This is a genomic window from Xanthomonas sp. WHRI 6106 (assembly GCF_040202405.1).
Lineage (GTDB): Bacteria > Pseudomonadota > Gammaproteobacteria > Xanthomonadales > Xanthomonadaceae > Xanthomonas > Xanthomonas cannabis.
The window spans coordinates 56,613-111,927 of record NZ_JBEGFC010000012.1; the positions used below are offsets into that span (position 1 = coordinate 56,613).

At 67.0% G+C, this 55,315-nt stretch carries 57 protein-coding genes and 1 tRNA gene (1 of these 58 running past the window's edge); 24 read left to right on the plus strand and 34 right to left on the minus strand.

The genetic code is table 11. The annotated features are described in order from the left end of the window. Positions 1–372 precede the first annotated feature (372 nt). Positions 373–1,212: a histidine biosynthesis protein HisIE gene (locus ABQZ09_RS16505; RefSeq protein ID WP_349777401.1), complete on the minus strand. Its 840-nt coding sequence runs from the start codon at positions 1,210–1,212 to the stop codon at positions 373–375. A 243-nt stretch (positions 1,213–1,455) separates the two neighbouring features. Here ABQZ09_RS16505 and ABQZ09_RS16510 point away from each other — a divergent pair, with 243 nt between their 5' ends. From ABQZ09_RS16510 to ABQZ09_RS16540, 7 genes are all read left to right on the plus strand, one after another. Further along, a complete protein-coding gene (locus ABQZ09_RS16510; protein ID WP_039404527.1) occupies positions 1,456–2,892 on the plus strand; it encodes a Do family serine endopeptidase in 1,437 nt (478 codons plus the stop codon). 116 nt (positions 2,893–3,008) lie between these two features. Beyond that, positions 3,009–3,371, plus strand: coding sequence for a hypothetical protein (locus ABQZ09_RS16515; protein ID WP_010374821.1), 363 nt, complete (start codon positions 3,009–3,011; stop codon positions 3,369–3,371). Positions 3,372–3,374: 3 nt separating this feature from the next. Further along, complete coding sequence (locus tag ABQZ09_RS16520) at positions 3,375–3,857, plus strand: hypothetical protein (RefSeq protein ID WP_039404543.1); 483 nt, start codon at positions 3,375–3,377, stop codon at positions 3,855–3,857. Next, positions 3,854–4,237 (plus strand): hypothetical protein, encoded by a 384-nt coding sequence (locus ABQZ09_RS16525; protein WP_039404544.1) that lies wholly within the window; start codon positions 3,854–3,856, stop codon positions 4,235–4,237. The genes ABQZ09_RS16520 and ABQZ09_RS16525 overlap by 4 nt, the downstream gene beginning before the upstream one ends. 168 nt (positions 4,238–4,405) lie before the next feature. Next, on the plus strand, positions 4,406–5,512 hold the full coding sequence (locus ABQZ09_RS16530; protein WP_184557769.1) for an AI-2E family transporter: 1,107 nt from the start codon (positions 4,406–4,408) through the stop codon (positions 5,510–5,512). 104 nt (positions 5,513–5,616) lie between these two features. Next, a complete protein-coding gene (locus tag ABQZ09_RS16535; protein WP_349777402.1) occupies positions 5,617–6,354 on the plus strand; it encodes an HAD family hydrolase in 738 nt (245 codons plus the stop codon). Positions 6,355–6,393: 39 nt separating this feature from the next. Further along, positions 6,394–7,764, plus strand: coding sequence for a leucyl aminopeptidase family protein (locus ABQZ09_RS16540; RefSeq protein ID WP_349777403.1), 1,371 nt, complete (start codon positions 6,394–6,396; stop codon positions 7,762–7,764). 55 nt (positions 7,765–7,819) lie between these two features. On the opposite strand, the gene ABQZ09_RS16545 is transcribed toward ABQZ09_RS16540, so the two are convergent. Both ABQZ09_RS16545 and ABQZ09_RS16550 read right to left on the minus strand, forming a co-directional pair. After that, positions 7,820–8,572 (minus strand): anti-sigma factor family protein, encoded by a 753-nt coding sequence (locus tag ABQZ09_RS16545; protein ID WP_349777404.1) that lies wholly within the window; start codon positions 8,570–8,572, stop codon positions 7,820–7,822. Continuing rightward, on the minus strand, positions 8,569–9,084 hold the full coding sequence (locus ABQZ09_RS16550) for an RNA polymerase sigma factor (RefSeq protein WP_228313548.1): 516 nt from the start codon (positions 9,082–9,084) through the stop codon (positions 8,569–8,571). Before ABQZ09_RS16550 ends, ABQZ09_RS16545 begins: the two co-directional genes overlap by 4 nt. Before the next feature lie 163 nt (positions 9,085–9,247). Here ABQZ09_RS16550 and ABQZ09_RS16555 point away from each other — a divergent pair, with 163 nt between their 5' ends. Both ABQZ09_RS16555 and ABQZ09_RS16560 read left to right on the plus strand, forming a co-directional pair. Next, complete coding sequence (locus ABQZ09_RS16555; protein WP_228313547.1) at positions 9,248–10,339, plus strand: catalase family peroxidase; 1,092 nt, start codon at positions 9,248–9,250, stop codon at positions 10,337–10,339. Further along, a complete protein-coding gene (locus tag ABQZ09_RS16560; RefSeq protein ID WP_228313546.1) occupies positions 10,336–10,878 on the plus strand; it encodes a cytochrome b in 543 nt (180 codons plus the stop codon). Before ABQZ09_RS16555 ends, ABQZ09_RS16560 begins: the two co-directional genes overlap by 4 nt. Before the next feature lie 251 nt (positions 10,879–11,129). Here ABQZ09_RS16560 and ABQZ09_RS16565 read toward each other — a convergent pair whose 3' ends face one another. The 3 genes from ABQZ09_RS16565 to ABQZ09_RS16575 all read right to left on the minus strand — a co-directional run bounded on the left by ABQZ09_RS16565 (position 11,130) and on the right by ABQZ09_RS16575 (position 13,995). Continuing rightward, positions 11,130–11,918, minus strand: a complete 789-nt coding sequence (locus ABQZ09_RS16565; protein WP_184557967.1) for a ThuA domain-containing protein — start codon at positions 11,916–11,918, stop codon at positions 11,130–11,132. 202 nt (positions 11,919–12,120) lie between these two features. Continuing rightward, positions 12,121–12,723, minus strand: coding sequence for a response regulator transcription factor (locus ABQZ09_RS16570; protein ID WP_039404558.1), 603 nt, complete (start codon positions 12,721–12,723; stop codon positions 12,121–12,123). Between the two features lie 81 nt (positions 12,724–12,804). After that, complete coding sequence (locus ABQZ09_RS16575) at positions 12,805–13,995, minus strand: sensor histidine kinase (RefSeq protein ID WP_349777405.1); 1,191 nt, start codon at positions 13,993–13,995, stop codon at positions 12,805–12,807. Positions 13,996–14,409: 414 nt separating this feature from the next. Here ABQZ09_RS16575 and ABQZ09_RS16580 point away from each other — a divergent pair, with 414 nt between their 5' ends. From ABQZ09_RS16580 to ABQZ09_RS16600, 5 genes are all read left to right on the plus strand, one after another. Next, positions 14,410–15,654 carry an efflux RND transporter periplasmic adaptor subunit gene (locus tag ABQZ09_RS16580; RefSeq protein WP_228335018.1) on the plus strand — a complete coding sequence of 415 codons (1,245 nt, stop codon included), beginning with the start codon at positions 14,410–14,412 and terminating at the stop codon, positions 15,652–15,654. Positions 15,655–16,016: 362 nt separating this feature from the next. Continuing rightward, on the plus strand, positions 16,017–16,706 hold the full coding sequence (locus tag ABQZ09_RS16585; protein WP_228313543.1) for an ABC transporter ATP-binding protein: 690 nt from the start codon (positions 16,017–16,019) through the stop codon (positions 16,704–16,706). 12 nt (positions 16,707–16,718) lie between these two features. Beyond that, complete coding sequence (locus ABQZ09_RS16590) at positions 16,719–17,879, plus strand: ABC transporter permease (protein WP_228313542.1); 1,161 nt, start codon at positions 16,719–16,721, stop codon at positions 17,877–17,879. Between the two features lie 7 nt (positions 17,880–17,886). After that, positions 17,887–19,212 carry an ABC transporter permease gene (locus ABQZ09_RS16595; protein ID WP_228313541.1) on the plus strand — a complete coding sequence of 442 codons (1,326 nt, stop codon included), beginning with the start codon at positions 17,887–17,889 and terminating at the stop codon, positions 19,210–19,212. Between the two features lie 180 nt (positions 19,213–19,392). Then, positions 19,393–20,508 (plus strand): alpha/beta hydrolase family protein, encoded by a 1,116-nt coding sequence (locus ABQZ09_RS16600; protein ID WP_349777406.1) that lies wholly within the window; start codon positions 19,393–19,395, stop codon positions 20,506–20,508. 79 nt (positions 20,509–20,587) lie between these two features. On the opposite strand, the gene rarD is transcribed toward ABQZ09_RS16600, so the two are convergent. Together rarD and yedA are read right to left on the minus strand one after the other, a co-directional pair. After that, the gene (rarD, locus tag ABQZ09_RS16605; RefSeq protein WP_228313539.1) at positions 20,588–21,505 is read right to left on the minus strand and encodes an EamA family transporter RarD; all 918 of its coding nucleotides are present in this window, start codon (positions 21,503–21,505) and stop codon (positions 20,588–20,590) included. Further along, a complete protein-coding gene (gene yedA, locus ABQZ09_RS16610; protein WP_349777407.1) occupies positions 21,502–22,398 on the minus strand; it encodes a drug/metabolite exporter YedA in 897 nt (298 codons plus the stop codon). Before yedA ends, rarD begins: the two co-directional genes overlap by 4 nt. Before the next feature lie 120 nt (positions 22,399–22,518). On the opposite strand from yedA, the gene ABQZ09_RS16615 reads away from it, so the two are divergent. Beyond that, positions 22,519–22,908: a Rap1a/Tai family immunity protein gene (locus ABQZ09_RS16615; protein WP_184557806.1), complete on the plus strand. Its 390-nt coding sequence runs from the start codon at positions 22,519–22,521 to the stop codon at positions 22,906–22,908. A 274-nt stretch (positions 22,909–23,182) separates the two neighbouring features. On the opposite strand, the gene ABQZ09_RS16620 is transcribed toward ABQZ09_RS16615, so the two are convergent. The 7 genes from ABQZ09_RS16620 to rocF form a co-directional block, all read right to left on the minus strand. After that, entirely contained in the window at positions 23,183–24,835 is a 1,653-nt protein-coding gene (locus tag ABQZ09_RS16620) for a M28 family metallopeptidase (RefSeq protein WP_166750784.1), read from the minus strand. 351 nt (positions 24,836–25,186) lie between these two features. Further along, a complete protein-coding gene (locus ABQZ09_RS16625) occupies positions 25,187–26,125 on the minus strand; it encodes an MBL fold metallo-hydrolase (RefSeq protein ID WP_039404585.1) in 939 nt (312 codons plus the stop codon). Positions 26,126–26,314: 189 nt separating this feature from the next. Further along, positions 26,315–27,604, minus strand: coding sequence for a tryptophan--tRNA ligase (locus ABQZ09_RS16630; RefSeq protein WP_039404588.1), 1,290 nt, complete (start codon positions 27,602–27,604; stop codon positions 26,315–26,317). Between the two features lie 174 nt (positions 27,605–27,778). Continuing rightward, positions 27,779–27,988 (minus strand): CsbD family protein, encoded by a 210-nt coding sequence (locus ABQZ09_RS16635; RefSeq protein ID WP_349777408.1) that lies wholly within the window; start codon positions 27,986–27,988, stop codon positions 27,779–27,781. Positions 27,989–28,225: 237 nt separating this feature from the next. Beyond that, on the minus strand, positions 28,226–28,360 hold the full coding sequence (locus ABQZ09_RS16640; protein ID WP_016904515.1) for an entericidin A/B family lipoprotein: 135 nt from the start codon (positions 28,358–28,360) through the stop codon (positions 28,226–28,228). 77 nt (positions 28,361–28,437) lie between these two features. Further along, positions 28,438–28,590: an entericidin A/B family lipoprotein gene (locus ABQZ09_RS16645; protein WP_039404598.1), complete on the minus strand. Its 153-nt coding sequence runs from the start codon at positions 28,588–28,590 to the stop codon at positions 28,438–28,440. Positions 28,591–28,699: 109 nt separating this feature from the next. Then, on the minus strand, positions 28,700–29,623 hold the full coding sequence (gene rocF, locus ABQZ09_RS16650; RefSeq protein ID WP_039404638.1) for an arginase: 924 nt from the start codon (positions 29,621–29,623) through the stop codon (positions 28,700–28,702). A gap of 331 nt (positions 29,624–29,954) precedes the next feature. Here rocF and ABQZ09_RS16655 point away from each other — a divergent pair, with 331 nt between their 5' ends. From ABQZ09_RS16655 to tmk, 5 genes are all read left to right on the plus strand, one after another. Continuing rightward, the gene (locus tag ABQZ09_RS16655) at positions 29,955–30,407 is read left to right on the plus strand and encodes a roadblock/LC7 domain-containing protein (RefSeq protein WP_349777409.1); all 453 of its coding nucleotides are present in this window, start codon (positions 29,955–29,957) and stop codon (positions 30,405–30,407) included. A gap of 66 nt (positions 30,408–30,473) precedes the next feature. Beyond that, a complete protein-coding gene (locus ABQZ09_RS16660) occupies positions 30,474–30,833 on the plus strand; it encodes a roadblock/LC7 domain-containing protein (RefSeq protein WP_349777410.1) in 360 nt (119 codons plus the stop codon). Between the two features lie 94 nt (positions 30,834–30,927). Then, complete coding sequence (locus ABQZ09_RS16665; protein WP_349777411.1) at positions 30,928–31,845, plus strand: hypothetical protein; 918 nt, start codon at positions 30,928–30,930, stop codon at positions 31,843–31,845. After that, positions 31,842–32,381, plus strand: a complete 540-nt coding sequence (locus tag ABQZ09_RS16670; protein ID WP_047692844.1) for a GTP-binding protein — start codon at positions 31,842–31,844, stop codon at positions 32,379–32,381. The genes ABQZ09_RS16665 and ABQZ09_RS16670 overlap by 4 nt, the downstream gene beginning before the upstream one ends. 513 nt (positions 32,382–32,894) lie before the next feature. After that, positions 32,895–33,563, plus strand: a complete 669-nt coding sequence (gene tmk, locus ABQZ09_RS16675; protein ID WP_184557819.1) for a dTMP kinase — start codon at positions 32,895–32,897, stop codon at positions 33,561–33,563. 278 nt (positions 33,564–33,841) lie between these two features. Here tmk and ABQZ09_RS16680 read toward each other — a convergent pair. From ABQZ09_RS16680 to birA, 4 genes are all read right to left on the minus strand, one after another. Next, positions 33,842–33,917, minus strand: a tRNA-Thr gene (locus tag ABQZ09_RS16680). A gap of 32 nt (positions 33,918–33,949) precedes the next feature. Continuing rightward, positions 33,950–34,792 carry an SPOR domain-containing protein gene (locus tag ABQZ09_RS16685; RefSeq protein WP_349777412.1) on the minus strand — a complete coding sequence of 281 codons (843 nt, stop codon included), beginning with the start codon at positions 34,790–34,792 and terminating at the stop codon, positions 33,950–33,952. Between the two features lie 9 nt (positions 34,793–34,801). Beyond that, positions 34,802–35,530 carry a type III pantothenate kinase gene (locus ABQZ09_RS16690; RefSeq protein WP_349777413.1) on the minus strand — a complete coding sequence of 243 codons (729 nt, stop codon included), beginning with the start codon at positions 35,528–35,530 and terminating at the stop codon, positions 34,802–34,804. Next, positions 35,527–36,492 carry a bifunctional biotin--[acetyl-CoA-carboxylase] ligase/biotin operon repressor BirA gene (gene birA / locus ABQZ09_RS16695; protein WP_503019314.1) on the minus strand — a complete coding sequence of 322 codons (966 nt, stop codon included), beginning with the start codon at positions 36,490–36,492 and terminating at the stop codon, positions 35,527–35,529. The genes ABQZ09_RS16690 and birA overlap by 4 nt, the downstream gene beginning before the upstream one ends. A gap of 90 nt (positions 36,493–36,582) precedes the next feature. On the opposite strand from birA, the gene ABQZ09_RS16700 reads away from it, so the two are divergent. Both ABQZ09_RS16700 and ABQZ09_RS16705 read left to right on the plus strand, forming a co-directional pair. Then, complete coding sequence (locus tag ABQZ09_RS16700; protein ID WP_349777415.1) at positions 36,583–36,897, plus strand: hypothetical protein; 315 nt, start codon at positions 36,583–36,585, stop codon at positions 36,895–36,897. An 8-nt stretch (positions 36,898–36,905) separates the two neighbouring features. Next, positions 36,906–37,661, plus strand: a complete 756-nt coding sequence (locus ABQZ09_RS16705; RefSeq protein WP_349777416.1) for a M90 family metallopeptidase — start codon at positions 36,906–36,908, stop codon at positions 37,659–37,661. A gap of 86 nt (positions 37,662–37,747) precedes the next feature. On the opposite strand, the gene ABQZ09_RS16710 is transcribed toward ABQZ09_RS16705, so the two are convergent. The 6 genes from ABQZ09_RS16710 to dusA all read right to left on the minus strand — a co-directional run bounded on the left by ABQZ09_RS16710 (position 37,748) and on the right by dusA (position 44,514). Continuing rightward, positions 37,748–38,932, minus strand: a complete 1,185-nt coding sequence (locus ABQZ09_RS16710) for a DUF1501 domain-containing protein (RefSeq protein WP_349777417.1) — start codon at positions 38,930–38,932, stop codon at positions 37,748–37,750. A 41-nt stretch (positions 38,933–38,973) separates the two neighbouring features. Continuing rightward, entirely contained in the window at positions 38,974–40,557 is a 1,584-nt protein-coding gene (locus ABQZ09_RS16715) for a DUF1800 domain-containing protein (RefSeq protein ID WP_503019276.1), read from the minus strand. Positions 40,558–40,679: 122 nt separating this feature from the next. Beyond that, positions 40,680–42,050 carry an ATP-binding protein gene (locus ABQZ09_RS16720; protein ID WP_052076952.1) on the minus strand — a complete coding sequence of 457 codons (1,371 nt, stop codon included), beginning with the start codon at positions 42,048–42,050 and terminating at the stop codon, positions 40,680–40,682. Positions 42,051–42,124: 74 nt separating this feature from the next. Then, positions 42,125–42,808 carry a response regulator transcription factor gene (locus tag ABQZ09_RS16725; protein WP_002808458.1) on the minus strand — a complete coding sequence of 228 codons (684 nt, stop codon included), beginning with the start codon at positions 42,806–42,808 and terminating at the stop codon, positions 42,125–42,127. Between the two features lie 70 nt (positions 42,809–42,878). After that, positions 42,879–43,181, minus strand: coding sequence for a hypothetical protein (locus ABQZ09_RS16730; RefSeq protein ID WP_047692868.1), 303 nt, complete (start codon positions 43,179–43,181; stop codon positions 42,879–42,881). 328 nt (positions 43,182–43,509) lie between these two features. Further along, positions 43,510–44,514, minus strand: a complete 1,005-nt coding sequence (gene dusA / locus ABQZ09_RS16735; RefSeq protein WP_179456540.1) for a tRNA dihydrouridine(20/20a) synthase DusA — start codon at positions 44,512–44,514, stop codon at positions 43,510–43,512. A gap of 125 nt (positions 44,515–44,639) precedes the next feature. Between dusA and ABQZ09_RS16740 the strand changes: the two genes are divergently transcribed. After that, positions 44,640–44,945 (plus strand): NIPSNAP family protein, encoded by a 306-nt coding sequence (locus ABQZ09_RS16740; RefSeq protein ID WP_104581217.1) that lies wholly within the window; start codon positions 44,640–44,642, stop codon positions 44,943–44,945. 33 nt (positions 44,946–44,978) lie between these two features. Here the strand turns inward: ABQZ09_RS16740 and ABQZ09_RS16745 are convergent, their stop codons facing one another. From ABQZ09_RS16745 to aroE, 8 genes are all read right to left on the minus strand, one after another. Further along, entirely contained in the window at positions 44,979–45,203 is a 225-nt protein-coding gene (locus ABQZ09_RS16745) for a hypothetical protein (protein WP_047692873.1), read from the minus strand. A 95-nt stretch (positions 45,204–45,298) separates the two neighbouring features. Beyond that, positions 45,299–45,472, minus strand: a complete 174-nt coding sequence (locus ABQZ09_RS16750) for a hypothetical protein (protein ID WP_186005700.1) — start codon at positions 45,470–45,472, stop codon at positions 45,299–45,301. Positions 45,473–46,105: 633 nt separating this feature from the next. Continuing rightward, positions 46,106–46,681: an ankyrin repeat domain-containing protein gene (locus tag ABQZ09_RS16755; protein ID WP_104581218.1), complete on the minus strand. Its 576-nt coding sequence runs from the start codon at positions 46,679–46,681 to the stop codon at positions 46,106–46,108. Between the two features lie 59 nt (positions 46,682–46,740). Further along, positions 46,741–48,246, minus strand: coding sequence for a catalase KatB (gene katB, locus ABQZ09_RS16760; protein ID WP_349777418.1), 1,506 nt, complete (start codon positions 48,244–48,246; stop codon positions 46,741–46,743). Between the two features lie 502 nt (positions 48,247–48,748). Next, positions 48,749–50,884, minus strand: coding sequence for an ATP-dependent DNA helicase DinG (dinG, locus tag ABQZ09_RS16765; protein WP_039406332.1), 2,136 nt, complete (start codon positions 50,882–50,884; stop codon positions 48,749–48,751). A 214-nt stretch (positions 50,885–51,098) separates the two neighbouring features. Further along, the gene (locus ABQZ09_RS16770) at positions 51,099–51,335 is read right to left on the minus strand and encodes a hypothetical protein (RefSeq protein WP_349777419.1); all 237 of its coding nucleotides are present in this window, start codon (positions 51,333–51,335) and stop codon (positions 51,099–51,101) included. Next, complete coding sequence (locus tag ABQZ09_RS16775) at positions 51,332–51,685, minus strand: hypothetical protein (protein WP_349777420.1); 354 nt, start codon at positions 51,683–51,685, stop codon at positions 51,332–51,334. Before ABQZ09_RS16775 ends, ABQZ09_RS16770 begins: the two co-directional genes overlap by 4 nt. Positions 51,686–51,695: 10 nt before the next feature. Continuing rightward, positions 51,696–52,547 carry a shikimate dehydrogenase gene (aroE, locus tag ABQZ09_RS16780; RefSeq protein WP_349777421.1) on the minus strand — a complete coding sequence of 284 codons (852 nt, stop codon included), beginning with the start codon at positions 52,545–52,547 and terminating at the stop codon, positions 51,696–51,698. A gap of 52 nt (positions 52,548–52,599) precedes the next feature. On the opposite strand from aroE, the gene ABQZ09_RS16785 reads away from it, so the two are divergent. Beyond that, a complete protein-coding gene (locus tag ABQZ09_RS16785; RefSeq protein ID WP_349777422.1) occupies positions 52,600–53,481 on the plus strand; it encodes a TolB family protein in 882 nt (293 codons plus the stop codon). Positions 53,482–53,713: 232 nt separating this feature from the next. Here the strand turns inward: ABQZ09_RS16785 and ABQZ09_RS16790 are convergent, their stop codons facing one another. Then, positions 53,714–55,315 carry the 3' portion of a PepSY domain-containing protein gene (locus ABQZ09_RS16790; protein WP_349777423.1) on the minus strand. The gene runs 930 nt beyond the window's last position, so the window shows 1,602 of its 2,532 coding nt (coding positions 931–2,532); the start codon falls outside the window, past its right edge; its stop codon occupies positions 53,714–53,716.

Here is a 55,315-nt window from a genome sequence, read left to right on the forward strand (position 1 = left end):
TGGGAGGTGGGAGGTGGGAGGTGGGAGGTGGGAGGTGGGAGGCTGAAGGCTGAAGGCGGACGTGGTGCTTGAACGGGGTTGCGCGCGTCCTGTGAGTCTGCAGCGCCTTCCCTTCTCCCACCGGGAGAAGGTGCCCCGAAGGGGCGGATGAGGGGTCCGAGCGAAGCCTCGCGCAAAGCGCACCTCGCGCCTGCCCTTGCCCAGCCCCTTGCTCCGTCAGCTGGCCACGCGCCACGCGGCGCGGTGCCATCGCCAGCGCATGCGGTTTTGACGTATCAAAAAAGGCCGGCGCTGCAGCCCAGCGCCGGCCTTCTTGCACCTTCGCGTGATGCACGCTTACCTGGCGCGCGCATCACGCGTTGGCGTCCAGCGTCAGCGCGTGACGCGCTTTACGCCCTTCTTGCCGACCGCCTTGCGGGCGGCAGTGGTCTTGGCCACTGCGCGCGTTGCCGGGGTCTTGGTCACCTTGGCAGCCTTCTTCAGCGCGGTCTTGGTCACTGCCTTCTTCAGCGGGGCCTTCTTCACGGCGGCCTGGCGTGTGGCGGTCTGCTTGGCGACCGGTGCCTTCTTGGCGATGCTCTTGGCAACCGCCTTCTTGACCGACACCGACTTGGCCGCAGCCTTCTTCGCTGCGGTGCGCGCATTCACCGTTGCCACGGCGGTCTTGCGTGCCGCGCTCTTGGCGGCGGTCTTGGCACTCAGCGCGGCCGCGTCGGCCTTGGCATTGGCCTTGGCGGTTTCCAGCTTCTGTCTGGTGTTGGCCTTGGTGTCGGTGATCTTCTTCTTGGCAGCGGCACCGGTACTGCTCAGCTTCTGCCTGGCCGCCTCTTTGGTGGAGGTGATTTTCTGCTTCGCCGCGTCCTTGGTCGCGACGAGCTTCTGCTTGCCGGCGTCCTTGGTTGCAACCAGCTTGTCCTTCGCCGCGTCCCTGGTAGCCGTCAACGAGCGTTTGGTCTTGGCCACGCGGCGCTTGACGGCGCCCGCTGCGTCGGCAGCCTTGCTGGCTGCGTCCTGTTCCGCCTTGACCACCGCCTTGCGTGCCTTGGCGACACGTACCTTGACCTCCTGCACCGCCGCGCCGGCCGCTTCCTGCACGTTGGCGACCGCCTCGCTGGTGGTGCTGGCGATGCTGTCGGTCAGTTCGGTGGCAGTGCTCTTTACGCTATCGACGGCGTCGGACAGGGTTGCTGTCACACCATTGCCGTTGCTCATAGACCCTCCTTAAGGGCATCAGTGCAGGAAACGCGGGCGATGCGCGAGAGCATGCGTCTGCTGAACAGGCATCGGATCAAGCGGACGCTACGCCGGGCTCAACGGGCTGTCAACGCAGCGGCGGCAAGGCCTGCGCGGCGCTTTCACCGGCAGTTAAATTGCCCGCTGGCACTCTCGTTCAGCTTGATTTACGCAGTCAGACGCCCTATTCCTCTTCCACCGCGTAACCCGGACAGACGCTCCATGCGACCGCTTCCCACCTTGCTGACGCTCTCACTGGCTGCCGCATTCGGCGGCTTTGCCGCCACCGGCATCAATGCCTGGCTGGACAACCGCGCCGAGGCCACGCCGGCCGGCAATGCCACCTTCACCCTGCCAACGGCAGCGGCGTTGCCGGCGTCGGTCGCCGGGCAGCCGGTGCCCTCGCTGGCGCCGATGCTGCAACAGGCGATGCCGGCAGTGGTGAGCGTCAACACCAAGCAGGTGGTGCGCGTGCGCAACCCGTTCTTCAACGACCCGATCCTGCGCCGGCTGTTCCCGCAGGTGCCGCAGGACCGCATCAACGAATCGCTGGGCTCCGGCGTCATCATCGATGCGCAAAAGGGCTATGTATTGACCAACCACCACGTCATCGAGAATGCCGACGACGTGCAGGTGACACTCGGCGATGGGCGCACGGTCAAGGCCGACTTCATCGGCTCCGATGCCGACACCGACATCGCGCTGATCCGCATCAAGGCCGACAACCTCACCGATATCAAACTGGCCGACAGCAACGCACTGCGCGTGGGCGATTTTGTGGTGGCCATCGGCAACCCGTTCGGCTTCACCCAAACCGTCACCTCCGGCATCGTCTCGGCGGTGGGTCGCAGCGGAATTCGCGGCCTGGGCTATCAGAACTTCATCCAGACCGATGCCTCGATCAATCCCGGCAACTCGGGCGGTGCGCTGGTCAATCTGCAAGGCCAACTGGTCGGCATCAACACCGCCAGCTTCAATCCGCAGGGCAGCATGGCCGGCAATATCGGCCTGGGCCTGGCGATTCCGTCCAACCTGGCGCGCAACGTGGTCGAGCAACTGGTGACCAAGGGCGTAGTGGTGCGCGGCACCCTGGGCCTGGAAACCCAGAACCTCACCCAGCAGATGTTGCAGGGGCTGGGCGTGGACTCGCTGCGCGGCGCACTGGTGACGCGCGTGCTGCCCGGCTCGGCGGCCGCCGCGGCCGGCGTGCAACCTGGCGATGTGGTGGTGGCAGCAAACGACCAACGCGTGGACAGTGCGGAGGCGCTGCACAACTACGAGGGCCTGCAGGCCGTCGGCAGTGCGGTCACCCTGGAAATCCGCCGCGACGGCAAACCGCTCAAGCTCAAGGCCACCTTGAAGGAGCAGGACCGCGCGGTGACCGGCGACATGCTCGACCCGCGCCTGAGCGGTGCCACCTTCGTGGACCTGCCCGAATCGCTGCGTCAGTCCGGTATCACCGGGGTAATGGTCAGCGAGGTCAAACGCGGTGGCCGTGCTGCGGCCAATGGCCTGGTGTCCGGTGACGTGATTGTGGCCAGCAGCGTCGGCGAGTTCGCCGACCTTGCCAGTTGGCGTGCCAATTTCCAGCGCAAACCACAACAGCTGGTAGTGCGCATCCTGCGTGGCAACGCGCAATACGACGCGCTCATGCGTTGACGCGATGTGCATTGCGGGCTGCGTCCACTAACGCCTCCTACACCCCCCCGATGCTATTGCTACTGCACGACCGCACGTGAGTGACGGCTGCCATCAATGACCGAAGGAGATATCGCATGAGCCCCACCAACACCGATCAGCTGAAGGAAAACCTGAGCGAAGCCGGCACCCACCTGAAGTCGGCCGCCAGCGCTGCCGGCGAAGCCGTCAAGGGCGCCACCAGCGCTGCAGGCGACGAGCTCAAGCTGGGCCGCGCCAACGTCAAGGCCGAGCTCTCCGACACCGCGCTGGCCGGCATGGCCGCCGCCGAATTCGGTGGCGCCGCTGCCAAGGAGCAAATGGACGTACTGGTGGCCAAGGGCAACGACCTGCTCGAAAGCGCCACCGACCTGATCCGCGAGCGTCCGCTTGCCGCGTTCGGCGTGGCATTTGCAGCGGGTTGGGTCATCGCCAAGCTGGCACGCAGCAACGATAACTAAGCCGTGAGCGATCAGGCCTCTACAGCTGCCGGCTCCGGCGCGCCAGACGCGCGCCCGGAAACGCCAGGACTGGACGAAAGCGTACGCGCGGTCGGTGCCGCCGGCCGTGCGACGTTGGGCTCGGCCAAGGACACCAGCCGCGCGTTACGCCGGCTGGTGTCGGCCGATCTGCAACTGGCACGCAGTGCGTTCGGGCGTGGCCTGGCATGGGCCTGTGTCGCGGTCGTTTTCGGCGCCTCGTCCTGGCTGTTGTTGGCGGGCGCCATCATTGCGTTGCTCCAACGTGCCGGGTTGTCATGGTTTCAGGCGATGTTCTTCACCGCGTTGGCCAGCTTGCTGGTCACCGGCATCGCGGCGTGGCGGGTGTTCTTCTACTTCGATCACACCGGCATGAATGCCACGCGGCGGCAGTTGATCAAACTGGGCATCTTCGATGACTCCAGTGACGACGACACGGCCACAGCCGCCAATGGAGCACGCTCATGAAGTTTGGCGCCTTGCGTCAGCGCGTCGAACGCGCTGAATTCCTGGTAGAAGGGCGGGCGCAGGAAACGCGCTCGCATTGGGCCCAGTTGCGCCAGACCTGGCGCGCCGGCTGGTCGCCGGTGCGCATCCTGGCAGTCGGTTTCGGGCTGGGCTTTGTGACCGGTCGCAACGAACCACAGGCTGCGCTGGGCAGCATTGCCAGCAAGCTTGGAGGCATCCCCAAGATTCTGCAGATGATCAGCACCATCTCCGCGTTGTTTACGGCGCATCGCGCACAGGAAGCCTCCGAACAGGCCGAACGCGCTGCCGACAGTGCCGAAGAAGTAGCAGCCGACCCGCCGGTCACGGTGGTGCAAGTGCCGGCCGACCACGCCGCCTGACCCAGCGTGCAAGCACAACGCCATGCGCGTTGCTGCACCTGCGGCTGAGCCCGCTGCATCAGCCAGTTCGTAACGACGCCGCGCGCACAGACCCTGTGCGCGCCATTGACGCGTTGTGCCGATAATGGCGCACCGCTGGCGGCACGCCAGCCTGCTGCCAGGGCACGCATGTCTCTTCCTCTCGATCCGCTGGATGCTGCCGTCGCGGCAGATTCGCTCCCGCCACCACCGGCCCCGCGTCCGCGCGCACCCGCCTCGCTGGTGGTGCTGGCCACGCTCGCTGTTGGCTATACGCTGTGGGCAGCGCAGACGATCATCCTGCCGGTCATGCTGGCGGCGTTCTTCGCCCTCATCGGCAACCCCATCCTGCGCGGGTTGCGCAAGCTGTACATCCCGCGGTTTGTCGGCGCCTTGCTGGTGTTGTGCCTGGGATTGGCCGGGACCGTGGCCCTGGCGGCACAGTTGGCCGGCCCGGCTGCCGAATGGGCGCAGCAGGCACCGCGGCAGATGCGCCAGATTGCGCGCGATGTGCGCGACCTCACCAAGCCGATGATGCAGGCCAACCAGGCCGCAGAAAATTTTGCACGCGCAGCCGGTGGCGAAGGCCAGCGCGGCGTGCAGATCGTGCGCACGCAGATGGACGACCCCTACAAGGCGCTGGTGCGCACACCCAAACTGGCTGCGTCGGTGCTGGCGGTGGTGCTGCTGACGTTCTTCTTCATGGTGTATGGCGAGAGCCTGCAGCGGCATGCGATCGCCTTGCTACCGAACCGTCAGCAGCAACGTTTCACCACCGAAATCATGCTGGACATCGAACGCGAAGTCTCGCGTTACGTGCTCACCATCAGCGTCATCAACACGCTGGTCGGCCTGGTATTTGCCGGCATCTTGTATGTACTGCAGATCCCGCTGCCCGAAGCGATCCTGTGGGGCACGGTGGTGGCACTGCTGAATTTCGCGCCCTATGTGGGTCCGTTGATCGGCGTGATGCTAATGCTGCTGATGGGCTTTGTGGAATTCCGCACCACGGTGTCCTCGCTGCTGCCGGCAATCCTGTATCTGGCGCTGCACACCATCGAAGGCCAGGTGGTCACCCCCATCGTGCTGGGACGCCGCATGGCGATCTCGCCGCTGATGCTGATCCTGGCGCTGATGCTGTTCGGCTGGCTGTGGGGCATGGTCGGCCTGCTGCTGGCGGTGCCGCTGCTGGTCTGCATCAAGATGGTGCTGAGCCGGGTGGAGGGGATGCAGCGCTGGGCCAGGCTGTTGGAGTAGCTGGGATTCGGGATTCGGGATTCGGGAATCGCAAGAGCAGTGGCGCTCTACCCATTCGCCACTCCCGATTCCCCATTCCCAACGCAAGACCGTAAAATCTCGCGATGAGCTTCTACATCAGCGCCATCACTCTCGACCTCGACGACACGTTGTGGCCTTTCGCGCCGATCGGGGCGCGCATCGATCAGGTGCTGTACGACTGGATGCGTGAACACAGCCCGGTTACTGCCGAGCGGTTTCCGGTGGAAGCGATGCGGGAGCTGCGCGAGCGCAGCTTTGCCGACAACCCGCACCTGCACCACGACCTCAGCGCGTTGCGGCGCTTGACGCTGGAAATGGCGTTGCGCGAAAGCGGTGGCGACCTGGCGTTGGTAGAGCCAGCTTATGAGGTGTTCTACGCCGCGCGCAACCAGGTGGAATGCTATCCGGATGCGCTCGACGCGCTGGCGCGCATTGCCGCGCATGTGCCGGTGGCCGCGCTCAGCAACGGCAATGCCGATCTGCAACGCATCGGGCTGATGCATCACTTTGCGTTTCAGCTGGGCTCGCGCGAACACGGCAGTGCCAAGCCCGACGCCAGCATCTTCCACGCCGCATGCGCACGCCTGGAACTGCCGCCGGCACAGGTGCTGCATGTGGGCGACCACGTGCGCATGGACGTGCTGGGCGCGCTGGATGCGGGCCTGCGCGCGTGCTGGATCAATCGCGAAGGCGCAGTGTGGTCGCACCCCACCCAGCAGCCGGATCTGGAATTCGACAGCATGACCGGGCTGGCCGATTGGCTGGATGCGCAGCAGCCGCATCTGGGTGCCGCACGCGACGGCATCTGTATTCCCGCCTGAGTTCAACCCGACGGCGCACACCGCCATTGAAGGATGTCCATGTCGCACCTCACCGGTTTCACCGATCCCGCCGCCGCGGCCCTGCCGCTGTATGTGCTCGACCGCGAGGGCTTTGCGCGCTGGTGCGCCGAGCAGCCCACGCGCGTGTTGTCGTGGGCGCAGGCGCAGCGATTCGATGCCGCGCCCGGTAGCGTGCTGTTGCTGCCAGGCGACCACGGGCTGGCCGGCGCCATCGTCGGCATCGGCGACCGCGCCGACGCGTATGCCTATGCCCACGCGCCGATGGCATTGCCGCCCGCCAGCCGCTGGACGCTGGCCAACGCCTTGAGCGATGCCGAACAGGCGTTGCTGCACTTGGGTTGGGGATTGGGCGCGTATCGTTTCGCGCGGTACCGCAAGGTGCCACGCGCACCGGCCGAACTGGCGGCCACGCCGTCGGCGCAAACCCGCGCCTTGATCGAGGCCTGCCTGCAGGTACGCGACTGGGTCAACACGCCCACCGAAGACATGGGGCCACAGCATCTGGAAGACGCCACCCGTGCGGTGGCGCAGGCGCATGGCGCGCAGGTCGATGCGATCGTGGGCGACGCGCTGCTGGCGCAGAACTTCCCCACCATCCACGCGGTGGGACGCGCCTCGCACCGTGCGCCGCGGCTGATCCAGCTGCAGTGGGGCGATGTGGCGCACCCGCATCTGATACTGGTCGGCAAGGGCGTGTGCTTCGACACCGGCGGGTTGGATCTCAAGCCCGCCGATGGCATGCGCAACATGAAAAAGGACATGGGCGGCGCCGCACATGCGCTGGCGCTGGCCGGGCTGGTGATGGCGCAGCGGTTGCCGGTGCGGCTGACCCTGCTGATTGCCGCGGTGGAAAACGCGGTCGGCCCGGAAGCCTTCCGCCCCGGCGAGGTCATCACCACCCGTGCCGGTGTCAGCGTGGAAGTGGACAACACCGATGCCGAAGGCCGGCTGGTGCTGTGCGACGCCTTGAGTTATGCCACCGAACAGAAGCCGGACTTGATCCTGGATTTCGCCACGCTCACCGGAGCCGCGCGCATTGCGCTGGGCCCGGATCTGCCGGCCCTGTTCGCCAACGACGATGCGCTGGCACAGGCCTGGATCAGCGCTGGCGAACAGACCCGCGACCCGGTCTGGCGCATGCCGCTGTGGCGCCCGTACCTGCGTTATCTCAACAGCCACGTGGCCGACATGGCCAACGCCGGCTCGCGCATGGCCGGCGCCGTCACCGCCGCGCTGTATCTGGAACGCTTCGTGGCCCCGGGCCAACGCTGGGCGCATCTGGACGTGTACGCCTGGAACGACAGCGACCGCCCCGGCCGCCCGGCCGGTGGCGAAGCGCTGGCCCTGCGCTCGGCCTTTGCGATGCTGCAGCAGCGTTACGCCGGGTAAGCGCGGCCAGTCGCACCACGCGCCGACGAGTGCCAGCCGCCTGCAGCTGCGCTGGTCATCCCTGGGGACGCAGCAACGGCGCGATCGTGCGCAGGCGTGTCTGCGTCGCCGGGCCGACCAGCGCAAACGCGGTGTCGCCTTCGGCCCAGTACTGGGCCAACAGACCACCATCGCGACGTTCGCCGGTCGGCATCGGGCCGCTGCGTGGACGCAGATACAGGCCGATGCGCGCGCCGTCGGCATCGCCGTAGATCAGCATGGCGGCCGCGCCCTCCGGCGTGGAAAGTAATTGCCCGCCGCGCAGCGTATAGCCCTGCGCACGCAGATCCGGCACGACACCGGCATTGCCGAAATGCGCGCGCAACCAGGGTTCCAGCTCGGTGCGGCGCTGCACCTCCAACGCAGCGCCCTGATGCGCGCCGGTCTCGGCGAACAGCCGGTACGCGGCCACGGCATCGGCCATCGGAATCCGCTGGCTGGTCATCCGGCTCTCGTGCAGCTGCCAGCCCAACCCGGTGCCCAGGCCGAGTGCCAACACGCAACTGGCGGCCGTGGCAAACACCGCCCGGCGGCGTTGCTGCAGGCCACGGCGAATCGTCGCAGGCGTCAGCGCACCTGTGCCCGGCTCTGGCGGCAGGCCAGCATGCGCGGCACGCAGCGCTTCGGCATCGCGTTTCCAGCCTGCCACGCGCGCGGCCTGCGCAGGGTGTGCCTGCAGCCACGCCGCAACCGCTGCGTGTTGCTCCGGGGCCAGGCGGCCATCGACGTAGGCGTGCAAGGTATGCTCGTCGGGCGGTGTGGTGGTCATTTGAGGATCCTCAATGCAGGTGTGTGGCGCATGTGGCCCTCGTTCACTGCGCGCAAGCGTTCGCGCGCACGCGACAGGCGCGACATGACCGTGCCGATCGGGATGCCGAGGGTGTCGGCCACCTCGCGGTAACTGAAGCCCTCCACGCTGACCAGGAGCAGCAAGGCGCGTTGTTCGGCTGGCAACAACGCCAGACTGGCCAACATGGCACGGCCGTCGTGCACCTGTTCGGCAGAGGCGGACTGGCTGGGCTGTTGTGGCGCGAACAGGCCCACCACCCGCTGCCAGCGCGCCGCACGGCGCTGCCCATCCAGAAACTGCCGGTACAGGATGGCGAACAACCAGGGTTGCACAGCGTCGGCGGTATGGCGGGTGCGCCAACGCCGCAGGGCTCGTTCCAGCGTGGCCTGCACCAGGTCGTCGGCGCTGGCGGCCTCGCCGCTCAGCGACCGCGCGAAGCGGCGCAGCGCCGGCAGCACGGCACGCAGTTGGTCATCGTCCAGAGCATCCATTGGCGGGTTTGGTAGTGGCATCACACAGTAGACGCACTGGAGCGTGGACTATTCCCACGATTCGTGCGCGTGCAGCACGTATTTTCGCAATCGCGGGAATAACCCGTCTTGCACGGCGTCTCACTGCATCGACCACTCACCGCATCGACCACCGGAGCCAGCCATGACGTTGCCACCTCCCTCGCCCCCGCGCGCGCGCAGCCCTGTGCTGCCGCTGCTGGGCATTGCCGCCATTGCCGGCGGCGTTGCCATCGCATTCGCCTGGACGGCGGGCTGGATCGGCGGCGACCGGCTCACTGCCGCGCGCATGACCGATACCATCGAATCCAGCGGGCCGCCGCATCCGGGCTTTCGCCGCGCGCATACCAAGGGCGTGTGCGTGAGCGGGCAGTTCCAGTCCAGTGGCAAGGCCATCTGGGTGTCGTCGGCACGCATCTTCAGCCAGGCCAGCACGCCGGTGCTGGGGCGCATGTCCATCGGCGGTGGCGACCCGCACGGGGCCGATGGTGCCGCGCGCGTACGCAGCATGGCGCTGCTGTTGCGCAGCGACGACGGGCAGGAATGGCGTACGGCGATGAACAGCTTTCCGTTCTTCGTGGTGGCCACGCCGGCCGGCTTCCAGGCGCTCAATGTCGCCTCCCGGCCTGACCCGGCCACCGGCAAGCCGGACCCGGAAAAACTGGCGGCGTTCGGCAAGCAGTATCCGGAAGCGGCCAAGTTCCAGCAGTGGGCCAAGACCGCGCCATGGTCGGACAGCTGGGCCAGCACGCAGTACAACGGCGTCAACGCCTTCCGTGCGATTGCCGCCGATGGACGCGAACGCTACATCCGCTGGTCGATGCGCCCGCATACGCCGTTCAAGGAATTGAGCGCCGAGCAACGCAAGCAGGCCGATGGCGATTTTCTCGCCACCGATCTGGACGCGCGGCTGGCGCAGGGGCCGTTGCGCTGGGACATGGTGCTGACCATTGCCGAGCCCGGCGATGCGGTGGACGACCCATCGCAGCCATGGCCGGCCAGCCGCAAGCAGATCGTGGCCGGCACGCTGTCCCTGGATCATGCGCAACCGCAGGCCAGCGGGCCGTGCCGCGATCTGAACTACGATCCGCTGATCCTGCCCAAGGGCCTTGCCGCCTCCAACGACCCGATCCTGGCCGCGCGCTCGTCGGTGTATTCGCAATCGTTCAACCGCCGCGAGCGCGAGATCGCCAACGGCACAGGCAGCGCCGCCACCGGCCAGGGAGCACGTCAATGAGCAGCCGTACACACTTCAACCTGCCCGCGCGCGTGCTGCATTGGCTGATGGCCGCGATGATCCTGACCATGCTGTTCGTCGGCGTGGGCATGGTGGCCTCGGTGACGCAGCGGCCGTGGTTGATCGATCTGCATCGTCCGCTGGGTATCGCGATTCTGATCCTGGCGGTGCTGCGCCTGATCAACCGCCTGCGCCATCGCCCGCCGCCGCTGCCGGCGGACCTGCCGGCGTGGCAGAAGGCCGCCGCGATCGCCTCGCATTGGCTGTTGTACGCGTTGATGCTGGGCATGCCGCTGATCGGCTGGGCGATGCTGTCGGCTGGCGGCTACCCGATCGTGCTGTGGCCAGGCGCGAACCTGCCGGCGATCGCACCGCATGATCCGGCGCTGTATGCCTGGCTGCGCGGCGCACATGGCTGGCTGGCGTATCTGTTGTTCGCCACCGCGCTGGCGCATCTGAGCGCGGCGCTGTTTCATGCCTGGGTGCGCCGGGACGGCGTGTTTTCCAGCATGGCGCGTGGGGAGCGGTCGGCGCGTTGATGGGGTGGGGCTGGGGTGGATAACGTGTTGTGCAGAGTGACTTCGCTGCGCGGATGTACCCTCCACCGCGCACCCTTTTCAATAGGAGAGGGGCTTGTCCCTTTTCCCGTCGGATTGCCCTTCTTTATGGGGAAAAGGTGCCCCGCAGGGGCGGATGAGGCTATGGGTGAAGCCTCGCAATGCTCCCTTCCAGGTGGCTGCGCTCCGTACCCTCACCCCAACCCCTCTCCCATGGGGGGAGGGGCTAGTGCTTAACGCTGGCGTTTTGTTTTGGCCGCTGGCGCAGATGCGTCGATGCCCTTGCCAGTCGCCGCCCAATAGATGCCACCGTACAGGTGATCCAGATAGCGCGGATCGTTATAGGCTTCGGCCAGATGGCCTAGCGCAGTGGCGAAGACGCGCCCGCCTTCGAAGTGGTGATACCACGCGACCGGGTGCTGTTTGCCCATGCCCCTGGCGACCTGGCCCGGCCAGATCAGGGTGGGGTCATAACTGCTTTCGTCGACGGTGAGCAGCGTGACCAGGTCATCGCTGTACGGTGGATCGTATTCGTACCACTCATCGCTCCACACCCAGCGCCTGGGCAGGCCGGCCGTGGCCGGGAAATTGGCATCGACCACATCCACCATCGCCGTTTGCATGTATGGATGGGTGCGGAACGAGCGGCCAATCATGTGGTCGTACCACTCCCAGTCACCGCGCTTGATCGCAAACGCCTTGTGCACGGCGACCACGCCACCGCCGTTGCGCACGTAGTTTTGAAAGTTGGCCCGCTGCGCCGGGTCCAGATCGGTCGCCGGCGTATTGAGCAACACGATGGCCGCGTATTGCGACAGATCGCCTTCGAACGCCTTGGCATTCCATGCCCACACCATCTCGACATAATGCTTGCGCGCCATCGCCTCGAATTGCGGCTTGGCCACAGGGATATAGTCGTGGTGATACTGATTGGGAATGGCTGCCACCAGTATCTTGAATTGCTCGGCCGATGCGTTGAAGGCGCACATCAACAGCAGGCCCGACAGCCACAGAGATTTCATGCATTGCTCGCCGTGTTTTCCAGTGCTGCGCAGTGTACCTGCGTGCAAATCGCATGCCTTCGCACGCGTTTGGAATAGCTGCGGATGGGTGGGTGATGCGAGTGATGCCATGCCTTTCGCCTGATCGCGTCGATCAAGCGCATGCAGTCTCATCTATCGCAAACTCCAGCTGACCGAACACGCCAGGCATCGACTGACGGCGTTACAACCAGCCCTTCTGCCGTGCCAACCGGTACGCTTCGATGCGATTGGCCACGCCCAGTTTGCCGATGCATTCGGACAGGTAGTTGCGCACGGTGCCATGCGAGAGCTGCAGCTGCTGCGCGATCTCGCTGGCCGAGCGGCCTTCGCCGGCCAGGCGCAGCACCGTGCGCTCGCGCTCGCTCAAGGGGTCCGCTTCCACCCAGGCATCGATGGCCAGCTGCGGGTCGATCACCCGCCCGCCGCGCTGCACCTGGCGCACGGCACTGACCAGTTGTTCGGCCGGCGCGTCCTTGAGCAGATACCCGGACACGCCGGCATCCAGCGCGCGCCGCAAGAACCCGGGACGCGCAAAGGTGGTGACGATCATGACCCGCACCGGCAGCGCCTGGCGCTGGATGCGCTGAGCCAGTTCCAGGCCGCTGAGCCCGGGCATTTCGATATCGGTGATCAGCACGTGCGGCTGCAGCCGTTGCAGCTCGCGCCAGGCGGTTTCGCCATCGCCCGCACTGCCAATCACCTCGATGTCATCCTCCAGCCCGAGCAGGGCCACCAGCGCGCCACGCAGCAAGGCCTGGTCTTCGGCCAATAACACCCGGATCATCGCTCGCGCTCGCCTCTGTGCAACGGTTGCGCACGATAACAGTGCAGGCCGGCGACGTGCAGCGGCCGGGCCGGTGAGCGCTCAGCGCGGTTGCGGCACCAAGGGCAGCGGCAACGGTGGGTGCGCCGCATCCGGCATGGGGTGCGGCGGCAACGGCACGCCGGCGCGCAGGCGCATGCCGCGTGGCAGCGCGTCCACGTCCAACGCGCCACCCAGGGCGTGCAGGCGCGCACGCATGCCATCCAGGCCATTGCCGGGCACGATCACCCCGCCGCGCCCATCATCGGTGATCTCCAGCACCGCCCGGCCGTCCTGCGCGCGCAGGCTGACCCGGACCCGTCTGGCCTGGGCGTGGCGGTGCACATTGGTGGCCGCCTCGCGCACCACCAGCGCCAACGCGGTTTCATGGTCGGGTGGCAGAGGCAGCGCGTCCAGCGTGTGTTCCAGCACGATGCCGTCCATGTCCAGCAGCACCTTTGCCGAGGCCAGCTCGGCCACCAGCCCGGCGGCGCGGATGCCGGTAACAGCACGGCGCACCTGCGTCAGCGCGTCACGCGAGATCTGCGCCACGGCGTCGATTTCGTTGCGTGCGGCCTGCGGGTCGCGTTCGATCAGGCGCGCGGCCAGATCGGACTTGAGCGCGACAAGCGACAGGGTGTGACCCAGCAGGTCGTGCAGATCGCGGCCGATGCGTTCGCGCTCGGCGGTGGCCGCCAGCCGGCGCACTTCGTCCTGCGACAGGCGCAATAGCGCGTCCTTGCGCTCGTTGATGCTGTACACCGCACTCACCGCAGCCATGCCCAGCACCGACACCGGCAACCACACCAGCGACTGCCAGCTCAACCCGAGCCAGTGCGCCCAGCCCAGGTATAAGGCGTTCATCAGCAGCAGGATGGCGAAATGCCGCCACAGCGCATGCCGCGTGGAAGGGCGCAGGCTCAGGCAGGCAAATACGAAGTAGCTGATGCCCGAGGCGTACACCGGCAGCAGCGCCGCACTGAGCATGCCCATCGCCCACGCATAGCGGTACAGCGTGCCACGCGGTGCCAGCAACATGCGCGCGTACAACAGCAGAAACAATGGATACGACAGCGCCGTGCACAGCAGCCAGGTCGCGTCGTAACCGCGCGAGGAGAACACCGGCACCACGAACACCCAGGCCGACCACAGCAGGTGCACGCAGTCCATCCATGGCGACTGGCCCTGCGCCAGGCGCGCGGTCACTTGCGAATCTGGAGCCGGCCGCAGCCAGGCCGGGAGCGTCAGAGGCATCGGGATGGGTCCGGAGAAGTGAGTCGATTCTGCCATTGCCGCGCTCGCCTGGGCGTGCCGCGGTGCACTGCAGAGTGGATCAGCAACCTCAAGCCTTGCGCCAAGGTGCAACGACGGTCGTGATGCGCTGCACCCGGGCAGCGCATGCGGTGGGGATGACACATACGCAGGTCCCGGCTTGATCGATAGGCAAGCGTGCGCGCCTGCAGGTAGGCCGCCCAGTCTCAACTGTCATGGCGTGCAGGTGACAGCTGTCACTGGTGGGTGCCGTCGCCAGCTTGCATGCTGCAGCGCAATTGCAGCAGCCCGGCAGGTCCTACCGTTTGTCGCCGCCTTGCAGGTGGTGACTTCCGGCAGCTTGCGGCGCGCCTTGCAGGCAGTCACATTCTGCGCAGCCTTCTGTCCTGGTTCTCGATGAACACCTCCGCCGATCTGCTCAAACAACTCCGCATCGACCGCCAGCGTCCTGCCACGCCGCCACCGGCGCGCCGCACCGGCTGGATCATCGCCGCCATCGTCATCGTCATCGCGCTGGCCGCTGCCGCGTGGTGGTTCACCCGCACACCGGTGGCCAAGGTGCAGACCGCACCAGTGGTGGCGATCAGTGCCGGCAGCAGCAGCGCCTCGGTGCTGGATGCCTCCGGCTACGTGGTGGCGCGGCGCATGGCCACGGTGTCGGCGCAGGTGACCGGCAAGGTGCGCGAAGTGATGATCGAAGAAGGCATGCGGGTGGAACAGGGCCAGGTGATGGCCACGCTGGACCCGCTGGATGCCGACGCGCAGCGTACGCTGTCGGCCTCGCAGCTGTCGGCCGCGCGCAGCCAGGTCGACAACATGCAGGCGCAGCTGGCCGTGGCCAATGCCGATGCCACGCGACTGCAATCGCTGGTCGGCGCGCAGCTGGTATCGCGCTCGCAGTACGAACAGGCCACCGCGCAGCGCGACGCACTGCGTGCACAGTTGCAGAACGCGCAACGCAATGTGCAGGTGGCCTCCGATCAGCTGGCCATTGCCGGCATCCGCTCGGACTTCAATGTGGTGCGCGCTCCCTTCGCCGGCGTGGTCACCGCCAAGGCCGCGCAGCCGGGCGAGATCGTGTCGCCGCTCTCGGCCGGTGGCGGTTTCACCCGCACCGGCATCGGCACCATCGTGGACATGGAATCGCTGGAAATCGAAGTGGAAGTCGGCGAGTCCTACATCGGCCGCGTGCAGCCGAAGATGCCGGTGGAGGCGGTGCTCAACGCGTATCCGGAGTGGAAGATCCCCGGTGAAGTGATCGCCATCATCCCCACGGCCGACCGTGGCAAGGCCACGGTGAAGGTGCGGGTGGCGCTCAAGGTCAAGGATGCGCGCATCGTGCCGGAGATGGGCGTGCGGGTGAGCTTTCTGGAGCAGGCCAAGCCACAGGAGGCGGCCAAGCCGCAAGGCGTGCGCGTGCCCGCTGCCGCGTTGGTCGAACGCGGCACGCGCACCGTGGCCTTCGTGGTGGGCGAGCGCAATACCGTCAGCGAGCGCGCCGTCACGACCGGTATGCGCATGGGCGAAGACCGCCAGGTGCTGTCGGGACTGGCTGCCGGCGACAGCGTGGTGGTGAATCCGCCGCAGGCGCTGAAGCATGGCGACACGGTGGCCGAGGCCGAGGCGGACGCTGCGCCGTGATGGCCGAGGCGGTGCAGTGCGGTGTCGGGTCGCGCGCTTGCGTGGCGGGCGTGTCATCGCTACGCGTTGCATCGGCTGTTCCAAGCGGAAACAAAACATTGTCGTCAGTGCATTTCAAACCGCTGTCTGAAGGAGTCGCTGTGGGCTGTTGAGCGCAACGTCGCCGCGATGGACCAAGGAGGTTCTGCGCGACGGCTGCACAGCGGGTTGGTGCATCTGGCTACCCGTCACACGCTGCAACACGCCATTGCTTGATCGCTTCACCGTCGTCGCTGCGGCGCGTGCCTCCGCACCGCCCCGCATGCACTCGCCGTCGCCGTGCCGTACCGCTCTCTCATCCCATTGCGTCACCAGGAGTCGCCATGACCGCTCTCGTCAGCTTGCGCAACATCACCAAGACCTACCAACGCGGCCCCGAACAGGTACAGGTGCTGCACGGCATCGATCTGGAGATCGCCAGCGGCGATTTCGTGGCATTGATGGGGCCGTCCGGCTCCGGTAAGACCACCTTGCTCAACTTGATCGGCGGACTGGATACCCCAAGCGGCGGCGAGATCGAGATCGAAGGCGAGCGCATCGACCGCATGAGCAGCGGCCAGCTCGCCACCTGGCGCAGCCACCACGTCGGGTTTGTGTTCCAGTTCTACAACCTGATGCCGATGCTCACCGCACAGAAGAACGTGGAGCTGCCATTGCTGCTCACCTCGCTCAATGCCGCCCAACGCAAGCGTAATGCCGAGATCGCATTGACCCTGGTCGGCCTGCAGGAGCGTCGCAACCACAAGCCCAGCGAACTGTCAGGCGGCCAGCAGCAGCGCGTGGCCATTGCACGCGCCATCGTGTCCGACCCGACGTTCCTGATCTGCGACGAGCCCACCGGCGACCTGGACCGCCACAACGCCGAAGAGATCCTGCGTTTGTTGCAGGAACTCAATCGCGAACATGGCAAGACCATCGTCATGGTTACCCATGACCCCAAGGCCGCCGAATACGCCACCCACACCATCCATCTGGACAAGGGCGAGCTGGCCGATGCGCCGCTCGTCCTCTGAAGGAACGCTGCCATGAAGTATCTGTCATTGGTGTGGGCGCAGTTGTTCCGCAGCAAGACGCGCACCTTGCTGACGCTGTTGTCGGTGGTGGCGGCCTTCCTGCTGTTCGGCATGCTCGATTCGGTGCGGGTGGCGTTTACCTCCGGCGGCAGCGTCAGCGGGGTCAATCGGCTGGTGGTGGCCTCGCGCCTGTCCATCACCCAATCGCTGCCGATCCGCCTGGAAGCGCAGGTGCGCAGCGTGCCTGGCGTGCGCGATGTGACCTCGGCGATGTGGTTTGGCGGCATCTACCGCGACCCGAAGAATTTCTTCCCCAATTTTTCGGTGGCGCCCAACTTCTTCGACGTCTACAGCGAATACGCGTTGCCCAAGGACCAGCTCAAGGCATTCCAGTCCACGCGCACCGGTGCGGTGGTCGGCGAAGCCCTGGCCAAGGAACATGGCTGGAAGATCGGCGACACCATCCCGTTGCAGGCCACCATCTTTCCGCGTGGCGGCAGCAACGACTGGCCGCTGCAGCTGGTCGGCATCTTTCGCATGAAGGACCGCACCGTGGCGGCCAATCAGGAACGCCAGTTGATGATGAACTGGAAATATTTCGACGAATCCAACGACTACATCAAGAACCAGGTGAGCTGGCTGACGGTGAGCTTGAGCAACCCCGACCAGGCCTCGCGCGTGGCGCAGGCCATCGATGCGTTGTCGGCCAACTCCGATCATGAAACCAAGTCGCAAACCGAATCGGCGTTTCAGCAGGCCTTCGTCAAGCAGTTCGCCGATATCGGCCTGATCGTCACCTCGATCATGGCCGCGGTGTTCTTCACCTTGCTGCTGCTCACCGGCAACACCATGGCCCAGGCGGTGCGCGAACGCATCCCGGAGCTGGCCACGCTCAAGACGCTGGGCTTCCAGGACCGCACGGTGCTGAGCCTGGTGATGATCGAGTCGGTGTTGTTGATTGGCCTCGGCGGGCTGATCGGCATGGGCCTGGCGGCACTGGTGATTCCGGCGGTGTCCGCGCGCAGCGGCGGGCTGATGCCCACGCAGAGCGTGCCGCTGCAGACCTGGCTGGTTGGCTTGGCCCTGATGGTCGGCATCGGCCTGGTGGTGGGTGTGCTGCCGGCGTTACGCGCGCAGCGCTTGAAGATCGTCGATGCCCTCGCCGGCCGCTGACAGGAGCATGCAGATGCAACGCAAATGGAAAGATCGTGGCGTCACTGTGGTGTCCGTGGTGCTGCTGGCGCTCGGCCTGGGGCTGTGGATCGCGCTGCCGTGGATCTGGCTGGCGCCGGTCGCGGTACTGCTGGCGGTGTGGCTGGTCGCCACCCGCAGTGGCCGCCTGTCGCTGGCCGCTGCACGCATCGGCATCGCCAGCCTGCCGCAACGCTGGGGCTCCACCTCGGTGATCGTGGTCGGCATTGCCGGCGTGGTCGGTGTACTGGTGGCAATGCTGGCGATGGGCCAGGGCTTCCAGGCCACGCTCAACAGCACCGGCGACGACACCACCGCGATTGTCCTGCGCGGCGGCTCGCAGGCCGAGACCAACTCGGTGATCACCCGCGACCTGGTGCCACTGATCGGCAGCCTGCCGGGCATCGCCACCGATGCCAACGGGCGCCCGATGGTTTCGCCGGAGTTGTCGCAGGTGGTCAACGTCGCCTCCCGCTCTGATGGCACCGACGTCAACGCCCAGCTGCGCGGGGTGGGCGAACAGGCCTGGGCGGTGCACCCCAAGGTCAGGATCGTGCAGGGCCGCCGCTTCAACACTGGCCTGCGCGAGATCGTGGTCGGCAAGGGCGCGTTGAATCAGTTCCGCGGGCTGGAGCTGGGCAAGACGCTCACCCTGGGCAGCCAGCAATGGACGGTGGTCGGTGTCTTCGCCTCCGGCGATGCGCACGATTCGGAGCTGTGGACCGATGCGCAGACGCTGGCCACCACCTACAACCGCCGTGCGTACCAGTCGATCACCGCACGCACCAGCGGCAAGGCCGGCTTCGAGCAGTTCAAGACGGCAATGGCCGCCGACCCGCGGCTCAAGCTGGATGTGGAAACCACCCGCGCCTACTACGGCAAACAGGGCGGCGGCTTGAACAGGTTGATCAGCATCCTGGGCACGGTGATCGGCGCGATCATGGCGGTGGGCGCGGTGTTTGGCGCGCTCAACACGATGTATGCGGCAGTGGCCACGCGTGCGCGCGAGATCGCCACCATGCGCGCCATCGGCTTTCGCGGCACGCCGGTGATCATGGCGCTGATGCTGGAAACCATGCTGCTGGCACTGCTGGGCGGGCTGCTGGGCGGGCTGATCGCCTGGGCGGTGTTCAATGGCTATACCGTCTCCACACTGGGCAACAACTTCAGCCAGGTGGTGTTCCAGTTCAAGGTCTCGCCGGAGCTGCTGTGGAGCGGGCTGAAATGGGCGCTGGGCATCGGGCTGGTGGGCGGGCTGTTCCCGGCACTGCGCGCGGCGCGGTTGCCGATCACCACGGCATTGCGTGAGGTGTAGGCGGCCGTTGGCCCGCCGGAATTCGGGAGTGGGGATTGGGGATTCGTAGAGCCGAGCAAGGCGATGCGCTTGGTATCTGAATGTATTGCAGGCTGTCATCGTTTTGTCACTGCGTTGCGGTAGATGCGCAGGCCGGGCAGGCCGTAGCCTGCCCGGCTGTTGCATCCATCGATCTTCGCCATGACGCGCCTGATTCTGCTGGCCTGCGCCTGCCTGTGGCTGGCCGGCTGTTCTTCCTCTTCGACCTCGCTCAGCGAGCGCCTGGTTGCGCCCGGTGGCGTGTCGCCGTTGCTGGACGAAGAACGCATTGCCGCCACCATCGCCACGGTGCCCAACCGCAGCGGCCATGTGGTCACGCGCGATGGCGTGCCGATCTTCTGGCGGGCGATCGATCCCGGCCAGTACGCCATGCATTACCGCTACCTGGGCCAGCGCAACGACCCGGCGCATGCGCTTGACGTGGACTTCGGCTTCAGCGTGCCCACCACGCCGCCGCCGGCGCCGCGTGGCACCGTGGTGCTGCTGCATGGCTGGATGATGGATGGCGATTCGCTGCTGCCCTGGTCGCTGCAGCTGGCCCAGGCCGGCTACCGGGTGGTCACCATCGACCTGCGCAACCACGGCCATTCCGGCGGCGGGCCGTCCGGTTACGGCACGCGCGAATCCGATGACGTGATTGATGTGCTCGATGCCCTGCAGCCACGTGGCGAAATTGCCGGGCCGCTGTCCCTGTTCGGCATTTCCTATGGCGCGGCCACCGCACTGTTCACGGCCGACAAGCTCGGCCCGCGCGTGGCCGGCGTGGTGGCGATGGAATCGTTCGCCAATGCCGGCCGCGGCATCCGCGACATGGTGCCGCATCTGCTCGCCAGCCAGCCGCACGGGTGGCGCGGGCAGGCGGTGGCGGCCTATGCGCGCTGGCGCTATGCCGACCAGAATATCGATGCGGTGATCGCCGCCGCCGATACCCAGCTCAAGCTGGACCTGGACCGTGTCGATGTCGCGCACGCCCTGGCCGACACGCGCAGCTGCGTGCTGCTGTTGCATGGCGATGCCGATCAGCACATTCCGGTGGCGCATGGCCGCGCACTGGCATTGGCCAGCGCGCGTGCGCATTACGTCGAGCTTCCCGGCGAAAACCATCTGAGCCTGCCGCTACGGCTGGACCTGCTCGGCGGGCCGATCGATCACTGGCTGGCGCAGGTGCAACGCGACCCCGGCCATTGTCCTGCGCCGCCGGCGCTGCCCGCTTCCACGCTGGCAGTGGCCGGCCCATTGGCAATGCCACGCAGTTGATCGGGGCCAGCGCGGCGCCCGGATGCGAGGCCGTCGCGCTGATCAAGGCCACACGCCCTGCCTGCAGTGCGGCGCTTGCTCAGCGCGTGACCACCGGCTGCCGCGAACGCACCACGCTGTCGCCGACGAACAGCAGCAAGCCCAGCCAGATCGCCGCAAACCCGATCGCACGTCCCTGGTCGAACGGCTCATGGAAGAACCACACGCCCAGCAACAGCTGCAGGCTCGGCCCGATGTATTGCAGGATGCCCACCAGCGACAGCGGGATCCGCCGCACGCCGTACGCAAACCCGATCAGCGGGACCGCCGTCACCACGCCACCGAAGATCAGCAGCAGGTCGGTTCGCAGGTCCCAGCCGCTGAAGAACGCGCCGCCATGGCCCTGCTCGCCCCATGCGGCAAGCAGCAGTGCCGGCACGAACAGGTACACGCTCTCCACACCCAGCCCGGCCACCGGGTCCACCGACACCAGCTTGCGCAGCAACCCGTAGAGGCCGAACGAGATCGCCAGCCCCAGCGCGATCCACGGCGGTGCACCGGCATCGACGGTCAGCCACAGCACGCCTGCTGCAGCGCATGTCACCGCCAGCCACTGGATGCCACGCAGCCGCTCTTTCAGCACCAGCACGCCCAGCAACACGCTCAGCAATGGATTGATGAAGTAGCCCAGGCTGGCTTCGATCACATGCCCGGCATTGATGGCCCAGATATACAGGCCCCAATTGAAGGCAATCGCCACGCTGCTGGCGGCCAGCATCCACAGCGCGCGCGGCTGCGCGGCAATCGTGCGCCACCAATGCAGCCCCGAGGTCGCCACCAGCCACGCAACGACCAGCACTGCGCTCCACACGATGCGGTGCGCAATGATCTGCAGCGACGGCACCACCTTGAGCAGGTGCCAATACAGTGGCACCAGTCCCCAGATCACGAAGCTCGCGGCGGTCATCAACAGACCGCGCCGCGCCTCCACCGCCGACACCGGCACGACCGCGCTCATCGCCGCGCCTTGGCCAGGGTGACCACCAGCACGCCGGCCAGGATCACCGCCATCGCGCCGATGTCGTGGGCGGTGAAACGCTCGTGCCCCAGCCACGCGCCCAACGCCACCGCAATCACCGGATTGACGTAGGCATAGCTGCCGGCCAGTGCCGGGCGCACGTGATGCAGCAGCCAGACATAGGCGGTGAATGCCACGATCGAGCCGAACACGCACAGGTACGCCACTGCCATCAACCCCTGCGGGGTGGGCCAGACCTGCGGCCGCTCGCCGATCAACAGGCCGGTGCTCACCAGCAACACGCCGCCGCACAGCATCTGCCCGGCGGCGGTCATGAACGGCGATGGCAGGTCGCGGCCCCGCGACCACACCGAGCCGAATGCCCAGCCGATCGGCGCGATCAGCAGCAGCACCAGACCGCCCGGCGTTGCGGTCAGGCTGCTGCCGGCGTTGAGCCACACCACGCCCAGGAATCCGATCACGATGCCCAGCCATTCGCCGCCGCTGGCATGCTGCCCACGCAGGGCACCGAACAAGGCCATCCATAGCGGCACCGAGGCCACTGCAGTGGCGGCCAGGCCGGAGGACACGCTGCGCTCGGCCAGCACCACCATGCCGTTGCCCAACAGCAACAGCGCCGCGCCCATCAAGGCCACGTTCTTCCATTGCGCGCGCGTGGGCGCCGCCACGCCGCGCCAGCGCAATACGCCGTAGAGCACGCTGCCGGCGATGATGAAGCGCGCGCCGGACACCATCGTCAACGGCTGCGCACCGCCTTCCAGCGCGAAGCGGATCGCCAGATAGGTCGAGCCCCAGACCACATACACCAGCAACAACGCGAGAACGACCAGCCCGCTGCGCGCGGGTGCGGCAGCGTCGTGAGAGGAAGACATCGGACCTGCCAACTGCAGCGGAAGCTTCAATTCTAGATCACCTGCACGCGCCGACACCGCACAGACGGTGCGCAGCGCACGCGGTATGGTGCGCTCGACGCTCATCACGATGGAATGCCCATGCCACGTCGCACTCCCTGGTCGGCCCTGGTCGCGCTTGCCCTGTTCTCCACCACCGCAGCCGCCGCACGTGCACCCGAGCCCTGGGAGCTCACCGGCCATGCGCTGATCGATGCCGGGCTGGACGGCTCGCTGGCACCGGAGATCGACGCACCCGGGCAGCCCGAACTCAAGGTCATGGTGTCGGCCAGCCGTGCCGGCGCCTACCTGCTGGGCGTGGCCAGCGCCAGTTACCGCACGCAATGGTGCATGCCCGCAGGCAAGGCCGGCCCGCCGGATCTGCAAATGGTGCTGGCCGATCTCAGCGCATTGCCCGACGCGCGCCTGGATGAGCCCGCACCTGGCCTGATCGTCCAGGCGCTGGCCAAACGCTATCCGTGCCGCAAGTAGAACGCTTGCAGGAAGTCGCCTGCAAAGCGCTGCATGAGGCCGTGCTGCGCCGATGCCCTCCGCGTCGGCACCAGCGCAAGGCAGGCATGAAGCCGCGCTGGCGAAACGCGGCGGACGCCGCGGCCGTCACGCTCTGCAGCGGCGCACCAGCCGTCGTGCGGCACGTGTGGAGTGCGGACAGCACGCTCGGAGCCGGAGCGTCCACGTGGCGCAGTCCGATTCCAGGCAACCGACGCGCCCGCCTGCTGGCTGCGCAGCCGTTTTCGAGCGGCCCTTACCTGCGCGCCGCATCGCTGCGCGCGCGGATCGCCTTGAACTCCGAGCCATCCTGCCAGCTCGGCCACTGGCGGCCGTTGGCCAGTGCCACGCCCACGTCATAGACCAGGGTGGTATCGGCGGCGTGCCCGCTGGCATCCCACTGCGGCGTCCAGCGGTCGCAGGGCTGGTGGTAGCAATCGGCGAAGTATTGGTCACGCAGCGCCTTGCCCTTGGCAACGCCGCCTTCGAGCATGTCCAGGCCGGGGCCGGCGGTGATCGCCGGCACGCCCATGCGCGCGAACGCGAAATGGTCGGCGCGGTAGAAGAAGCCCGCCTCCAGATTCGGGTCCGGCGAATACGTGCGGCCACGCGCCTTGGCGGCCGTCTCCAGGTCGCCTTCCAGCGACACCCGTCCACGCCCCCACGAGGCGATGTCGCGGGTGGGGCCATCGGGGCTGAACATCTCCATGTTGAGCACCGCCACGGTCTTGTCCAATGGCGCCAGCGGATGCGCCGCGTAGTAGTTGGCACCGAGCAGGCCCTTTTCCTCTGCGGTCAATGCAATGAAATACAGCGTGCGCTGCGGCTTGGGGCCGGCGGCGAATACGCGCGCCAGTTCCAGCACGCTGGCAACGCCAGTGGCGTTGTCCACCGCGCCGCGTCGAATCGTGTCGCCACTGGCATCGGCCTTGCCGATCCCGAACGCATCCCAATGCGCAGAAAAGATCACCGTCTCGTCCGGGTGCTGGCTGCCGGTGAGCTTGGCCACCACGTTATGGGTGACCACCCGTTCGCGCTTGAGCTTGAACTCCACCGACAGCGTGGCATCGCCCAGCGCGACGGGCGCAAAATCGCGCTGCTGCGCGCGCGCCTTGGCCTGTTCGAAATCCAGCCCTGCCTGTTTGAACAGCGTCTGCGCCAGCGTGCGCTGCATCCAGCCACGCACCGGCACGTGCTGCGCCTTTGCATCGGCGTCGCTGCGTTCGATATCGAACAGCGGCGACAGACCCGAACTCTGCACCGTGGCCCAGCCGTACGCGGCCGGCGCAGTTTCGTGCACGATCAGCACCCCGGCCGCACCGCGCCGCGCGGCTTCTTCGTACTTGTAGGTCCAGCGGCCGTAGTAGGTCACCGCCTTGCCATCGAACGCACCCGGCTGCGCGCTCTCGAAGTCGGCATCGTTGATCAGCACCACCGCAATCTTGCCGCGCAGGTCCACGCCCTTGTAGTCGTCCCACTGCCGCTCCGGCGCGCTGATGCCGTAGCCCACGAACACCAGCGGCGCATCCTTCAGCGCCACTGCGGCCTGCGGACGCAGGCTCTGCAAGGTCACATCAGTGCCGTTGACCAGCGTCTGCGTCTTGCCGCCCACGCGCAGGCGCGCACGCACGGGGCCATCGACCTGCGCGCGCACCAGCGGCACTGCCTGGGTCCAGCTGCCCTGCTCGCCGCCCGGTTGCAGCCCGGCAGCCTTGAACTGCTCGACCAGGTAATCGACGGTGCGCTGCTCGCCGGCACTGGCCGGCGCGCGGCCCTCGAAGTCGTCCGATGCCAGCAGGCGCACATGCCGCGACAACGCCTCGGCATCGATGCCGCCACCGGGCAGATCGTTGGCGGCCTGTGCCACACCTCCCACAAACAGGCAGGCGGACAACAGCAGGATGCGCATCGGATTCACGGTGAGGCCTTGCAACGGATGGATGACAGATAGTTTACAAGCGCGCGGCCCGATCGGGAGCGCGATACCGCAGCCACCGGTTCGCTCCCGCGCGCGGCAGCGCTGCAAACCCGGCGTGCGTAGACGCTGACCACTGCGCGCACGTGCTGCAGCCACCGGGCCACGACGGCTCCGCGGTGGCATGATCGCCGGCAGCGATCAGGCATCGGCCACCGGTGCGAAGCAGTTTGCAGACATCGCGCAATGCGGCCAGTGCCGCAATCGACGCAGATGCCAGGCGCGTCATCGGCAGCGCTGGCCGGCCCCCGCACACGCAAGGCCATCAGCGCCAAGGTCGTCGGCTCAGCGTGCGGCGCGGTCCAGCCAGCACGCAAGCCCTTGCGCGTTGAGTTCGATATCGGTGCCCAGCAACTGCTCCACGCCCGCATCGTCCAGCAGGCAGCCGTGCTGCCGGGCGCGCTCCAGATACAGCTCCGTCAATGCGGCCACCAGGCAACGGTGGCGGTCTGCACGCGAGGCACAACCCACTGCAATCTCGGTCATCGCATGAATCTGCTGCACCAGCGCCTGCGCCAACGGTGCAGGCGATTCGACCCGCCCGTAGTGGGTGAGATACATCGCCTGCGGGTCGGTATCCATCAACCGCGCGATCGACTGCAGCATCGCCTCCGGTTCGAATTGCACTGGCGAGGAGGTCGGCAGAATGAAGGCGCCCTGCGCGCTGTCGAGCTGGCGATACGACAGCCCGAAAGTGTCGCCGGTGAACCAGCTGCGGCTGCGCGCATCCCACACGCACAGATGGTGGCGCGCGTGTCCGGGCGTGTCGCGTGTCAACAGTGCGCGCTCGCCCAACTGCACGCAGTGGCCATCGGCCGCTTCCACCACGCGCTCGGCCGGCACCGGCACGATCGCGCCATAACTGCGCGCCATCTCGGCCTGGCCATACACCGCGGTAGCGCCGGCGATCAGCCGCGCGGGGTCGACCAGGTGCGGCGCGCCACGCGGATGCACCAGCACGCGGGCATTGGGCAGATGCTGCAGCAATGCACCGGCGCCGCCGGCGTGATCCAGATGCACATGGGTCAGGATCAACCACTCCACCTGCGCCGGCGTCAGCTCCGCCGCCTGCAGGGCCGCCAGCAGGTGTGGCACCGAGTGCGAGGTCCCGCAATCGACAAACGCCGCGCGGTGCGCCTCCACAATCAGATACGCCGCATCGAACTGCACACCACCAAAACCGGTATCGATGGTGTGGATGCTGGAATCGGCCACTGCTGTCATTCCTACCCCGTCGCTCCCAGGACCACCGCAGTGTAGGCGCAGGGATTGCGCAGATGCTGTGCCGCCGGTTCCAGGCAACGACGAATTAACAGCATCCATCCCAGCGCCGGCGCGCGCTTGGCCAGCACGCAGTGCGCGATGTGGTCAACAATGCGTGCAAGGCCACCGCCCCTTGCACGCGTGCGCCGATCATGCCTCTCGCAGTGCCCGCATCGCCGCAAGAATCAGCGCTGCCTCGACCTGCGCATGCACGCCCGGCAACTGCAGATCACTGACCTGCTCGGCCTGTTTCAACCGTGCGATCAGTTGACCGGCATCGCGCGGCGAGGCAAACCCGTCGCTCTGCACCAGCAGTGCACCTGCGCCATCGTTCAATTTGAAATAGAACTGGCCATCGGGTTCGCGGTACTGCTTGAACACCGGCAAGGCGCGCTTTTCGCCGCCCTGCGCAACGGCAGGGCCGGCCTGATCGGCCAGGTCGCGCAGACCCACTGCGTGCCGCAGCTCGGCCAGCAGCGGCGTGGCATAGCGCGCACGCAGGCGTGCGCCCCCGGCGCGCAGGATCGCCTCGATCTTGGCCGGCTCGGCCATCAGCGCCTCGTAGCGCGTCCGCAACGGGCTGATCTCCTGATCGATCCGCTCGAACAGCTGCTGCTTGGCATCGCCCCAGCCGATGCCATCGGCAAAGGCCTGCGCGAAGGCGGCGGTTTCCTGCGGCGTGGCAAATGCCTGATACAGCTGGAACAACGCCGAGCCCTGCGTGTCCTTCGCTTCGCCCGGCGCGCGCGAATCGGTGAGGATGGAAAACACCAGCTTGCGCAGCTCCTCGCGCGAGGCGAACAGCGGGATGGTATTGCCGTAGCTCTTGCTCATCTTGCGGCCGTCCAGGCCCGGCAAGGTGGACACCTGCTCGTCGATCACCGCATCGGGCAAGGTGAAGAAATCACGGCCGTACACATGGTTGAACCGCTGCGCAAAGTCGCGCGCCATCTCGATGTGCTGGATCTGGTCGCGCCCCACCGGCACCTTGTGCGCATTGAAGATCAGGATGTCGGCCGCCATCAGCACCGGGTACATGAACAACCCGGCAGTCACGCCCGCATCGTCGTCCTCGCCGTCGGCGCGGTTCTTGTCCACCGCCGCCTTGTAGGCATGCGCGCGGTTGAGGATGCCCTTGCCGGCCACGCAGGTCAGCAACCACATCAACTCGGTGGTTTCGGGCACATCGGACTGCCGATAGAACCAGACCTTGTCCGGATCCAGGCCGCAGGCCAGCCAGCTGGCCGCGATCTCCAGCGTGGAGCGCTGGGTACGCGCCGGGTCCTGTGCCTTGATCAGGCTATGCAGGTCGGCAAGGAAGTAGAAGCTCTCCGCATCGGCGGCGGCGCTGGCCTGGATGGCCGGGCGGATCGCACCGACGTAATTGCCCAGGTGCGGGGTGCCGGAGGTGGTGATGCCGGTGAGGACGCGAGTGGTCATCTGCGTAGTGCCAGGAAGTCAGCGTGCAAGTTTAGCGGTTCCGCGCCTTGCCTATCGGGTGGCTGCCAGCGGTGTGTTGCCACCGGATTCCTGTCACCGCCCGCCACACGCAGAAACGGGCCGCATTGGCGGCCCGTCTGCAACGTCGCTCGCGCTGGGGGGACGCGATATGGATCAGGTGTCGTCGCGCAGGGATTCTTCGAAGGCGCGCACTTCGGTCTGGGCGCGGTCGCGGTCCCAGCCATACCGTTCCTGCAGCTTGCCCTGCAGGTATTCGGCATTACCTTCGGCAACCTTGAAATCGTCGTCGGTGAGGTCGCCCCATTTGGCCTGCATCTTGCCTTTGAGCTGGGTCCACTTGCCGGAAATGATCTCAGTGTTCATTGCGTTGACTCCGCTGCGATGCGGCCGCGATTGACCGTGGGATCAGGGTGCCCACGGATGCGTTCGTTGCTCATCAAGAGGTGTCAAGCCGGCGATCACCGCACTGAACCATTGCCGACGCGCGATACCGTCAACCGATCAGGCAATCGCGCAGCTGGGGTGCAACCAACACGCTGCCCAGGCCGGGCGCAAAAAAAACGGGCCTTGCGGCCCGTCTTTTTTGCATGCGGCGTCAGATCACTTACGCGCTGCGTCTTCCACCTTCTCGCCGGCGCCCTGCACGTCCTTGCCGGCACCTGCGACGGTGTTGCAACCCGACAGCATACCGACCGACAACACCGACAGCACCAGCAGCACAATTGCACGCTTCATAACAGACTCCTTCGTAGGTAAGCGGCCAGTTGCCGCAGATCAATCAAATCGAACACATCACACGCAAGACGTTGGGATCAGCACTTGCCGTCGCTGCATTTCTCGGCCGTCTTCTCGACCTTGTCGCCCGCACCCTGCATATCCTTGCCGGCGCCGGCCATGGTGTTGCAGCCAGTCATTACGCCGGCCGAAAACAGGCCCAGCACCATCAGTGTCAGCAGTCGCTTCATCGGTCTTCCTCGGTCTGCGCCCGGTGCGGTCGCACCTCGCTTGGCGCCAAATCTGACTGCGCGCACGTGGATTTGATGTGAACGGCAGCACGCCACGTTCAGCGCTGGATCAATCTCGCATCAGGGTCGACTTGCCGAACAGGCTCTCCACCAGATCCACTGCCAGTTCGGCGGTCGCGTTGCGATTGTCCAGCACCGGATTGAGTTCGACGATGTCCAGCGATCCCATGCGGCCGGTGTCGGCAATCATCTCCATCACCAGTTGCGCCTCGCGGTAGTTGGGGCCACCGGGCACCGTGGTGCCCACGCCCGGCGCGATGCTCGGGTCGAGGAAATCCACATCGAAACTGACATGCAGGTGGGTCTCGGCGCTCATGCCCTGCAGCGCGGCCTCCATGGTGCGCTTCATGCCGGCTTCGTCGATGTAGCGCATGTCGTAGACATCGATGCGGTGCTGCTTGATCAGCCGCTTCTCCTCCGGATCCACCGAGCGGATGCCGATCTGCCGCACCTGCTCGGGCAACAACGCCGGCGCACTGCCGCCCAGGTGGGTCAGCGCCTGCGGGCCCAGCCCGCACAGGCAGGCCACCGGCATGCCGTGCACATTGCCGGACGGGGTCACCTCGCTGGTGTTGAAATCCGAATGCGCGTCCAGCCACAGCACCCGCAACGGGCGCCCCTGCTCGCGGCAGTGCCTGGCCACCGCAGTGATCGAGCCGATGCCCAGGCAGTGGTCACCACCGAGCATGATCGGCATGCGCCCGGCCTGCAGTTCGGCATAGCTGGCGTCCATCAGCGCCTGGTTCCAGGCCACCACTTCGTCCAGATGCCGGTAGCCGGCCTGCGGCAGCTGCCAGGGATTGCGCGGGCCATCCAGGTTGCCCAGATCACGCACCTCCACGCCACGGCCGATCAGGGCCTCCTGCAAGCCGGCGATGCGCAGCGCCTCCGGCCCCATCCGTGCGCCGCGGTGGCCGGCACCGATGTCGGTGGGAACGCCTATCAGGGAAACCGGCAGGTACTGCGTTGCCATGCATTGCTCCAGCATCGAGAAAGCCGTGCAGTCTAGTGGCGCGCCCGGGCGCTGACGCGCGGCAGCGCAGCACGGCATGGCGCCTACATCGGCTTGCCGGCCTCATCCAGCTGGGAGGCGAGGGGTTTAGATCTGCCTCGTCGCGCCGTTACTGTGACGTGCCACGGCAGTTTGTGGCGCGCTGGACTTTGCAGATTCTGCTTGTCTGACCGCCCAGTGAAACCGCTGTGGCTGGTGTGACTGTGCGCTTATACCTGGATGGTATGGTGCGCCGGCCAGCGCAGGACATGCACCACGCACGCGCTCGAGCCATCAGCAACAGGGGATCTTCATGCCGCACAACGCCGTCAACCAGGTCGTCAAGGCCGCCGTGGGTGAAGTCGCGCGCGCGTCGCATCAGTACGACCTGCAGCGCATCGGGCGCGAATTTGCGCAGACGATCGAACGCGAGCCCGGCATCCGCCTGTTGATGCTGTCCACCGCCGATGGCCGCGCCATCGCCGAACACTCCAGCCTGGACGTGGATGGACGTCGCCTGGCGGCGATGGCCAACTCGTTCCTCACCCTGGGCGAGACCCTGGCGCGCGAATCGCGCCTGAGCGAGGCCGATTACGCCACCGTGAGCACTCCCGGGGGGCAGCTGGTGCTGATCCGCATCCGCGCCGACAAGCCGCTGACGCTGACGGCGGTGGGCGGGCCGGACCTCAATGCCGCCGCGCTGCTGTTCAATGCGCGCGATTGCGCCGGCCGCCTGGCCACCGCCCTGGCGCAGCCGGCCGGCTGAGGCCTGGCACTGTTCGTGCTTGCCTGAGCGCACCGATTTTTCTCACCGTTTGGAAGGGGACCACCGATGTCAAAACTCACTCTGGAACAACTGCATTCGCTCCCCGGTTTCGTGGGCGCCGCGCTGGTCGACAGCGATAGCGGCATGGCGCTGGGCATGACCGGCGGCACCGAGCTCAACCTCGAGCTGGCCGCGGCCGGCAATACCGACGTGGTGCGTGCCAAGCGCCGCATCGCCGAGCAGCTCGGCCTGAACGACACCATCGAAGACATCCTGATCACCCTGTCGCGCCAGTACCACCTGCTGCGCCCGCTGGAGAGGAACCCCACCTTGTTCCTGTACGTCGTGCTGGACCGCGCCAAGGCCAATCTGGCGATGGCCCGCCACGAGCTCAAGGCGTTCGAAAAGACCCTGGATTTCAGTTGATGCCCGACGGGCGGCGCCTGCGCGTCGCCTGCCCTGCCTGCCGGTACGTCCCGGCAGGCGTTGTCGCTTCATTGCGCCACGACGGCGCCCACTCATGACCACACCCATTCACGCCATGCGGGTCGCCACGGCCGGCCTGGACCTGCTGCACACCACGCGCCTGAAACTGGCGTGTTCGCTGCTGCTTGCCGAGCGCATCGACGTGCAATTGGGCGAGTGGCCGCAGCATGCGGCCGACGTGGTGGTGCTGGGTCTGGAAACCGCCGACGGCCTGGCCGCGTGGCAGGCGCTGCAGGGCCAGCCGGTGCGGGTGCTGGTGGTCTCGCGCACACCGGTTGCCGGCGCCTGGCTCAAGCATGGCGCCACGGTGCGCGAACTCAACGAGCAGATGCGCCTGTTGCTGTCCTCCCCGCATACCACCCAGGTGGCCGAACCGGCACTGCTGCTGCGCCATTGCCGCGGTGAATTCGGGCCCGGCACGGCGATGGTGCGGCATGCGAGCCTGCAGGTGCGGGTGGACCCGGCCAACGCTTGCGTGCATCTGCCGGCCGGCGTCGGCTTGCCCGCGCTGGTGGCCGCCCTGGACCGGCCCGGCTGGCAGCGTGTGGCCGACGACGCGGACGTCGCGCTGCCCCAACGGCTCTCCTTCGAAGCGCTGTACTTCGCCCTGCCCGAGCATCTGCGTCCCGCGCTGCCGGCGGTGGAGCCGGCGCATGCGTTGCAGCTGCGTCAGTGGCCCGAGCTGAGTGCCGACACCACCTCGCCCGCACACCTGCTGGCCATCGCCCACCTGCATGCGCGCCCGTGGCGTCCGCAGGCCCTGGCCAATGCTTGCAAGCTCCCGCTGCAAACGGTGGAATGCCTGTTCGCCGCTGCGCTTGCCAGCGGCCTTGCCCAGACTGCGGAGATTCCCGTGCCTTCTACGCCGCATCGTCCGGACAGCAGCAATTCCCGGTTCTTTTCCTGGGTCGCACGTCGGTTTGGCCTCTCACTCTTTCAGGCGCAGTCATGAGTCTTCCAGCCAACAAACTGGTGTTCGTTGGCGGCATGGGCGCCGGCAAGACCACGGCGGTACGTGCCATCTCCGATGTGGAGCCGGTCAGCACCGAAATGCCGCTCAGCCAGGATGCCTACGGCGACAAGACCTACACCACGGTCGCGCTGGATTACAGCTCGATCGAGCTGGAAGACGGCGAGTTGCTGCACGTCTATGGCGTGCCCGGGCAGAAATATCTGGATTTCATGTGGCCGCTGGTCTGCGACGGTGCGCTGGGCGTGATCGTGCTGACCAATGCGCGCGATCCGCAGATGCTCGAGGCCACCCTGGCCCTGCTGCGCGAGTTTTCGCAGATCGCGCCCGAGGCCAGCCTGGCGGTGGGCATCACCATGACCGACGAGGTCGAGGATTTCCTGGTGCCGCCGTTCCGCGAGGCACTGGTGGCCGAAGGCTTCCGCATCCCGGTGATGCGCGTGGATGCGCGTTCGGCCACCCAGATCACCTTCCTGGTGAAATCGCTGCTGTCCTATCGCTATACCTCGGCGACGTGATCGGCCGTAAGGCGCGCACGTGCCGTGCACGTACCGATAAACCGCACCGCTAAACAAGGAATCCGGTCACGACGGGCCTGAGAGGGCGTCACGCGGGGGATGCCGCCTCTAGGGTGGCGGCGACGCGTCCTTCTTCCTTGAAGCCAGAAACGCGACTCAGTCATGACACGAATGAGCGCTACGTCTGACTTGTTCAGTATGCCCAGGGGGCAGCGGCCGGGACATCGGGACGATTCCGACATCGCGCTGGACATATCGGTAATAAGTATTTGGCCATAGGGCCGGGATTCGGGATTGGGGATTGGGGTTGCGTCATGAGCTTGGGGATGGCGCGTGGGATGCCCTCGAAGCCGCCGCACCGCGGCGTCCACTGCTCACTGCAGGCATGCGCCCGCGGCAGTGGCCATCGTGTATCGCCAGGTGCTCGCTCGTCCAGCGTCGACAGCGCCCGGGCCGGCGTTGCCGCCGCGCTGCGGCTACTGGTCCATCGTCACGATCAGATAAAGTAGCGCGATGACAATCGAACTGAAGCCCGGCGGGCTATTGATCGCCATCGAAGGCATCGACGGCGCCGGCAAGACCACGCTGGCGAGCAGCCTGGCGACCACCTTGCAGACCGCCGGCGCACGCGTGGTCTCCAGCAAGGAGCCAACCAATGGCCCCTGGGGCACCCAGCTGCGTCAATCCGCAGCGACCGGGCGCCTGAGCGCGGACGACGAAGCCGAGCTGCTGATCCGCGATCGCCACGAACACGTGGACAATCTGATCGCGCCGGCGCTGGCGCGCGGCGACATCGTGATCCTGGACCGCTATTTCCCTTCGATGGTCGCCTATCAGGGCGCTGCCGGCCTGCCACTGGACGCACTGCTGGAACGCAACGCCTTCGCCCCGCGCCCGGATGTGCTGTTGCTGCTCGACCTGCCGCCGCCCACCGGCCTGGCCCGTATCCGCGCCCGCGGCGACGCACCCAACCATTTCGAAACCCAGGACAACCTGGAGCGCTGCCGCGCGATTTTTGCCGCACTGGAATTGCCGGGCAAACACGTGCTGGATGCCAGCGCCGACGCCGACAGCGTGCTGCGCCGCGCCCTCGCCATCGTTGTGGCCGCCCTGGCCGAGCGCGTAAGCGGCGACGCCGGCACGGCTGCGCTCCAGCTGCTCTCTGCCGGCCGTCCCGCCTGATCGCTGCGCGTCCAGCGCGGGGGCTGCGCACTTCAGGCCAGACAGGGCGGCCCAGCCGACCCGGGTCACACCTCGCGCAGCCGGGACACGCACCACGTCGTGACTAGGCCCTGTCTTCCCGCAGCTTGTGGGAGATTGGTCGGTGCGCACGAGGCAATGCGTGCATCGATGCCACGGCGCATCGCACGCGGCGCCCGCCGCTGAGGCATCCGGCACGGCACAGCCCACACGCGTGCACGATCAGCGTGGTCGAACTTTGAGGGATGATCTCTGCAGGATGGTGCCGGCACCCGGATTCGAACTGGGGACCTACCGCTTACAAGGCGGTTGCTCTACCAACTGAGCTATGCCGGCAAAGGCAGGCGCATTGCGCGCCGGTGCGCATTCTAGCGCAGCGCGGCGCAATCTAGCGATCGCTGCCGCGTTGCACCGGCTGCGCCCTGCAACGCGGCGGCCGTGGCCGTGCTGCGGACATCGACCCACCAACGTGACTGGCCGGTACCGCTGGGCACCAGCTGCGCCGGGAAGCCTGCGCCCACCAGACTCGCCTGGCGCCGCTCGGCGCGCTCGCGGCTCTGGTATTGCCCCAGGGCCACGGTGTTGTCCTCGCCCTGCGCGATGACGTAATAGTCGCCAATGCCGGCGGCGGCAATGCGCTTGACCAGCGCCTGCGCCGCCGCGCGGTCGCCGACGTTGGGCAGCATCACCCGGAACGTGCTGACACCGGCGTCCTTGTCCTCGCGCAGGTTGACGCGGGCGGCCTGCCCACGCAGGCGCATCAGCGCCGCATCGGCATCCCCGCGTGCCGCATAAGGCCCGAAGCTGGCACAGCGTTCGGGATTCGGTGGCGGTGTCGTCGGTGGCATTGCAGCCGCAGGCGCCACCTTGGCAGCGGTGGAAGCGCTCTTCGCTGGTACCGCACTGTCGGTGGGCGCGGACACCGGCCTGGCCGTGGCAGGCGTCGGCGTCGAGGCGGGCGCCACCACCGCAGTCGGCGCGGTTTGCGGGGGGACGGGCGCAGCGGCCGGGGGCATATCCGCAGCCGCGGCAGCGGTCTCCTGCGCTCGCGGCATCGTAACGGCGGCACGCGGCGGCAGCACGTCCAACCGGGCCACACCGGCTGGCTGCGGCGGCGCGGCCGGTGGCGACGGTGGCGGCTGCACCGCCCACCATGACGCCACCCCGGCATTGAGGATGAGCAGGACAACGATCAGCGCGCGGACGTACATGCCTCGATTCTACGGGCTGGCCGACGCGGTCGCCCAGGTTGCCAGCCCGTCCAGCACCAGGGCGGCACGGAAGCTGGCCTCGGGCAACAACGGCAGCAACGGCGGCGCGCCGCCGCCGTGCAGCAGCAGCCGCACCGGCGTGCCCAGGCTGCGCTGCGCGTGCTGCAGGCTGCGCTCGATCAGCGCTACCGCGGCGCCATCGCAGCCAGAGGTCAGGGCATCGTCGGTGTCGTTGGCCAGCTCGACATACTCGCCGCCACTGGCCGGCAACTGCACCGCACGCGCATGCAGGGCCTGCCGCATGGTGGTGGGCGAGGCCGCAATGCGGCCGCCGTGATGCTGCCCGTCGGCGCCGAGCACGTCGATGGTCAGCGCGGTGCCGACCCCCGCCACCAACACCGGCGCATCGCCGCGCGCGCCCAGCAGGGCCAAAAAGCGATCCACCCCGAACCGGCCGGGATCGGCATAAGCGATGCGGACGCCGGCGCACTCGGCGCTGGTGCGCACGACGCGGACCTGCGCGAAGCGCTCCTGCAGGCAGCCGAGCATCCGCTGCGTCAGTGCCGGGGCCGCCACGCTCGCCACGTACGCGACGCGCCCGGACGGCAGCGCCGACAATAGGGCGGCGTCCATCGTTTCGGCACCGTGCGCCCAGGCCTGCACGTCGCCGGCACGGTGCCCCTGCAGCGGCGCGTACTTGAACCGCGAATTCCCCAGGTCGAACAACCACGCGCTCATGCAGGTCTCACGCTGACTTCTCCGGAATGGAACAGGCGTTCGGCATCGCCCAGTTGCACGCGCAACGCCCCGTCGGCGGCCAGACCCAGCGCGACACCGTGATGCAGCGTGCCGGCTTCTTCCACCTGCACGGTGCGGCCGCGCAACACATCCAGCGCCGCGTAGCGGCTCAGAAACGGCGCCAGCCCCTGCGCCTCGAACAGGTCCAGTGCCGGCAGCAGACCCGACAACACCGCCGCCGCCACGGTGTCGCGCGACACCGCGCGGCCGGCCAGCGTCTGCAGATCCACCCACGGTTGGTCGATCGTGGCCGCGGCGGCCGGTGGCATGTGCACGTTCAAGCCCAGGCCGATCACCGCACGTGCGTTGCCGGCCATCTCGCCGCCGCCTTCGATCAGCAGGCCGCCGAGCTTGCGCTCGCGTGCCAGCAGGTCGTTGGGCCATTTCAGGCCGACGTCGGCAAACCCGCAGCCGCGCAAGGCTTCGGCCACCGCCACGCCCACCGCCAGGCTGAGCCCGGCCAGCTGGCCCAATCCGCCGCTGAACCGGCGCGACGCCGACAGATAGATATGCGCAGCCAGCGGCGAGGCCCATTGCCGGCCACGGCGCCCGCGCCCACCGGTCTGGCGCTCGGCCAGCAACACCTCCACGCCCTGCTCCGGGGCCGGACGCGCCAGCAGCGTGGTATTGGTGGACTCCAGGGTCCAGGCGACCTCCAACCCGGCCAGGCCGGCAGCAGCGTCGGCGGGCATGGCGGCGCGAATGCGCGCGGCATCCAGCAGGTCCAGCGGCGTGGCCAGACGGTAGCCGTCACCGGCCCGCCCCTCGATGGCGATACCGGCGGCGCGCAGGTTCTGGATGCGCTTCCACACTGCGGCGCGGGTCAGCCCCGCATCGCGCGCCAGCGCATCGCCGGAGAGCCGGCCGCTTGCAAGTTTGGCCAGCAACGCGCGGTCGTCCACGGCAACGGTTCCCAAATCGATCCGTGAAAGTATGCGCCAAGGCTTCCCGGCCGCCCAGCGCGGCTTGCGTGAGGCAGTGAAAACCGCGTTATGATCGGCGACTCACGCCGCCTGCCCTGGATGTGGACGATGCGCCGACTCACGATTTGCCTGCTTCTGTTGTTGGCTCCGCTTGCCGCACTGGCATCGGACCAGCTGGTCGACGGCGATCATGAGAGCTGCGTCAGCACCAATTCGGCCGCGCGCGGCAGGACGCCCAACGGCGAGCCGGCCACGCCCGCACGCGCGCCGCAGCACAAGCCCGCACCGGCAACCGGCGGCGGTGGCAACGATGGCGACGGCCTGTTTCCGCGCATGCGCATGATGCCGCGCTGGCACAGCTTCCTGCCGGGCATGTTCCGCTGATCCAGTGGTTGACGCGCTGGCTGCGCCGGCCGCCGCTTCAGATCGACGATGCGGTGTGGCAACCGGTCTGCACCGGATGCGCCTGGATCGCTGCGCTCGATACGGACCGCCGGCACCGCCTGCGTGCGCTGACTGCGCAGTTCCTGCACCAAAAAACCATCTCGCCGGTCGATGGACTGCAGCTGCAGCCGCAGGACCACGTATTGCTGGCGGCCACCTGCTGCCTGCCGCTGCTGGAAATCGGCGCGGCAGGCTGGCGCGGCTGGTCGCAACTGATCGTGTACCCGGATGCATTTCGGGTGCAGCGCACCCACGTCGATGCCGCCGGCGTCATGCATGCCTGGGACGACACCTTGATTGGCGAAGCCTGGGAACAGGGTCCGCTGATCGTCAGCTGGGCCGACGTGCAGGCGGATCTGGACGACCCGAACGCCGGCTTCAACGTGATCGTGCATGAGATGGCGCACAAGCTCGATGCCCTGGACGGCGCGCTCGACGGCACGCCGCCCCTGCCGCATGCGGTGCAACGCCGCTGGGCGCAGGATTTTCAGCAGGCCTATGATGCGTTCTGCCAACGGGTGGATGCAGGTCATTACACCGAGATCGACCCGTACGCTGCAGAAGCACCGGAAGAGTTCTTTGCCGTGGTCAGCGAATACCACTTCTCGGCACCGCATGTCCTGGAGCGCGCAATGCCGGCGGTCGCCGCACATCTGACCAGGGTCTACGGCCCATCGCCGTTTGCGTCGGCTGCACAGCGATGAGTGCGGCGCGACCTGTCGGGTGATGGCGCGCGTCGTTCCACATCGATGCCCGTGATGTCACGCGCACCACAGGGTGTTTTGCCCGCTCACACCAGGCCCAGGTCACGCGGTGTCGCACCGGGAAACACACGCTCCAGTTGCGCTGGCGACAAGCCCCACAGACGCTGCAGCACGCCGCCGAACAGGCTGCGGTAGTTGGTCAGCACCGGGTAGTCGCGGTTCTGCAGCAGGTGCGCCTGCTCTACAGCCACCTGCTCGCCTGCAATACGGCCGCCGCGCACGCCGCCCCCCAAGACCCAGTACGTGGTGCCATGCCCGTGATCGGTGCCCTTGCTGCCGTTTTCGCGGAAGGTACGCCCGAATTCGGAAATCACCACCACCACGGTGTCGTTCCAGGCTGGACCCAGCGCGTCGGCATAGGCGGCCAGCCCCTCGCCGAGGTTGCGCAGGTTGTTGGCCAGCCCGCCTGCGACGCTGCCCTGGTTGGCATGCGTGTCCCAACCACCGACATCGACGAATCCCAGGCGGTACCGCTCGCGCATCAGGGTGGCCATGCGCCGGGTTTCATCGGCAAAGGTCCGCGCGCTGGCAGCGCCGCGGCCGGCCTGTTCCATCTCTTCGCGCAGCTGCGCGGTGACCTGCTGACGCAAGGCAAGACCCTCGCGCGCCGCGGCCGCCAGTGGCGTGGCGTCGTACATCTGCGCCAGGATCTGCGACTGCCGTGCATCCAGCCCGCCCTTGCCGATGCCCTTGAGCGAGACGTTGGGCAGATCCGCGCCGCCCTGAAAGGTCAGCGGCAGCGAATCGGTGAAGGCAATGGCCGGCACCCCGCTGAGCACACCCGACAGCCGCGCCATGAACCCCGAGCGGTAATCGCGGTGCGCGCCGGCCTGCCCGGATTCGATATCGTCCTGGGTCTCGAAGTGACTGCGCGAGGTGTCATCGGTGCCGGCAAACGGCACGAATGCCAGCTGATTGCGTTGCCACAGCGGCAGCAAGGCATCGCGCATCACCGGGTTGAGCCCCCACTGCGCATCCAGCGCGATGGCGCTGTCGGGGTTGGACGGGTCCGGCCGCGCGATCGCCAGCGTGGGGCGCGACTGATAGTAGAAATCGCTGGCGTGCGGCACCAGCAGGTTATTGCTGTCGTAGCCGCCGCGCAAAAATACCACCAGCATGCGCGCGCCCTCGCGCGGCGCAGCGAACAGGCGTCCGGTCCACGGCAGACTCGCGGCAGCAGCCGAGGCGAGCAGAAATTGACGTCGTTGCATGGTGCACTCCTGCGGCGATCACCGCATCGCAAACTACAGAATCAGCGGTAGTTGAAGTCCGGCGAGGACAGCAAGAACCCGTTCCATTCCGCCGGCGAACGGGCCTGTTCCAGCGCCTGACGCGTCGCGCCGGAGAGCGAGGGCGCGATCCAGCGATACGCCGTGCGCGTATCGATCTGCGTCAGCGGCGGGACCGGCGTGTCGCTGTCGCCATCGAGCCGGAACACCTGCTTTGGCCCGCTGCCCAGCGAACGCGCCACCTCGAACCGGCGCGCCAGTTGCCCGGAGCTGGTCCAGGCCAGCGACTGCAGCGACCATCCGTCCGGCGTGATGCGCCCGAACAGGGGTTGGCCGAGTTGTTGCACCCAACTGACCATGGGCGCGGCGTTGATCACCGGCTGGTCTTCGTAGGCCAGCCGCATGGCCGACACCACAAACCGGTTGGGGTCCTTGAACTTGCGCGGTTGCGCCTGTGCAAATTCGGCCGAGCTCAGCATGGTCTGCACGACCTTGGCGATGTCGCCGTCGCTGCGCTCGAACGTGCTGGCCATGCGCGCCACCAGCGCCGGCGGCGGCGTATCGCTGACGAAGTACTCGGCCATCCGCTGCGACACGAAGCGCGCGCATGCCGGCTGACGTACCAGCAACTGCACGGCATGTTCGATTTCATCCAGCCCGCCAGCGGCGATGCGCTGCCCCAGCAGGACCTTGTCGCCGGGCTGGTGACGCGCCGGATTGAACTCGAACAGGTCCTTGCGCACCACCGGTGGCTGGCCGGGCACGGCCATCGGAACCGGCGGCGCTCCATCGGCCTTGATCGGCACCAAACCGGCGCCGGTGAAAATCAGGGCCAGCTGTTGCACATCCTGCTGGGTGTAGCCGCCGTGCACGCCCAGCGTGTGCAGCTCCATCAACTCGCGTGCGTAGTTCTCGTTGACCTTGCCCTTGGCGTTCTTGGCGTTGTCCAGGTACTCCAGCATCGCCGGGCTCTGCAGCGTGGCCATGACCAGCGTGGCGAACTTGCCGGTGGCGTTGGGGCGGATCGCGTGTTCCATGTAGTCGGCAGCCATCCACTTCACCCGGCCCTTGTCGGCATACACGCTGAAGTGATTGAGCCAGAACCACACCAGCTGCTCGCGCAGCTGGTCCGGCGCATACACCGCACGCAGCAACTGGGCCTGCCGCGCCTGGGTCAGCATCTGTCCGCCGCGCGCCTGCCAGTCCTTGCGCAAGGCTGCCTTCGCATCGCCATCGGGCATGGTCTGCAAGCGGATCTTGTCGGCCTCGTACCGGGTCAGCAAGGTCACCAGCGGCGTGTGCAGCGCATCGAAGCGCTGCAGTTGGGCACGCACCGGTGCCGGCAGCGCCGCATCGTCGCTGGGCTGCAACAACAGGACGCCATAGCGCCTGGGGCCAAGGCGCTGCAACTGCGCCGCGCCATCGGCATTCACACCGTAGCTGGCGCGTTGCAGCCAACGCACCTGGGTCGGCGTCAACGCCGCCTCGGCGGCATGGCCGAGCAACGCAACTGCGCAGCCGGCAGCCAGTAGCGGCAGCCGCCATCGGCGCAGCTGCCGGTTGGCACGTGTTTTCACGCAAGGACGCTGTGCAACGCGCTCGACCATGCGGCTCTCCATCACAACTGCCTGCAATCGGATCAGTATGGGCAAGCCAACGTTCGAGGCGTTAAACGGTTGTCGGAGCCGCGCGGGCGATTGCCCATGGATTCATCGGGCCAGACGGCCGCTCACAGCCCCGCCGGCAGGGTGACATCGAAGCGGGCACCGCCCAGTTCCTGCGAGCGCACCACCTGCAGTTCGCCGCGGTAGGCCTTGATCAGATCCTGCACGATCGACATGCCGATGCCATGGCCCTGCACGCGCTCGTCGCCCCGCACGCCGCGCTGCAGGATCTTGGCCACATCCTCGGGCGCGATACCGGGGCCATCGTCTTCCACCGACAGGATCAGGCCGGCACGCCGGCTACCGGTGGTGGGACCAGGCTGGGCCGTGAGCAACACGCGGCTACGTGCCCATTTGAAGCCGTTTTCCAGCAGGTTGCCGAGCAGTTCCTGCAGATCGCCGGGCTCGCCGTGGAAGCGCGCCTCCGGTGAGATGTCGAATTCGCAAAGCACGCCCTTGACCGAGTACACCTTCTCCAGCCCGCGCACGATTTCTTCGGCGCTGGGCTCGATCGGCAGGGGCGCAGCGAACAGTTTGTGGCCGCTGGAGGCCGCACGCGCGAGCTGGTATGACACCAGGTCGTTCATGCGCCGCAATTGCACGTCCATTTCCGCATGCAGATCGCGTTCGGAGGCACCGCTGTCCAGTTGCGTGCGCAGCACCGCGATCGGTGTCTTGAGGCTGTGTGCCAGGTCGGCCAGCGTGTTGCGTTGACGCTCCAGGTTGTCGCGCTCACTCTCGATGAAGGCATTGATGCTGTCGGTCAGCGGCTCCAGCTCGCGCGGATGCTGCTCGCTCATGCGCTGGATTTCGCCGCGCTGCACCTTGGTCAGTTCGTTGATGACCCGCCGCAGCGGGCGCAGGCTCCACTGCAGGATGAAGGCCTGCAACACCAGCAGCACCACGCCGGCGCTACCGAGGTAGAACCACACCGCACCACGGAACACGCGCAGCTGCGCGCCCATCGAGCGCGCGTCTTCCATCACGTAGATGGTGTACGGAATCTCGCCGCCGTGTTCGCGCTCGACGTAGCTCACACCCAGCCCGTAGCGGTACAACTGGCCCAGGCTGCCGTCGATCTGAGTCATTTCCAGCGGGCCGATGAACTCTTCCTGCCGCGGTTCGAGCATGCGGCCATGCGGAATGTTCGGGCCTTCCGCCGACATCGAGGTCCAGCTCTCGTCAGGGCGCACGACCTCGACATACAGCCCGCCACCGGGAACGTCGAACCGTGGGTCAGGCGGCTGCCCGCCAATGTACAGCGAGCCGTCGCGAACAAAATCGATATTGGCCGCGTATGCGGAAGCGTAGTTCTTCAGCCGCTCGCGCAGGTTGCGTTCGGCCGTGTCGGCGAACGCCACATCCAGCGCATACCCGGCCAGCGCCAGGAAGGCCACCAGACTGAGGCTGGCGGCCAGCAGCTGGCGCGCCTGCAGGGAGCGCGGGCGCCAGCGTTTGTACCATTTGGAGCGCACCGGCACCCGATCGTCCTGCTTGCCGCCGTGCGAACTCAGCCTTCGGTACGCGGAATGGCGAAGCGGTAACCGCGTCCGCGCACGGTCTCGATCGGCTTGAGCTCGCCATCGGGATCAAGCTTCTTGCGCAGGCGGCCGATGAACACTTCCAGCACGTTGGAGTCGCGGTCGAAGTCCTGCTGATAGATGTGCTCGGTGAGGTCGGCCTTGGAGACCAGTTCACCGGCATGCATCATCAGGTACTCGAGCACCTTGTACTCGTAGCTGGTCAGGTCGACGTTGGCGCCATTGACGCTCACTGTCTGCGCCGCCAGATCCAGGGCCACCGGCCCGCATTCCAGGGTCGGCTTGCTCCAGCCCGCCGCGCGCCGCAGCAACGCGTTGACGCGTGCCAGCAATTCTTCGACGTGGAACGGCTTGACCAGGTAATCGTCGGCACCCTGCTTGAGACCTTCGACCTTGTCCTGCCAGCTCGAACGCGCGGTCAGAATCAGCACCGGAAACTTCTTGCCCTCGTCGCGCAGCGCCTTGATCAGCTCCATGCCCGACATCTTGGGCAGGCCCAGGTCGATGATGCCGACATCGAATGGCACTTCCCGGCCCATGTACAGACCTTCTTCGCCGTCTTGTGCAGCGTCGACAGCAAAGCCTTCACGCTTCAGACGCGCGGCAAGGGTCTCGCGCAGCGGAGCTTCGTCTTCGACCAAAAGAATACGCATGCACTCTCCCTAGTAACGTTATCGGCTCGGGGCCGGGGATTTATGAGACTGAACGTAGAACTATGGGGGTTCAGTGGTTATCGTCGCGTGGTGGGGCATCGGGTGCGACGGAGGTGCGGGGCGGCGCAGCGTGCGCTTGTTCCGGCTCGTACACCGTATGGACGCGGCCATCCTTCATGTACTTGACCCGATTGAGGTTGCCGCCATCGAACGGCACCCGCTCGGCGCCCAGGATCGTCCCACCGGTGGAGCGCTGCACGGAGCGGATGGTGTCGGATAAGCTGCGGCTGTTGCCGCGCGCTGACGGCGGCATCGCCTCACGACTGCTCTGCGCCATCGGATATCCCTGGCCCCAGGCAGACGGCGCCGCCATGGCGGCCCAGAGGGCAACCAGGACAACAAAACGGGCGCGGCTGAGGGTTTGGGTCACAACGGGATCCTAGCGGGTTGTTCAGAAACATTCAAAATTCGTGAAACCGGCAATGCATCACACGGCGGCCGGGCCCGGGAATTGAGCCAAATTCTTGATTTTTCGGGGTGAATCCGATCTGAACTTTTTAGCTTGGTGTTAACACCGTTCAGTCAAATGAATAGTCTGGCTTCCGCATCGGCTGCCATAAAAGGCCCAAGAAACGACGCCTTTGCCGATACCACTCCGGAATACCACCTGCCCATTCAGCATATGCAAGCGCCGGGCCAGTTCAGGCCACGACGCGCCAGGGCCGGGTGTCGGTCCGCTGCAGGGCCTGCTCCACCAGCTCCCAGCCGGCGCCAGGGCGGTGTGCGCCCTCGCTCAATACCTGCCGAAACGCGCGCCCGCCCGGCTGACCATGGAACAGGCCCAGCACGTGACGGGTGATGTGCTTCAAGGCCAGACCCTGCTGCAGCTGAGTGACGACATAGGGCTCCAGCGCTCGCAGCAACGACTCGCGCGACTGCTCGGGGCGCTGGTTCAACGCGGCATCGAGCTGATGAAGCACATACGGGTCGTGGTAGGCGGCGCGGCCGAGCATCACGCCGTCGGTGTGCTGCAGGTGGGCCAGCGCCGTGTCGACGGCGGCGATGCCGCCATTGATCACGACCGGCAGGTCGGGGCGCTGCTGCTTGAGCCGGTAGGCCCAGTCGTACCGCAGCGGCGGCACTTCGCGGTTTTCCTTTGGCGACAGACCCTTGAGCCAGGCGTTGCGGGCATGCACCACCACCATCGCGGCGCCGGCGGTGACCACCTGGTCGACAAAGCTGGCAAACACCGCGTAGTCGTCATCGTCGTCCACGCCCAAACGGCATTTGACGGTGATCGGCAGGTCGGTGGCGGTGCACATCGCCGCCACGCACTCTGCCACCAGCGCCGGCTCGCGCATCAGGCAGGCGCCAAAGCGCCCGGCCTGCACGCGATCGGACGGGCAGCCGCAATTGAGGTTGATTTCGTCATAGCCCCAGTCCTGGGCGATGGCCGCCGCCTGCGCCAGCAGGGCCGGCTCGCTGCCGCCCAGCTGCAGGGCCAGCGGGTGCTCCACCGGGTCGAAACCGATCAATCGCGTGCGATCGCCGTGGATCACCGCATTGGCGTGCACCATCTCGGTATACAGGCGTGCGGACGGCGCGAGCAGGCGGTGGAACACCCGGCAATGGCGGTCGGTCCAGTCCATCATCGGAGCGACGGACAGGCGCAGGGAGGCGGCGTAGCGATCGGCGGAAGCGGTCATCGACGGTTGGCCGCAGCGAGCAGCCATTGCAATACGGAGCAGGATCAGCAGCTTACACGGGCGCCGATGAATCTGCGGCAGTGCGGCATGGCATGCTGAAGCTCCCCGCCTGCCGGACCCGCTCCATGATCACCTGTTCGCTGCGCTACGTGATCGACCCCTACCAACTGGCCGAATTCGAGCATTACGCGCGGCTGTGGATTCCGCTGGTGACGCGCTTTGGCGGCCAGCATCACGGCTACTTTCTTCCCTCGGAAGGGGCGAACAACATCGCGCTGGCGCTGTTTTCGTTCCCCTCGCTTGCCGAGTACGAGCGTTATCGCGAGGCATCGCTGCAGGATGCAGCGTGTCTGTCGGCGTTCGCCTATGCCGAGCGAACGCGTTGCATCATCAGTTACGAACGCAGCTTCTTGCGTCCGGTGCTGGCATAGGCGCGGCGCGTACTACACAGGACACAGATGGAATTACGGGTTGCGGAAACCCACACGCTCTTCGGCGCTCAGCGGCTTGCCGAGGGCGTGATACGAGGCCGCCAGCGTGATCAGGGCCGTGCCCATCACCGCATAGAAGCTCCACGAGGTCGCCAGAACGTGGATCTGGCCAAACACCAGGGCGACGACGGCAGTCGCGGTGCACAGCACCATGGCCAACAGCGACATCAGGAAAGGGAGGGAGGGATCGATCTTCATGGCGGGGGTTCCAAGCTGCGATGGCTGAAGCATCGGCGTTCCCGGCCCGTTCTTGAACTGTTTTCTGCGCTTTTTCCAAGCGAATCCCAAGCGGGTCAGCGCGCGCTCAGTTTTATGTCAAAGCCTTGGCGCACAAGGCTTTGCGCGTCGGAAATCTCCTGACGCCGCGCCGGTTCAACCACCACATTCGCCAGAGTTCCAACGCAGGTGTGGCGGAAAACCGACAGGGACAAAATCGCGATGCTGCGCCGCACAATCGCGATGCGCACCGACCGTTCGCGTGACGCGGCATTGCACGGCCATCCTGGTGGAGCGGAGTGTGCGGTCTGTCGATGCCCTGCCAGCGCCGCCGGGACTGATGTGCCTGCCGGGCGCTGAGACGCTGCGGGCCGCGCTGTGCGGGGGCTCGGTGAATCCGTTAGATGCGATGCACGGCTCCACCTCGCCGCGGCTTATTCCCGCAGACGTTTCCCAATACGGGCCACGTTGCCGTGCGGGCGGCGGTCGCAGCAGTTGCCTGCGCCCTCCCGCGCAGCGGATCAAAGGCATGGGAATCGCGTCATGCGGGGCGTCCGTGATGCGGTTATTGCACCGGTGTAGGCGTTGCCGGGAGCAAGACGGCTTACGGCGGTCCGCGGCGCGCCTGGCCACTGACCAAGCGGTCCAAGGATGTGCCGGTCGCTGCAGGTCGGAGCGTGACCACCCAATCGCGCGGATGCGCCGTGGCGCCGTGGCGCCATGCATCGCTGCGCAGCAGATCCCTGCTCAAACGATTGCAGGCACCTGCTGCGCCCCAGTCTGAGCGCGGCGTCAGTGGAGCGATGCGCGCAGTGTGGCCGACGCCCGGCGAGCGGACCACTGACGAGGCACGCAGTGCCTAGTGGAATGCGCGATCGCTGCGCTCAGCGCGCCGGTGCCGTGGCGAACTCGCCGCGTTGCAGCTTGGTCACATCGTTGCCCTGGCCATCCTTGAGGCTGAGATCCGCGCCCTTGGCAGCCAGGTCCTTGAGCACGTCGGTGCGCTGGAACAGTGCTGCGTACATCGCCGCTGTCTGGCCGGCGTTGTTGCGTTGGTCCGGCGCGCAATCGGCCTGCATCAGGCGCTTGGCGATGCCCAGTTCACCCTTGAAGATGGCGCCCATCAGCGCGGTGTTGCCACGCTTGTCCTGCGCGCAGGGGTCGGCACCGGCGCTGAGCAACTGCTCCACTGCCGGGCGTTGGCCGTGGTAGGCAGCAAGGATCAGGGCGGTATAGCCCTTTTCGTCGCGGGTGTTGAGGTCGTAATGCGAGCGGATGAACTCGGCCAGCATGTCCTGCCGGCCTTCGCGCGCAGCATCGAAGAAGTACTCGCGCAGCTGCAGCTTGACCTGTTCGGGGTTGGCGGCCGCCGAGGTGGACGCGGCGGCAGGGGCCGACGGCGAGGCAGCGAGGGCCGGCGCGCACACCGCGCTCAGCAGAACCAACATCAGAGTGCGCATATCGCTCTCCTGAAAACGGGGACGGCACCGCGGCGTGGCCGCGATGCCGTCGGGGTGGATCAGTCCTGCAGGCTGGAGGCCAGCTGCTTGACGCGGGCCAGGTCGCCCTTGGCAACGCGGGCCACGCCGGTGCCGTACTCGGGGTCGGCCTTGTACAGGAACGACAAGATGATGTGCTTGCTCTCGGTGTCGGTGTTGGCCAGCGACTCGCCAAAGCTCTGCACCAGGTCCGCACGGTCCTTCTTGCTGTAGGAACGATACAACTCGCCAGCCTGCTTGAAGTTCTGTTCGCGGATGATCTTGGCCTGCTGGGTCGTACCCGACAGCGGCAATTCGCTGTAACGCGCGGCGGTCTCCTGCGGACGCGGCTCCAGACGGCTCGGCTCGTAGTTCACGCCGCTGGTGGTCTGACCGATATTGCCCTGGCCATCCTGGTTGCCGTTGTTGACCGCCACACGCGGACGGTTGACCGGCAGGCTCAGGCCGTTGGCACCGATGCGGTACAGCTGGGTGTCGGCGTAGGAAAAGATACGGCCCTGTAGCAGACGATCTTCAGACGGCTCGATACCGGGCACCAGGTTGGCCGGCGCCATCGCCACCTGCTCGGTCTCCTGGAAGAAATTGTCGACGTTCTTGTTCAACACCATCTGGCCGACCTTCTGCTCCGGCACGTCCGGCCAGATCTTGGTGGCATCGAGCGGGTCGAAATCGAACTTGGCCAGGTCTTCCGGCTTGAGCACCTGCACGTACAGGTCCCACTTGGGGTAATCGCCCTTCTTGATCGCGCCGACCAGATCGTTGGTCAGGTGGCTGTAGTCCTTGGCCTGCACCGCAGCGACCTGCTTGGGATCGAGGTTCTTGATGCCCTGCAGCGTCTTCCAGTGGAACTTGACGTAATGCACTTCGCCCTGCGCGTTGACCAGCTTGTAGGCGTGCACGCCATTGCCGTCCATGAAGCGGTAGCCGGCCGGCGTCCCTTCATTGGAATACAGCAGGGTCAGGGTGCGGGTGCCTTCGGGCACGTGCGAGAAGAAATCGAAGCGACGCGAATCATCGTCCAGGTTGGTGCGCGGGTCCGGCTTGAACGCGTGGACCATGTCGGGGAACTTGATCGCATCGCGGATGAAGAAGGTGGGGAAGTTGTTGCCCACCAGGTCCCAGTTGCCTTCGCTGGTGTAGAACTTGGTGGCGAAGCCATGCGGGTCGCGCAGCGTTTCCGGCGAATGATTGCCGTGTACCACCGAGGAGAAGCGCACGAACACCGGCGTCTTTTCGCCGGCGCTGAACACCTTGGCCTTGGTCAGGTTGGACAGATCGGCGGTGGCGGTGAACTCGCCTTTGACGCCGGTACCGCGCGCATGCACCACGCGCTCGGGGATGCGCTCGCGGTCGAAGCGCTGCAGCTTCTGGATCAGCTGCACGTCCTGCAACAGGGTCGGGCCGTTGGCACCGGCGGTCTGCGAGTTCTGGTTGTCGCCAACCTTGGCGCCGTTGTCGCGGGTCAGGACGGATTGGGCGAAGACCGGCGGTGCGATCAGCGTGGGGGCTAGCAGGGCTAGCACCATGAGGGATCCAGGGCGCATGGCGTCAGCTCGTGTTGAGGGAGCTGAATCATGGCCAGCGGACCGAAGCGTGAGAAGTCGTTAGTTATGATCGCTGCGATAGGCGAACATGATGGTGACTGCGTTGCGTGATACGTATCGCTTTCCATATGGCAGCGCGTTGCAGATAGCGCGCAAGTTTCGCAAGGCGGCGCGGTGCTGTCCTTTTGCGTGCATGACGGTCGCGCCAACGGTGCTGGCTGATGATGCAGTGCAAGGCGTTTGCTGCGTGCCTGGGCGCGGGCGCTGTGCACATCGACTGGTCACTGCGCAGCACTGCGACGTGCAGATGCTGGCGCGCCTTACCTGCAGCGAAGTCGCATGCCCACTCATCAACCGACGTGCCGCGCGAGGCAGCGGGTGGTGACCTGCCTGCAGTGATACGCGTCTGTTGCCGTCCGCAGTCGCCTGCCGATGTCGTCTTCGATCAGGACATCATGCAGCAGGCGCGCGATGCGGCGATGCATCAGCGCCCGATCACCCGCTTGAACGGCGGCAAGGCATCGATGATGCGTTTGCCGTAGCGACGGGTCAGCAGGCGCGAATCGAGGATGATCACGCGGCCATGGTCGCTGGAGCTGCGGATCAGCCGGCCGGCAAACTGCGTGAGCGTGCGCAACGCATGCGGGATGGCGATCAGGTTGAAGGCATTATGGCCGCGACTTTCCAGCCATTCGCTCAAGGTGGAGGTTTGTGGGTCGGTGGGCACGGCGAACGGCACCTGGGTGATAACCACGGTGGTGCAGGCTTCGCCGGGCAGATCCAACCCTTCGCCGAACGAGTTCAAGCCGAACAGCACCGAGCCCTCGCCAGCAGCGATGCGCCGCAGGTGTTCGGTGATCAGCTGCGACTTGTTGCCTTCGCCCTGCACCAGCACGCGGTTGCGTTGCGCCAGCGGCATCAGGTCGGCGACCTTTTCCATCTTCCAGCGCGAAGTGAACAACACGATGCTGCCCTTGGCGGACCAGTCCAGTTCGCGCACCAGATACTTGGCCACTTCCTTGGGGTGGCCTTCGCGGTCGTCGGGCGTGACCGGGAAATTGGGCACGATCAACTCGGCCTGATTGGGCAGGTCGAACGGCGAGGCCAGTGAGGCCATTTCGGCGTGCTCGGGCAGGCCGTTGTCGATGGCGAAGGATTGGAAATCGCCGCCGCCGGTGAGCGTGGCCGAGGTCATCACCACCGAATCCACCTCGTTCCAGATCATCGTGCGCAGCACTTGCGCGGCCGACACCGGCGAGCAATGGCAGATCAGGTCGCCATCGCGCGAGAGGGTGATCCAGCGTGCCATCGGTGGCTGGCCTTCCTTGTCTTCGCGTCGCCAGCCGCTCCACAGATTGTGTTGCTGCTCGGCCATCTCCAGCGCCAGGCCCAGGTTGCGCTGCAGCCGCTCGCGCGCCGCATCGTCCTGCTTGCCCTTGGCCACCGCGCTATGCGCGGCGTGCACCCAGTTGAACAGCGCGCGGGTGTCTTCGCCGAGTTCTTCGATGGCCGGGCCCCACTGCGGCGGCAGCTTGCCATTGGCCGCACGCCACAACGGATCGCGCTCGCCGGGCTCGGGTTTCCACACACGTTCGACTTCGGCGTGGAAGGCCTTGAGCAGTTTGGACACCCGCGCAGCCACCTCGATGGCCTCGTTGGGCAGCAGGTTGCCGATCCTGTCCTTGTCCACCGCGCGGTACGCGGCGGCGATGAGAATCTGCATGCGGCCGGTGCGCTTGGCCATCTCGTCCAGTGGCAGATTGGCCGCACCCTGGTCGATCGCCACACCAGCGATGTGGTGGCCTTCGTCGAGCACCAGCAGCATGTCCGATGGTGGCGCGATCAAGGGCTGGCCGTTTTCGGCATCGCCCAGCGACAGCGACGACAGCAGCAAGGCATGGTTGGTGACCACGATCTGCGCTTCGCGCACATCGGTACGTGCCTTGAGCACCGGGCACTGCGCGGCGTAACTGCAACGCCGCCCCGCACAGCCGGAGGCCGGGGTGGTGATGCGCATGCGCAGCGGCACCGAGACCTGCTCGGGCGCGTCGTCCAGGTCGCCGTTCCAGGTGCGCGCGGCGTAGGCCTTGGCCAGCCGCTTGGCCAGATCCGCATCGACCGGGCTGAGCGGGCGGTCGTAGAGCGCCTGCTCGTCTTCGAACATGGCGTTCTGGTTGGTGTCGCCTTCCAGCTCGGCGGCGTTGCGGGTGCACAGGTAGCGGGTGCGGCCCTTGGCCAGCGCCACGGTGGCCTCCAGCCCGGTAGCCTTGAGGAAGGCCGGGATGTCGCGTTCCACCAGCTGCGACTGCAGCGCCACGGTGCCGGTGCTGATGACCAGCTTCTTCTTGGTGGCCAGCGCGATCGGCACGCCGGCGGTGAGATAGCCCAGGCTCTTGCCCACGCCGGTGGGTGCCTCGGCGATGCCGATGCCGCCGGAGGTGGCCAGTGCCCGCGAGACCAGGCCGATCATCTGGCTCTGCGCACGCCGCGTGGCAAAGCCGGGTGTATTGGCCTGCAGCTTGGCGTAGGCGTCGCGGATGCCGGCCTTGATCGGGTCGGTCAGAACACGCTGGGTGGGAACGGGCGCGGACGGCGCGGCCGGTGGGGCAACTTCAGTCATCGCGCTATTTTCGCACGGACCGGCGCAACGCCTGCGACCGGCCGGTTGGGCAGCTGAACGTGTTTGTCCGGTGCACCGGCACAGCTGCGGCCATGCCGCTCGCACGGCGGCGTGGCCGCGCGGCTGGGTGCGGGCACGCAGCAAAGAACCAGTGCTGCGCCGTGCGAGCGAGATCAGCGGCCGGGCAGGCGACGGCCGAAGACCACGTGTCCGGTCAGCCGCGTGCCCTGCGGCGCGGCCAGGCGTAGCGCGCCCACACGCTACCGATCAGCAAGGTCACCACACCCATCACCAGCATGCCGACGCCCACGCCGGCCGGGCCGAAGCGTTCGTATAGCAGGCCGCCGCGGTTGACGGCGGCCAGTGCCTGCGGGTGCAGCAGTGTCCACCCGCCCTGCCCTGCGCAGAGCAGGCCAATCAGCATGAGCGCCAGCGGCTTGATCGGGATCATGCGCGCGTCCCGGCTGCCGGCGGCAGTTGTTGCAGGCTGCGCGCCAGGGTCCACACCAGCACCCCGACCCCCACGCCCTGCACGGCGGTCAGCACGAAGCGGCCGATGCCCATGACCAGGCTGATCTGGCGCACGTTGCCCTGCTGCAGCAGCAGCATCGGAATTGCCTGCAGGGCGACCTCGGCCAGCACGCAGCCCAGCAGCACCCACAGCGCGGCCAGTGCAGCGCCGCGCAGGCGCCCGCGCGGTGCACGCCACAGCAGCACCAGGCCCAGCAACAGCGCGATCAGCATCGGTGCGCGCGACAGCAGGCTGGTGATCAGGCTGAGCAGGATCTCGGTGACGTTCATCGCCGCCGGCTCAGTCGGCGCTGACCAGCACCGCCTCGCGCGCGCGCAGCGCGGCGTAGACCGGGTCGGTCTGCGGGCGCACGCCATGCCACAGCGAGAAACTTTCCGCGGCCTGCTCCACCAGCATGCCCAGGCCATCGATGGCGTAGCGGCATTGCGCCGCGCGCGCCCAGGCCAGGAAGGCGATGGCGGTGGGGCCATAGTTGAGGTCGACCGCCGCGGTGAGGCTGTTGACCAGCCCCAGCGGTAGCGCGAACGCGCCGGCATCACGGTCGCGGCCCGCAGCAGTGGCGTTGATGATCAACTCGAAGTCGCCCAGATCCCGCAGGTCTTCGATGTAGCGCGACACCACGCGCCCGGGTTCGCCCAGCGCATCGCACAACGCGTCGGCACGCTCGGGCGAGCGGTTCACCACCACCATTTCAGTGATGCCGGCATCCAGCAGCGCCGGGGCCACGCCGCGGGCGGCGCCACCGGCGCCCAGCAGCAGGACGCGGCGACCGCGCAGATCCAGGCCATGGCGATCGGTGAGATCGCGTACCAGGCCGACGCCGTCGGTGTTGTCGCCCTGCCATTGGCCATCGTTACGCACCAGCGTATTGACCGCCCCGGCCAGCCGCGCGCGATCGCTCAGGCTGCCGGCCAGCGCGCAGGCCGCTTCCTTCAGCGGCAGGGTGACGTTGGCGCCCTTGCCGCCTTCATCGGCAAAGCGCTCCAGCGCGGCGGTGAACTCTTCCGGCGGCGCGTCGATGGCGGTGTAGTCCAGCGCGATGCCGGTCTGCTTCCCGAAGTCGGCATGGATGGCCGGCGACAGCGAATGGGCGACGGGGTGGCCGAACACGGCATAACGGGATACGGGCATGAAACGCTCTCTGGTTGACTAGACTGTGCGCAAGATGAGGCAGGAACACCGCATGCACTATCGATGGACACTGCTCGCGCTGGCGGCGAGTTTACTCTGCGTCCCGTCTGCTTCGGGGCTTGCTGAATTCGGGATCGAAGGCATGGGCGTGGTGTCCACGCCGGCCAACGAGGCGCACGCCACGCTCAGCCCAAACGGGCAACGCATCGTCTGGGCCAGCGATCGCGCTGGAGGCGCCGGCGGCTGGGACCTGTGGCAGGCACAGCTGCGCGGTGGGCGCTGGCAGGATGCGCAAGCGCTGCCGATCAACAGCGCCCAGGACGATACCTCGCCGCTGTTCAGTGCCGATGGACGCTGGCTGCTGTTTGCCTCGACGCGGCCTGGCGGCGCCGGTGGCAGCGATCTGTATCGGGTGCCGGTGGATGCGCAAGGCAAGCTCGGTGCGGTGCAATCGATGGGTGCCGGGATCAACAGCCGCGGCGATGAGCGCGCGCCCAGCCTGTCGCTGGACGGCACGCGCCTGCTGTTTGCCAGCGATGGCCACGGCGGCGCCGGTGGCCTGGATGTATTCGTGGCGCGCTGGGATGGGCACGCGTTCTCCGCGCCGGCACCGCTGGGCGACATCAATACGCCGGCCGACGAGCTGGATTCGGCCTGGCTCGGCGACGGGCGTGGGCTGGTGTGGACGCGCGGGAAGATTGCGGGCCCCAGCCAGCTCCTGCTGGCTGCCTGCAAGGACGGGCACTACACGCACGGTCAACCAGTGCCGCTGTCGTTCAATGGCCCGCAGGAGCGCACCTTTGGTGCAGTGGTGGACGCCGCCAAACCGGGCGAACTCCTGGTCACCGGCAGTGCCCGCGCGCCACGCGCAGGGCAACTGGATCTGTACCGGATGAAGGCGCCGACGGTGGACGGTGATACCAGCTGCCGTTGAGCGCGCGCCACGATGGCGCGCGTGGAGGCTTCATCGCCGGATCAACGCACGATCTTGTGCCGGTGCCGCGCAGGGTGGCTGAAACGCAGGACCACTCCCCGGCGAGGCCGCATCATCGCGGCACACGCTCTCGCACCTTCGTGCTGATCGCCGCATCGCACGATGCGGTGGCCCCATCCGGCCGTCGTGCGCAGGGCGCGGCCTCACGCAGGCAGTTGGCCACCGCGCTGACTCAATACACATCGCGCCGGTAACGGCCGGCGGCGGTCAGTGATTCCACGCGTGCCTCGCCGAGGAGTTCGCGCAGCGTGGCGTCCACCGCACGCGCCATGCTGTCCAGGCTGCCGCAGACATGGATCACCGCACCGCGATCGATCCAGTGCCGTAGCGCCTCGCCGGTTTCGTGCAGCCGATGCTGCACATAGCGTTTTTGCGGCTGGTCGCGCGAGAACACCTGGTCCAGCTGTTGCAGATGCCCACTGGCCTGCCAGGCCTGCAGCTCATCGGCGAACAACTGGTCGCGCGCGGCCTGGCGCTCGCCGAACAACAGCCAGTGCCCATGCACGCCGGCCAGTTCGGCCTCGCGCAACAACGCGCGCAGCCCGGCGATGCCGGTGCCGTTGCCGATCAACACCATGGGTGCCGCTTCGACGCGATGGAAGCCCGGGTTGGTGCGCAGACGTGCACGCAGCGGCGTGCCGACGGGCGCGTGGCAGATCAGCCAGCCCGAGCCCAGGCCGGGGCTGCCGTCGCCGCGCGTGGTCAGCCGTACCACCACACGCGCTACGTCATCGGCAGGCACGCTGGCCAGCGAATAGTCGCGGGTGGGCAAGCAGTCGCAGGCATCCAGCCAGGCCTGTGGATCCGGATGCTGCGCTGGCGGCGTGGCGGGCGCCTGGGGCAGCACACGCTCGGCGGCGGCCTGGTGGAGCGGCAGCAACTGCGCATCGACATGCACCAGCGCCTCGGGCGGCAGGCTCCATGCGGCCAAGCAGGCCCGCACCTGCGCGTCGGCGTGTGCGGGCTGCACTTCGAGAATGTCGCCGGCCTGCCAGTGCGCCTCGGGCGGTGGCTGCAGGTCGATGCGCCAGATCGGCGCGCCTTCGCTACCCGGATTGAGATGGGCGCGCGCCTGTAATGTCCAAGAACTCAGGCGCGGCCGCGCCAGGGTCGCGGCGGCCACCGGTGCGCCGGCAATCTGCTCCAGCTGCGCATGCCATTGCGCCAGCGCCTGCGGATCGGCGTTGTCCATGTCCACCGTGGCAAACAGCGCGCGTGCGCCCTGCGCGTCCAGCCACTGTTCGACACGCCGCGAGAACCCGCAAAACTGCGCGTACTGGCGGTCGCCCAGTGCCAGCACCGCATAGGCCAGCTGCGGCAAGGCGATCTGCTGGCGCAGCAGCTCACGCTCGACCACACGTGCTGCATCCGGCGGCTCGCCATCGCCGAAGGTGCTGATCACCAGCAGGGCGTGCCGCGTGCCCTGCAGGTGCTGCGCATCCACCTGTGCCAGCGGGCGCACCTGCACGGGCAGGCCGGCGGCCTGCAGATGCCCGGCCGCCTGCCAGGCCAGCCGTTCGGCAAAGCCGCTCTGGCTGGCGAACGCGATCAACCATGGTTCGACCTGCGACGCCGGCGGGGCGCTTTGCAGCATCACCCGGGCGGCGCGCAACGCGCGCTTCTTGCCGCGCCGGTCCAGATACAGCATCCAGCCGCTGACGAAAAACACCGACATGCCCAGGCTGGCCAGCATCACCACGATGCGCCCCGGCAAGCCGAAGAAACTGCCCGAATGCAGCGCAAACATGCTGACCATCAACTGCTGCCCGCGCGG

Coding starts and splice junctions, on each gene's coding strand:
- ABQZ09_RS16715 (WP_503019276.1), bottom strand. CDS start 40,557: ATGGTCGAGCGCGTTGCACAGCGTCCTTGCGTGAAAACACGTGCCAAC.
- ABQZ09_RS16745 (WP_047692873.1), bottom strand. CDS start 45,203: ATGAAGATCGATCCCTCCCTCCCTTTCCTGATGTCGCTGTTGGCCATG.
- ABQZ09_RS16635 (WP_349777408.1), bottom strand. CDS start 27,988: ATGAACACTGAGATCATTTCCGGCAAGTGGACCCAGCTCAAAGGCAAG.
- ABQZ09_RS16575 (WP_349777405.1), bottom strand. CDS start 13,995: ATGCCTCTGACGCTCCCGGCCTGGCTGCGGCCGGCTCCAGATTCGCAA.
- ABQZ09_RS16755 (WP_104581218.1), bottom strand. CDS start 46,681: ATGCGCACTCTGATGTTGGTTCTGCTGAGCGCGGTGTGCGCGCCGGCC.
- ABQZ09_RS16690 (WP_349777413.1), bottom strand. CDS start 35,530: ATGAGCGCGTGGTTGTTCGACCTGGGGAATTCGCGGTTCAAGTACGCG.
- ABQZ09_RS16710 (WP_349777417.1), bottom strand. CDS start 38,932: ATGCAACGACGTCAATTTCTGCTCGCCTCGGCTGCTGCCGCGAGTCTG.
- ABQZ09_RS16685 (WP_349777412.1), bottom strand. CDS start 34,792: ATGTACGTCCGCGCGCTGATCGTTGTCCTGCTCATCCTCAATGCCGGG.
- ABQZ09_RS16565 (WP_184557967.1), bottom strand. CDS start 11,918: ATGAAATCTCTGTGGCTGTCGGGCCTGCTGTTGATGTGCGCCTTCAAC.
- ABQZ09_RS16640 (WP_016904515.1), bottom strand. CDS start 28,360: ATGAAGCGTGCAATTGTGCTGCTGGTGCTGTCGGTGTTGTCGGTCGGT.
- ABQZ09_RS16655 (WP_349777409.1), top strand. CDS start 29,955: ATGCCGCACAACGCCGTCAACCAGGTCGTCAAGGCCGCCGTGGGTGAA.
- ABQZ09_RS16665 (WP_349777411.1), top strand. CDS start 30,928: ATGACCACACCCATTCACGCCATGCGGGTCGCCACGGCCGGCCTGGAC.
- dinG (WP_039406332.1), bottom strand. CDS start 50,884: ATGACTGAAGTTGCCCCACCGGCCGCGCCGTCCGCGCCCGTTCCCACC.
- dusA (WP_179456540.1), bottom strand. CDS start 44,514: ATGACCGCTTCCGCCGATCGCTACGCCGCCTCCCTGCGCCTGTCCGTC.
- ABQZ09_RS16525 (WP_039404544.1), top strand. CDS start 3,854: ATGAAGTTTGGCGCCTTGCGTCAGCGCGTCGAACGCGCTGAATTCCTG.
- ABQZ09_RS16620 (WP_166750784.1), bottom strand. CDS start 24,835: ATGCGCATCCTGCTGTTGTCCGCCTGCCTGTTTGTGGGAGGTGTGGCA.
- ABQZ09_RS16555 (WP_228313547.1), top strand. CDS start 9,248: ATGACGTTGCCACCTCCCTCGCCCCCGCGCGCGCGCAGCCCTGTGCTG.
- ABQZ09_RS16540 (WP_349777403.1), top strand. CDS start 6,394: ATGTCGCACCTCACCGGTTTCACCGATCCCGCCGCCGCGGCCCTGCCG.
- ABQZ09_RS16595 (WP_228313541.1), top strand. CDS start 17,887: ATGCAGATGCAACGCAAATGGAAAGATCGTGGCGTCACTGTGGTGTCC.
- ABQZ09_RS16700 (WP_349777415.1), top strand. CDS start 36,583: ATGATCGGCGACTCACGCCGCCTGCCCTGGATGTGGACGATGCGCCGA.
- ABQZ09_RS16580 (WP_228335018.1), top strand. CDS start 14,410: ATGAACACCTCCGCCGATCTGCTCAAACAACTCCGCATCGACCGCCAG.
- ABQZ09_RS16545 (WP_349777404.1), bottom strand. CDS start 8,572: ATGACCACCACACCGCCCGACGAGCATACCTTGCACGCCTACGTCGAT.
- ABQZ09_RS16630 (WP_039404588.1), bottom strand. CDS start 27,604: ATGACCACTCGCGTCCTCACCGGCATCACCACCTCCGGCACCCCGCAC.
- ABQZ09_RS16510 (WP_039404527.1), top strand. CDS start 1,456: ATGCGACCGCTTCCCACCTTGCTGACGCTCTCACTGGCTGCCGCATTC.
- ABQZ09_RS16560 (WP_228313546.1), top strand. CDS start 10,336: ATGAGCAGCCGTACACACTTCAACCTGCCCGCGCGCGTGCTGCATTGG.
- ABQZ09_RS16730 (WP_047692868.1), bottom strand. CDS start 43,181: ATGGCGGCGCCGTCTGCCTGGGGCCAGGGATATCCGATGGCGCAGAGC.
- ABQZ09_RS16645 (WP_039404598.1), bottom strand. CDS start 28,590: ATGAAGCGACTGCTGACACTGATGGTGCTGGGCCTGTTTTCGGCCGGC.
- ABQZ09_RS16725 (WP_002808458.1), bottom strand. CDS start 42,808: ATGCGTATTCTTTTGGTCGAAGACGAAGCTCCGCTGCGCGAGACCCTT.
- rocF (WP_039404638.1), bottom strand. CDS start 29,623: ATGGCAACGCAGTACCTGCCGGTTTCCCTGATAGGCGTTCCCACCGAC.
- ABQZ09_RS16740 (WP_104581217.1), top strand. CDS start 44,640: ATGATCACCTGTTCGCTGCGCTACGTGATCGACCCCTACCAACTGGCC.
- aroE (WP_349777421.1), bottom strand. CDS start 52,547: ATGCCCGTATCCCGTTATGCCGTGTTCGGCCACCCCGTCGCCCATTCG.
- ABQZ09_RS16615 (WP_184557806.1), top strand. CDS start 22,519: ATGCCACGTCGCACTCCCTGGTCGGCCCTGGTCGCGCTTGCCCTGTTC.
- ABQZ09_RS16590 (WP_228313542.1), top strand. CDS start 16,719: ATGAAGTATCTGTCATTGGTGTGGGCGCAGTTGTTCCGCAGCAAGACG.
- katB (WP_349777418.1), bottom strand. CDS start 48,246: ATGGTGCTAGCCCTGCTAGCCCCCACGCTGATCGCACCGCCGGTCTTC.
- yedA (WP_349777407.1), bottom strand. CDS start 22,398: ATGTCTTCCTCTCACGACGCTGCCGCACCCGCGCGCAGCGGGCTGGTC.
- ABQZ09_RS16660 (WP_349777410.1), top strand. CDS start 30,474: ATGTCAAAACTCACTCTGGAACAACTGCATTCGCTCCCCGGTTTCGTG.
- ABQZ09_RS16770 (WP_349777419.1), bottom strand. CDS start 51,335: ATGATCCCGATCAAGCCGCTGGCGCTCATGCTGATTGGCCTGCTCTGC.
- rarD (WP_228313539.1), bottom strand. CDS start 21,505: ATGAGCGCGGTCGTGCCGGTGTCGGCGGTGGAGGCGCGGCGCGGTCTG.
- ABQZ09_RS16585 (WP_228313543.1), top strand. CDS start 16,017: ATGACCGCTCTCGTCAGCTTGCGCAACATCACCAAGACCTACCAACGC.
- ABQZ09_RS16515 (WP_010374821.1), top strand. CDS start 3,009: ATGAGCCCCACCAACACCGATCAGCTGAAGGAAAACCTGAGCGAAGCC.
- ABQZ09_RS16505 (WP_349777401.1), bottom strand. CDS start 1,212: ATGAGCAACGGCAATGGTGTGACAGCAACCCTGTCCGACGCCGTCGAT.
- ABQZ09_RS16535 (WP_349777402.1), top strand. CDS start 5,617: ATGAGCTTCTACATCAGCGCCATCACTCTCGACCTCGACGACACGTTG.
- ABQZ09_RS16550 (WP_228313548.1), bottom strand. CDS start 9,084: ATGGATGCTCTGGACGATGACCAACTGCGTGCCGTGCTGCCGGCGCTG.
- ABQZ09_RS16625 (WP_039404585.1), bottom strand. CDS start 26,125: ATGACAGCAGTGGCCGATTCCAGCATCCACACCATCGATACCGGTTTT.
- ABQZ09_RS16785 (WP_349777422.1), top strand. CDS start 52,600: ATGCACTATCGATGGACACTGCTCGCGCTGGCGGCGAGTTTACTCTGC.
- ABQZ09_RS16530 (WP_184557769.1), top strand. CDS start 4,406: ATGTCTCTTCCTCTCGATCCGCTGGATGCTGCCGTCGCGGCAGATTCG.
- ABQZ09_RS16570 (WP_039404558.1), bottom strand. CDS start 12,723: ATGATCCGGGTGTTATTGGCCGAAGACCAGGCCTTGCTGCGTGGCGCG.
- ABQZ09_RS16600 (WP_349777406.1), top strand. CDS start 19,393: ATGACGCGCCTGATTCTGCTGGCCTGCGCCTGCCTGTGGCTGGCCGGC.
- ABQZ09_RS16670 (WP_047692844.1), top strand. CDS start 31,842: ATGAGTCTTCCAGCCAACAAACTGGTGTTCGTTGGCGGCATGGGCGCC.
- ABQZ09_RS16775 (WP_349777420.1), bottom strand. CDS start 51,685: ATGAACGTCACCGAGATCCTGCTCAGCCTGATCACCAGCCTGCTGTCG.
- tmk (WP_184557819.1), top strand. CDS start 32,895: ATGACAATCGAACTGAAGCCCGGCGGGCTATTGATCGCCATCGAAGGC.